The organism is Synechococcus sp. Nb3U1, assembly GCF_021533835.1.
Classification (GTDB): Bacteria; Cyanobacteriota; Cyanobacteriia; order Thermostichales; family Thermostichaceae; genus Thermostichus.
On the sequence record NZ_JAKFYQ010000002.1, the window covers coordinates 743,168 to 799,248 of the forward strand.

Below are 56,081 nucleotides of genomic sequence, written 5' to 3' on the forward strand. Positions count from 1 at the left end.
TAGTTCCGAAATACTCTCCTGGGCCCGTTGCCACTCCTGACAGATGCGGCGAGCGTGGGGCAAGAGCCGTTCTCCGGCTACCGTCAGAGTCACGGGGCTTTTGCGGTGCAACAGGGGAGTGCCCACCTCTTCTTCCAGGGCTTGAATTTGCCGGCTAATGGCCGATTGGGTCAACCCACTCAGGCGGGCAGTGGCCAAAAAGCTGCCCGTTTCTACCACTTTCAAAAAAGCTTGCAACAGCTCAATGCGCACAGGGGATCCTCTTGGGGCCAAAACCCATTCTGTGGTGGCATCCTAGCTAGGGAACCCATAGGCTTTTGTAAGCACTGTTACAAGACCTAAAAGCCGGACATAAACCGGACATACAGCCTTTTCCGACTTCACACAGGCTCTTGAGCTAGGCAAAAAAACTATGGAGCAAGGGATTGACTTGAATCTGCTGGATCAGATAACGCTGGAAAAGGCTGTAAACGGAGATGAAAGTCGGTGCGCTGGGATCCCACACCCCTAGAAACCGTGATGGGTTCTGCGATGCCTAAGCTTTTTCCAGCAGCGCAAGTAGTGATTCGGCAGGGTGGAGAACTCCTGTCGGCCCGCACCTTTGGATATCTGGATCCGGGGGCCAATACGCAACCTGTGCAGCTAGAAACCCGTTTTGACTTGGCCTCCATCACTAAGCTCTACACCGCCACCGCCTGCGTGAGCTTGATCCAAACCGGACACCTGCACTTGGAGCAGCCTCTCAGCACCCTGTTGCCAGAATGGCAGGGATCCCGCCCGATTTGCCCCTATGAGGATCCCTTGCAACCGGGGCAATGGATTGCGGTGGCAGCCCCGGATGATGGCCCAATTTCAGCAGAACAGGTCACTTTACGGCAGTTGCTCACCCATACCTCCGGCCTGCCCGCCTGGCGACCTCTATTTCGACAACCAGATGCCGCATCAGCCCGGCAGATGGCCATCAACACTTTTTTTTCCTACAGGCCGGGATCCCGTGTGATCTACAGCGATATCGGCTTCATTTTGCTGGGCTTCGGTCTAGAGCGCCTGACGGAGAAAGGGCTAGATCAGATCCTGCAAAACACCGTTCTGGATCCCCTCAATCTACGACACACTCAGTTTTTCCCTCTCTGGGTTCCGTTCCCCAACCAACCGACCTGTGCTCCCACCGAGTTTTGCACCTGGCGACAGCGCCGCATCATCGGGCAAGTTCATGATGAAAATGCCGCTCGCCTGGGAGGGATCGCTGCCCATGCCGGGCTATTTGCCTCCGCTGAAAATGTGGCAATCTTTGGGGAGAGTTTTTTGCAGGGATCCCTGCTCAAACCGGAAACCGTGGCAGAAATGACCCGTGAGCAGGTTGGGGGTCGGGGCTTGGGGTTTGCCTTGCGCTCTGCGGATCCCTTGGCCAGTAGCTCCCCCTTTAGCGCAAGCGCTTTTGGCCATACGGGGTTTACCGGAACTTCTCTGTGGGTCGATCCGCAGCGAGATCTGGTGGTAGTTTTGCTCACCAATGCCGTCTACCACGGTCGGCACGAAAATGGGTTTCAGGCTTTTCGGGTGGCGGCGCATCAGGCCATTCTAGAAGGGCTTTCTTGAGCAGGTTGGGGTGGAAGAGGGTTTTTATCGACAACTGGCTGCAATGCTCTCGGTGGGTCCGCTGGTAGTAGCCACCGTGATCCGTACGCAGGGATCCGTGCCGCGGCAGGTGGGGGCGAAACTCGCGCTGGGAGCCGATGGCCGTCTGTTGGGCACTATTGGGGGCGGTGCCGGAGAAGCCAAAGTGATTGCTGAGGCCCAGACCCTTGTGCAGACAGCCGATGCCGTCGGGATGGAGATCTCTATCGATCTGAGCGGCTCTCCCCTGGGCGTATGTGGGGGGCGAATGCACATTTGGCTGCAACAGTGGCAGGGATCCGTGGCCCAAGCGCTGGTGGCAGGGATTCTCCAAGCTTTGGAAGATGGGACTAACCAGCAATTGATCACCCCTCTGGAGCCACAGGGATGGCCCTATCTCAGCTCGGAGTTCCAGGCGATCTCGAGCCCTCGACTGATCGGCGGATCCCTGGTTGAGCCCCTCACCCCTTCCCCCACCCTGCTGATCGTCGGGGCTGGTCATTGTGGGAGCCCGTTGGCCCAAATAGCTCACTGGGCCGGGTTTCGCATTTGGATTCAAGATGACCGACCTGAATATATCACTCCAGAACGTTTCCCCACCGCCGAACGGCTTTGTCCGCAAGCATTTTCAGAACTGACCCCAGACCTCAGCCGCCGCTCAGAACTTTACATAGCCCTGCTCACTCGCGGCTACACCCTCGACTGCCAAATTTTGCGCACCCTCCACCAAGCTCAGCTGTCCTACCGCTACCTGGGCATGATCGGCAGCCGCAGGCGGGTGAAAACCGTGCTGCAAACCCTGGCCCAAGAAGGGATCCCTGCCAGCGATTTCCCCTGCCTCCATGCCCCGATTGGCCTGGAGATCCACGCCGAAACCCCTGCCGAAATCGCCATCAGCATTACCGCCCAACTGATCCAGGTACGTCGGGCGCAAAACTAAGCTAAAGCCTTTTCCGACTTTACGAGGAGCCTTGTGACCCAGAGCCTGGGTCACCTTAGGTAGAGCTGCATCCTTGTCAAGCCAACGGTGGTGCTCCGCACCTTGCCTAGCAAGACTGACTTGGACTAGCGGTAATCGATAACGCTGGAAAAAGTTGTAAGTTGCCATCAGGTGAAGAGAAAGGTTAGCTTAGGAAAGCGGCGCGGGGTAGAGCAGCCTGGTAGCTCGTCGGGCTCATAACCCGAAGGTCGCTGGTTCAAATCCAGTCCCCGCTATCTCCAGTTGATACTTGTCGATGCTTAATGAATCGACCTGAGCAAGAACCCCTGACCGATTTGGCGAGGGGTTTTTTGTTGTCCCACGGGATCCAAAAAATCAGGAGGGATCCGGCTTGACATACTCAGCTCATTCACTCCACAAGTCCCTGGGCGCTAATCTGATCATGGTTACGCCCCTGAACCGAGATGATTGGTACCCTAGCGACGGTGGATTTGGTTGAGCTGACCCGGTTGGATCCCACGCTGAAACTGGATATTCGCTATGCCCGCTGCGATAACTTTCTCGGCTATCCGGTGTATGCGCAGGCACGGGCTTTTTTGCAACGTCCGGCGGCGGAGGCGGTGGTGCGGGTGCATCGTCGCCTGGAACCAGAAGGGCTGGGGTTGCTGATCTTCGATGGCTATCGCCCTTGGTCGGTGACACGGATCTTTTGGCAGGCGGTTGCCCCTTCTCAGCGGGCTTTTGTGGCCGATCCCGCTAGGGGATCCCGCCATAATCGGGGCTGTGCGGTGGATTTGTCTTTGTTCGATCTCGCCACCGGCCAAGCGCTGGAGATGCCGAGCGACTTTGATGAAATGACGGAGCGCTCCCATATCGATTATCCAGGAGGATCAGAGGAGGCCCGCCGCAATCGGGCTCGACTGCAAGAAGCCATGGCCCAGGAGGGATTTACCGTTTATGTGCGGGAGTGGTGGCACTACGACCATCCCCTCTGGACTCGGTACCCGATTCTGGATTTGAGTTTTGAGCAGTTGGCTCTGGAACAAGATTTGCCTCCTGCAGAACCTGTCGAGCCATGCAGGTGAAAGTTAAGGTTACCGCTATTGTGGCCACCAACCCCACCAGTCCAGCGTTTGGGGCAATGGAGCTCTGGATCCCTTCACTGAATCCAGAGGGATCCCCCAACAACGAACCGATCGATATAGACATAGTCGGGATCCCCCTGGCCAAACGGTTTGTTCCAGTGCATGATGGATCCATAAGAACTTGAAACACTTCTTAACATTAGTTCTCAGCATCTCAACATCGGAACCGCTTTCAGGGGAGGAATCAGCATGAGCACAGGGTGGCCACGGATACTCCGCATTGGGGTAGGTCTTTGCGTTGGGTTGTGCCTTTGGCTTGGTGGGGGATCCCCGATTTGGGCGCAGCCTGCTTTGCCCGTGGTGCAGATGGATTTGCCTCAGCCCGCCTTGCCGGTTTTGGATTTGGCGGATCAGTTGACCAGTACTCAAGAAACCCAACTGGCGCAACAACTCACCAAGTTAGAGCAAGACACGGGTTGGAAACTGCGGGTACTCACCCAGTTCGATCAAACGCCAGGCCGCCAGGTGAAAGACTATTGGGGCTTAAATGAGCGCAGTGTGCTGATGGTGGCGGATCCGAGGGGGGGGAACCTACTGGCTTTTAATGTGGGGGATGGGGTGCGAGAGGTTTTGCCGCGTACCTTTTGGATTGAGCTGCAATCTCGCTTTGGCAACCAATTTTACGTGCGGGAGCATGGTAGCCATCGGGCGATTATAGAGACCGTGAACACCTTAGATCGCTGCTTCCACCAGGGGGGTTGCCGGGTGGTACCCGGACTACCGCAAGAGCAGTGGATCCTGACGTTGGTGACCTCCATTTTGGGAGGTTTTGTCTTCGGGTTTGCCGGTAAACCCCGTCATGCGGAAGAACTATTCAACTGGCGCTGGGCCTTATTAATTTCCCCGCTCTGGTTCATTTTGTTCGGTGCATTTGGTATTGGCCCAGTGGTGACGCGCACTACCGACTGGATCCCGTTGTTGCGCAATGTCATGGGGTTTGCGGCGGGAGCTTTGTTGATTTACTTGGCACCCATCTCTCGCCCGGTTCAGGATCCCCAGTAGGTTACAGTAGGTCATTTTTGTGAATTCGCTTGGAATCCCGGAGAACAGCCCCAGGTGGGAGTTGGGTTTTGTCAGGGGAGATCACGGCCTACATCATGGGTATTAAGTGGGTGTGGAGAGCCTAGCCCGTGGGGATCCAGCAATCCAGCTTCAGTTTGGCAAGCTTTACCGGGGATCCACCACCGATCCCATAAACAGCACCGCCTCCGTTTCTGTATCTCGGATGGCAAACCAGAAGGGGCGATCCGCCACCAATTGGAAAGGTTCCTCGCGATCAGTGGCCGTACGAGAGATGATCACCCCGGTAACCGCCGCCGCTTCGGATCCCTCTTCGTTTACTTCAATAACGGCCTTATGGATCACTTGGCTGATCTGGGCCGGTTCAGAAGTCATTGGGCTAAAATCGGCACGGTCGGAAAAGGCAATTCCCATGCCCAATTGCTCTAAAACGGGGATCAAATCGGTCTCATAGGCCAGGTTAAATTTCGGGATCCGTACCGAACCCGCCCGTGACCGCAGGGATCCCATCCACTCACCCCACGTTTCTGGGTTGAGCTCTGCTCGCAGCGCATCTAGATCCACATCCTCCTGCGGCAAGAGGATCAGCATCTCCATTTCCCCTTCCCCGTAAGGCAGACGCACCACTTGTAGCAGATTGGTTTCCAGGTAGCCATAACGACCGGATTGAGCCATCATCGGCACCTCTACCTGGCTGCCATCTGGGAGGGTAAAGGGCTGCAATTGTGTTTGGTCGGGATCAAACTGCTGCGTCCACTCCCCCTTAAAATAGATGGCATTCAGCAACACCATCAGATCATCGCGGCTAAGACGATCGACAATGCGGTCGATCTTGCCTTGGGTGCGATCCTCCACCCAAGTGTTGATGTCTTCTACAGTTTGCCGGGATCCGAGATCCACCCGGTTCACCACCGCTTGGTAATAGCTGGCCAGAGCTTGTAAAAACTGTGGCCGCAAGGTGATGGCTTGATCCACCCAGAATCCATTGGCAATTTGCACTCGCACGTTAGCCTCTTCCTCGTCAGAACCTGGAGAAGGGTGAGAACTTTCTGCCAAACGGCGCACCAATTGGGTATTGGCCCAGTTCAACTCGGTGATGGACAACTCTTCTGCTTCTAGAACCTCGGCAATGGCAGCCTGGGTCTCTCCAGAAGCACCGTTATAGACCATGCTCAGAGCCAAACGAATGCTCAAGGGTGAGAAAAAGAGGTTCTCTTCAGGAGCCTGCTGGAGCAACTGATCAAACAATTTCAGGTCGAAACGGGTCTGAGCTTGTTGTGCCACAGCTTGTTCTCCATACCCTTCCCCGTGAGTCACTGTTGGTTCAAACGGGATCCGCACTGGGGTTTCTTGCGCAACCGAACGGGATCCCAGTAACAATAGACTGAGCAGCGCCAAGAGCGGGAGCCGACTCACGACCTTATAGGGCCAATTCAAAGGATTGATCAGGCGCATGGTGGCTTTCCTCCCAGAGCGTCGGGTTGAGGTGATGGGTTCTATGGCTATGCTATCGAGTCGGCCATGGGCTGCTCCTACCCAGGGTGGCCATTTCTGCTGCGCTTGTGTTGGAGCAACCTTGGCAGTTTCTGGCAGGCGGAAGTATACAAGGGCACCTATGAGTTAGCTAGAGAGCTTCTTGCCAGGGATGCCGTGCAGATCGACCGGGATGCCCCTCATGGGTACAACAAGCAAGCGCTAGGATAAAGCCTGCCCAGAAACAGAAATAAATAGCTTGAGTGAAGAATACACAGGGGTGAACCATGGCGGCAAAATGGCGCAAAATAACTGGCTACCTGAGTCTGGCTTTGCTGCTACTGGGATCCGGGCTGGGATGTACGTCTTCGGCAGGTGAATCCTCGCAAGTGCAGGTGGCCGAGGCAGCCGCCCATCCTTCTTTGGGACAACCTCAACAACTGGCAGTTGAAGCGGAAGTAACCATCGCGGGTCAACCCTTCCAGCTAGAAGTGGCCCGCACCCCCGAACAACAGCGCATTGGCTTGATGTTTCGCACCGATTTACCGGAAGACCGGGGCATGTGGTTCCCTTTTGATCCGCCTCGACCGACTTCCTTCTGGATGTTCAACACCCTGATCAACCTGGACATCATTTTTCTATACCGGGGAGAAGTGGTGTATATCGCCGCCGATGTGCCCGGTTGCCCGGCTCAACCCTGCCCAACTTATGGGCCGCCCCCTTCGCAGTTGGTGGACGGGGTACTGGAATTCCGTGGGGGCACGGCTGCGGGCCTTGGTTTGCAAGTGGGAGATCCCGTTGAGATTCGGCTCTTATCTCCCTAGACACCTGCTTGCAGCTTTTTCCAGCGCCTAGTGGAGCAGGATGGAGTCCTGTATCCACTACAGTCCACATGGGCTAATCCCTGATCGGATCAGGATTTAAGGATTCTAGGCCGCCTTAGATTCTCCATATAGTCAGGAAAAGCTGTGGAGGTGAGTTTAGCAGTCTGAGCGGATTACAAATCCACTCATCCCTCACCAAAAGGTGTCCAGAAAGATCTCCACAGGAGCATTAACCCGATCCCCACCAAGGACATCAGCACCAGGCGACGAAACTGCAAGGGATTCACAAAACGGGCAAGCCAAAGTCCGGTGAGAAAACCAAAGACAATCGCCGGTAGCCCTAAACCCAGTAACCGCCACACTTGCGGTGTGTAATTGCCCTGCAGGGTATGGCTAAGCATGACGGTGCCTAGGTTACTCAAAAACAATCCCTGCAAATTGCCCTTGAACCGTTCTGGATCCCAGCGGCGACAGTTGGCATAGATGATGGCCGGAGGGCCACCGATATTGGCCATACCAGAAAGAAAGCCCGACAATCCGCCGAACAACCAGGCCCAGTGGGGGGATCCCAGCTCTGGCAACCGCAACCCCAAAAGTCCGTAGCTGGCATACAAAACCAGGAGGATCCCTAAAATAAGCGTCATCCACCCTTCATCCCAGTGAGCCGCTGCCCATACTCCCAAGGGGATGGTTACCGTAGCTCCTCCTGCCAACCGCAGCAGGGATCCCCACTCCAGGGCATGTCGGTAGCGCAAAGCCATGGCCACTACCGTCATCCCCGAGACCAAGGAGATCAAAGGCGTCGCCACCTGTAAGCTGACTACCCATTGCAGCAGCGGCACCGCCACCAACGCCAGACCAAAGCCCGATAGCCCATGAGTCAGGGTGGCCAAAAATAAGATTAGACAGACCCACTCCTCAACCATTTTGGCGATCGACTCCAAACGGCTACAGTCAGACTCACAGCCTTTTCCAGCGATACATATTACAGCCGATGCAGGCCAACCCTTTGTCCGACAAGAATTTCTTCTTTACCCTGTGTCATTAATGAAGTCGGAAAAGGCTGTCACACAGATATTCAGCAGATATCTAGAGTGTGCACTTCTGTGGGCCTCGGATCCGAATCGGGAATATTAAGCAAAACTTAATATACTGACTTTGGGATCCCTTTCCCCATGCCCTCTACCCTGGTGCGTTATGACCGATTCCGTGGCCCCCCAGGTCTGTACCTGTTGCACCTGCATCTACATGGCCTGTTGCGTGGGCAGGCGTTGGAGTTGGGACGGGATGCGGATACGGGGGCCAGACCCGCTATGTTCTTGATTTGGCAAGGGCTTTATCCCAGCAGCCGCAAGTGGAACGGGTGGATCTCGTAACACGGCAGGTGGTGGATACCAAAGTCAGCCCCGACTATGCCCAGCCCTGGGAGCCTCTCACCGACAAAGCCCAGATTGTGCGGCTGCCCTTTGGCCCACGCCGCTATTTGCGCAAAGAAGTGCTCTGGCCCCACCTGGATGCTTTGGTGGAGGAACTTTTACGTTACCTGCGGTGGGTGGGACGACTGCCGGATGCCATTCATGCGCACTATGCAGATGCCGGGTATGTGGGGACGCGATTGGCAGGGTGGCTCGGGATCCCTTTGATTTACACGGGACACTCCCTCGGGCGCGTCAAACGACAGCGGTTGTTGCAACAAGGACAAAAGCCGGAGGTTATCGAAGCGCAATTTCATCTGCAGCGGCGGATCGCGGCGGAAGAGGCCACCCTAGCCAGTGCGGCTTTGGTGATCACCAGCACCCGTCAAGAGATCGAGGAACAGTACTCGCTTTACCAGCAGTACCATCCCCAGCGGATGCAGGTGATCCCGCCGGGGATCAACTTGGAGCGGTTTCATCCTCAATCTCGTTCAGGCCGCCCTCCTATTGCCGAGAGCCTAGAGCGGTTTCTCCAGGATCCCCGCAAGCCCTTGATCTTGGCTTTGTCGCGGGCTTCTTCTCGCAAAAATGTTGCGGCACTGGTGCGGGCCTACGGCGAGGATCCTGATTTGCAAGTGTTGGCCAACTTGGTGCTGATCCTGGGCAACCGCGAGGATATCCGCAAGCTGGAATCGGAATCTCGCCAGGTGATGACGGAGTTGTTGCTGCTGATCGACCGCTACGACCTCTACGGTCGGGTTGCCTACCCCAAATCCAACCACCCGGAAGATGTGCCAGCCTTGTATCGTCTGGCAGCCCGTCAACGGGGCGTGTTGGTCAACCCGGCCCTAACCGAACCCTTTGGACTCACCCTGTTGGAAGCGGCCGCCTGTGGTCTGCCGATTGTGGCCACCCAAGATGGGGGCCCACGCGACATTCTTGCCGCCTGTCAGAATGGCCTGCTAGTGGATCCTTTGGATCTGGGATCCATTCAAACTGGCCTGAAAACCGCCCTCAGCCAACCGGAGCAATGGCAGCAGTGGAGCCGCAATGGCCTGCAAGGGGTACGCAAGCACTACACTTGGCCCAGCCATGTCAAACCCTATCTCAGTCAACTGCGCCCTCTGCTGAAACAACCTTCCCTAACCTTGCCCACCGCTCTGCGGAACTTTCCTCTGCCCGACTCACCCAAACGACCGCTTCCTCGCCAAGTCCCGACAGGGATCCCCAGCCGCAATCGCATGCCGTTACACTTTCGCCTGTTAATCGCCGATATCGACGGTACCTTGATCGGGGATCGAGAAGGATTACGGCAGCTGTTGATCGCCCTCAACAAAGCCAATCCGAGTGTGGGATTGGGCATTGCCACAGGGCGCTGTCTGGAGAGTGCCCTGGAGGTGCTGTGGGAGTGGGAGGTGCCGATACCGGAGCTGCTGATCACCTCCGTTGGTGGAGAGATTCACTATGGCCCGCAACTCACCCTGGATCAGAGCTGGCAAGATTTCATCAGCCCCAATTGGCAACCGGAGGCCATTCGCACCGCCATGGCGCAACTACCCGGCCTTAGGCCACAGCTTCCCGTTACCGATCGACCCCTAAACAAAGTGGGCTATATTCTCGATCCGGCCCAAGCTCCCAAACCCCGCCAGATTTTGCAACACCTGAAGCAGCAGCAGCTCCCCGCCAGAGCCATTTTCTGTCATCAGCGCTATTTGGATCTGTTGCCTCAACGGGCTTCAAAAGGAGATGCCGTCCAATTTTTTGCCCGCAAGTGGGGCTACGCCCTGACAGATATTTTGGTGGCGGGGGATTCTGGCAACGATGAATCAATGCTCACCTGTGGGGCCTTGGCGATGGTAGTGCGCAACTACAGCCCGGAACTGAAGAAGCTGCATCAGGGATATCGGCCCATTTACTTTGCCCAGCAGAGCCATGCTTGGGGAATTTTGGAAGCCCTCCACCATTTCGACTGGCTAGCCTAGAAAAAGGAGGAAAATCTCTTGGGGATGAGATAATAGTGCAAGTAGCGCTTGCATCCTGGAAAAGTCTGAGTTGAGATGACCTTTGAGGGTTCGAGCAGCCTTAGGCAGACTTAGACCGTCGCAGACGCAGCACAGAACAGTATGGACATCGGCAGCATCGACCAGTGGATATGGGGTGGAGGGATCGCGTTGGCCTCCATTCTTTGGGCTGAGATCGTGCGGGATATTCGCCATTGGCTGGCTCACGGTTGGCCCTGGCTGATGCCCAAGCACAACCTGCACCATCGCCTATTTCGCCGCGATCTGAGCGTGGTGGACGGGCAACTGTACCGGGAATCTCAGTGGCACCACGATGTGCCGGAAGCCGTGACGATGATCCTGACCGGGATCCCTTGGGTGGTCTTGTTAGGCTGGGGATCCTGGCTGAATGGCGTGGCGGCAACGGTGGGCATTGTCTACTCCGCCAGCTTTTTGGTCTCGGGGATGCTGCGGGGCTGGGGTCTGGCCCTAGAAACTGATATCACCCATCAACCGGGGCCTTTTCGATTTCCGCCCAGCCAATGGCATGTCAACCGCACCTACCACTGGCGGCACCACTTCGACGATACCAATGCTTATTTCTGCGGCACCCTGACGTTTGTGGATCGGATGATGGGCACCAGTCTTTCTTTAAAGGGCAAGCGAGTGGCGGTCACAGGGGCCTCTGGCACCCTTGGACATGGGCTGTTGAAGCACCTCCACCGGCAGGGGGCCAAAGTCATCGCCCTCAGTTCTCAGCCGGATCCCATTCAAATTGAGATGGATGGGCAACTGCAAGCTGTAGAAACGATCCATTGGCAGGTGGGGCAGGAGGGATCCCTGCTGGATCTTTTCGAGCGCATCGATATTCTCGTTCTCAACCACGGCCTCAATGTTCATGGTGCTCGGGATGCGGAGGCAGTTCGCCGATCCTATGCCGTCAATACCTTCTCCAGTTGGCGCCTGATGGAATTGTTCTTCCAGACGGTGCGCAGCAACCCGGAGGTGGCCACCAAAGAGGTTTGGGTGAACACCTCAGAGGCCGAAGTCAGCCCCGCCTTTAGCCCCCTCTACGAGCTTTCCAAACGCGCCCTTGGGGATTTGGTTACCCTGCGCCGTCTAGATGCCCCCTGTGTGGTGCGCAAGCTGATCCTAGGGCCCTTCAAGAGCAATCTCAACCCGATTGGGGTCATGTCTGGAGATTGGGTCGCGGCTCAGATCTTGGCTCAAGCCAAGCGTGACTGCCGCAACATTATCGTCACCATTAACCCTTTCACCTACCTGTTTTTCCCCCTGAAAGAACTGGCTGTAGGCACCTATTTCCGGCTGTTTAGTCGTTCTCTCCCCCATCCAGAAGCCGCTGCTTCCAACTCCGATGGGATCCCTGTGGTTTGAGGGGATCCCTACCTGGCCAGTCCTGTGGCATTTCGCGCAGAAGTAGAGTAAGACAAGAGCAGGTTCCAATGCGCAAGCTGGAACTTCTCTGAGTGTGAGAATACCCTTCCTTGGGGTGTTGCAATGGTTCGGTTCTTGGTGGGTTTCTGTGTGAGGAGTAGGAGTGAGATATGAAAGTTGCGCGCGAATGGGTGGGCGCGGTTCTCTGGGTAGTGGGCGGCACATTCATGCCGGGGCTTTTGTCCGGTTGCGCCATCCCTATGCCTTCTGCATCCGCTGAGGTTTCTGAAATTCAGGTGCGTTTGGTGCATGTGGCCCCCAATACCCCTCGGATCGACCTAGAGGTGGGTGGGGTGAGGGCTGCTCAGTATGTGGCCTACGGCTCCGTGAGCGAGTACGTGCGGATGCCTGCAGGTGAGTACGATATTGTCTTGTCTTCGACGCCTGAAAAAATTGATCTTAATCAACCCTTGCGTTTCGATGTTGCCGCCAGAACCGTAGCTAGCTTACGGGGTGGGGGGGTGTTTTCGGTGGTTGCCACCGACGAGCCGAATCGCATGACAGCTTTGGTTCTGGAAGACAACATTAATCCCCTCTTCGATCAAGCACTGGTGCGGTTTGTTCATGCGGCTCCCGATGCGCCAGCTCTGCAGTGGCGGGGAGAACAAGACCGGATCCTTTTACCTCGGCTAGCCTTCGGTGAAGTGTCTACCTTTCAAGCGATGCGACCTGGGTTTACGCAAATTCAGGTGGCTCCAGCCCCCTCGACCACACCCGGTGTGCAGTCCACGGCTAGTAGCTCTGCCTTAGAACGGTTTGATCTTCAGCTGGAAGCAGGCAAAGTGTACACCCTTTACGTGGCGGGTCTGTTGCGCAGCAAGCCGGGACTGGATCTGGTACTGGCGGAGGAAACTCGCGCTCGCAAACTCCTGTAGACAGACTTCTGTTTTTTATCCCTCTACAGCCTTTCCTCTTCTTTGCCTCTTAATAGTCTTAATAGTGATTATAGTGAGTTCTGGGATCCCCTGGATGCCCACAAACAGCCTGTGTTGGGTTCAGAACGGCGCACCAACAGGCTGGAGTTGGTAGCAGGGAACAGTGACCTCGAGGTGAGGAAGCAGATGGACTCCTTGTTTCAAGTGGTGGTGCTCAACCAAACCCCAGATCCGGAACGGGTGATCTACCAGGCCATGCACCAGGACTACAGCCCTGGATTTGTTACGGCTGAGGATCGGATCCCGGAAAAGTATGGAGAGGCAGTTGTTAAACATTTGCTAGAGGGGAATCGTGGGCATTATGGCCCTCTTGAGCACCCCCAGATAACTTTTGGGGTCGGTCATTTTCCCCATACGGTGATGCAACAAGCCCGTACCCATCGGGTGGGAATTTCGTTTGATGTTCAATCTTTTCGCTATACTGGCCAGCAAATTTCTGTATTGGGAAAATCCCTCATTGAGGGATCCCCAGCCCCCCATGCCTCTGACACAGTTGTGCCATTAGAAGCCAAGCTAGAAACTCTATTTTATCTACCTGAAACGGTTAAAGAAGGCAAAGCCAAAACTCGTCAAGGCTTTAAGCCTATTTCACCCGAGGCAATGGATATTATTCTGGAGCAGTATCGAAATCAGGCAATTGCCTACTATCGCTTGGTGGAAGAGTGCGGATTACCCTACGAAGATGCCCGCAACATCATTGGATACGGGATCCGCCAGCATTTCGTGGTTTCCTTTAATTGCCGTAGCCTGATGCATTTTCTGGATCTGCGAGCCAAAGAGGATGCCCAGCGGGAAATTCAGCAACTTTGTGAATTGATCTGGCCACATTTTGAGGCATGGTGTCCGCATGTGGCGGCTTGGTACTACAAAAATCGCTGGGGCAAGGCAAGATTGTCTCCTTAAAACTTGAATCTATGCAGTAGGAGGAGATAAGGATAAGTTGGGATGGCCTCTTGAAGTCCCAAATATGGGCGGTACAAGATTCGAACTTGTGACCCCTTCCGTGTGAAGGAAGTGCGCTACCACTGTGCTAACCGCCCCTAGCTGCTGCTCATTGGAGAGCAGGATTTCTATCCTACACGATTATCAGCGCTGCACGGCAGGATCTAGAATTTTCAACCCAAGATAGCCGGGATCCCGTCTGCCCGCTACAGTAAAGGTCAGGGATCCGGGGGCACCATGGCCTTTTCACCGACCGAAGAAGCCATTTCTCTGCTCATTGATTTGGCAGAGCGGGGGGAAATCGACCCCTGGGATGTGCAGGTGATCGAGGTGATCGATCGCTTCTTGACTCGCATGGCTCCCACCAGCAGCAGCCATGATCTGTCTGAGTCGGGACAAGCCCTGCTGTATGCCGCCATGTTGGTGTATCTCAAGGCGATGGCTTTGGCGGAACCGGAAGTGGGAGAAGCCAACGAAGACCTGATGGATTTGGGGACGGATCCCTTGCCCGGCTGGTCTTTGGCCCAGTTGGATCGCGTTTTACAACCCAGAGCCGTTCCCCGTCTTAGCCGCACCCGACCGGTTACTCTCAAAGAATTGATCGGCCACCTGCAAGAGCTAGAAACCCTGTTGGAACAACGGCCTGAATCCGCTCCTAAGCCCCTAACCCAACGGATTACCCGCAAACAAGCGCTATCGGCCATTACCCAACTGGCCCACCCCGAAAATCTTCTAGAAACCACCGCCGAACTGGAATCTCTGCTGGCACAACTGTGGCAACAGGGCTTTGCCCACATGAGCTTTGGGGATCTCCAGCAGTACTTTCGCCAAACAAGCTCCGCCGGATCCGTTCACCCGATTCAACTGTTTTGGTCGTTGTTATTGATGGCCTCTCGTTCCCAGGTGGAGTTGCACCAAGAGGAATTTTACGGCCCGTTGACAATCCTGCCCTACAGACCGGGATCCCCAGTCGAGTAAGTCCTCACATTCAGGGATCCCGATTTGAGCCAGTTGACACAGAGAAATAGGGTCTCAGTCGTGGTTGCTCTCCCGCTGACCCTCCGAGTCGTGCCTAGCACAATCCACCCGTTTCAGGTCTTCCCCGTTTAGGCGTACCGGCAGCTCGGCAGTAGCCTCCCGATCCAGATAGTAATCTTCGAGCAGACGTTCCCCATTCGGATGGTCTTCGCTCTCAGCGGCCAGTAGCGGTAGACCCAACAATTCAGCGGGGGGACAATCTTCGGAAATGGGCAAATCGGCCGTGCTGAGCATCCCTTTGGGAATGGTAGAGAGGCGTTGAGCTACCGCTCCAATGCTTTCGAGGCGAACCATCTCTTCCCAGGAGCAGATCTCCTCCTCATCCTCCGTTTCGTAGCGAACCAAAATGGTATCCCCTTCGATATCGAGGATCTTGGCTCGTTCTAGCCATCGTCCTTGATCGCGCAGGTAGATCCACACATCTTTGCCTTCGCGGCTGAGTTGATAGATCCTACGATGAAGCACCGTCCCCTCCTGAGGTAAAAGATCCAGGCAGAACTGTTGTTGGGGTTACCCAGTTCATCCCTTCATCTTAGCGGCTGGATCCCTAGCCTGTACGTCGAAGTCCAGAAGTAGAGCTTCCACAACACTCGGCGGAGGCCAAGCTTAGGTGAGGATAGCTACAGAACCGTTCATTCTAAAGTGTTGAAGTACCATGCGCATTGCCATCGTCGGGTTAGGGTTGATCGGTGGATCCCTGGCCCTCAAGCTGACCGAACAGGGATATGCCGTTTTTGGGATCAGCCGTAACCTGATGACTTGTGAACAAGCGCTGGCGCTAGGAGCTGTGCAAGCCTGCGGAACGGAGTTGGCCCAGTTGCAGGCATGGGATCCCCAATTGGTGCTGATCTGCACCCCATTAGAGCAGGTTTTGCCTACTCTGACAGCTCTCCTACCCTATCTGTCGGCGGAGACGGTAGTCAGCGATGTGGGTTCGGTCAAGCAACCGATTGTTCGCCCTGCCACGCAGCTATGGCCTTTGTTTGTGGGTGGACATCCCATGGCGGGCAAAACCACCCAAGGGATCCAGTCTGCCGAAGCAGACTTGTTTGTAGGGCGGCCTTATGTCCTCACCCCGATTGCCGAAACTCGGCCCCAAACCCTGGAGATTTTGCAGGAACTGGTTGCTGTTGTTGGGGCGGAAGGGGTCTTCACGGATCCCGCCCGACATGATCGGGCGGTGGCCTGGATTAGCCATTTGCCGGTCATGATTAGTGCCAGTTTAATCACATCCGTCAGCCAAGAAGTGGATCCGGTAATCCTGGAATTGGCTCGCACCCTGGCAAGTAGCGGCTTTCGGGATACCAGTCGTGTCGGCGGAGGGATCCCGCAGTTGGGATTAGAGATGGCCCGTCACAACCGACAGGCGGTGCTGGCAAACCTGCGCAGTTACCAACAACACCTGCAGCAGATAGAAACCTGGATTGAGAAAGAACAATGGGATGGGCTGAGCCAATTCCTGGAGCAAACTCAGCGGGAATGGCGGCAATTTCCAGTCAATCAACCGCAACCTTAGGAAGGATCTGGATCCCTTGCCCATGCCGGGAGACTCCCACAGCACTGTGTAACAGAACTGCGCAATAGTGCCTTGCCTTTCATCACAAGTATTTTTACAGTTGAAAAACAAACATTCGATTACCCTAACCAGAGCCTGTGAGCACCCTCCTTGCTGAAGATGATGTTCTGTACCGTCAACATGTGCACAACCTGCTGATGCAGCATTTGCCTCAGTTTGGGCCGGTGTACACAGCCTCGAATGGTACAGAAGCCTTGGAGCTCGCTCGTCAGCACCATCCCAGCTTCATGCTGATGGATATTCGTATGCCCGAGATGACCGGGATCGAGGTGGCCCGTCAGGTTTGGTCGGAGCGGCCCAATACCCGCATCGTTTTTTGGTCTCATTTTGCCGATGAAGTTTATGTGCGGGAGCTCCACAAGATCGTCCCTCCCCAAACGGTGTACGGATATCTCTTGAAAAACTGCACGGATGAAAAGTTGGTCAGTGCTATTCAAGCGGTGGTGCAAGACGAGCAGTGTGTGATCGACCGCGAGGTGCGTGGGGTAGATTCCCGCTCCCAAAACAAAATTACCGGCCTGAGCGATGCCGAGTACGAAGTGTTGATCGATATTGCCCTGGGTCTGACGGATCAAGCGATTGCCTCACGACGGTTCTTGTCCCGCCGCGGGGTGACCAATCGGTTGCGCAACCTCTACGACAAGCTAGAAGTCAGCAACGACCAAATTGAGAGCGATGAATGGGGCACAACCTTTAGTTTGCGTGCCCGTGCCATTCGTCTCGCCTTTAAACGGGGATTGATCAATGCTCAACTTTTGGATGAAGAGGAAGTGCAATTGGATCACTGGCTAAGCCGATATCGACTGGAGCCGTTGGACTAATAACCAATGGGATAGAAAATTGCTGCTTTTGCAGAATCTTGCAGGGCTTTGGGTAAATGCTGCTCTGAGGACTGACCGGCATCCTGTGCGCCTTGGTTGGGGAGGGCTATCGGCACCTCGATCATCCGATCCGGCACTAGGGGAACCATTTCAGAGCGGCTGGCGGTTTCTCGCAAAGAGTTGGCGATGGACTCTTGGGTGAGCAAAAATTGCCGTTCGTTGCGCTGCATCTGCTGCCAAACTTGGTAGCGCTGGCTCCACTGGCTTTGGGTATGAACGGTCCAACTGTAAAGACTCAGCACTGAAAACCCAGAGACAATGGCCACCCCTGTGGAGATTTGTTTCCACCAGCTTAGATATTCTGTCCAAACGGGATCCCGGCTGTAGGGATGGGCAGATTTGAGAGGTCGGGGGCGACTGACTTGACCGAAAAGGGAAGGTGTTGGGGAAGGCATCCGTTCGCGGCGGCGGGGAGGTAAAGCAGAGCTTTTGGGGCGGACAGGGAGACGACTGCGGCCGCGGCCCGCATCAAAAGGCTGGCTAACCATGCTGCTTAGACCTCACACACAACCAACACACACCCAAAGGGATCCAATCCATCCAACCTGGCGGAGGCTTAAAAACTTCTGCCGATTTCGATTCACTGTATCCGATCTTTCGGGATTAGGCGCAGGTTGTCTTCAATGTTGCTCTGGCTACGGGCAGCCACGCGCAGCTTGGCAGAACGGGCGCGGGGATTGTGCCGCATTTCCGATTCCGTGGGTTGTAGAGGCTTGGGCGTGAGCACTTGCCAGCGGGGATCCGTGCGAAAAGCCCATTTCACCAGACGATCTTCCAAACTGTGAAAACTAATCACCGCCAACCGACCGCCGGGTTTCAGCCAGTTGGGGGCTTGGGCCAGCAGGGTTTCCAACACCTCCAGCTCATGGTTCACCGCAATACGCAGCGCTTGAAAAACCCGCGTTGCGGGATGGATACGACCCTGACGAGCCGCAGGGGGAACCGCTTGCCAGATCACATCCGCCAACTGAGTTGTGGTCAACAGGGGACGGGACTGTTCGATGCGCCGGGCAATACGCCGGGCAAACCGTTCTTCCCCATAGCGGCTAAAAATGTCGATTAACGCTTCCACCTCATGATGATTGACCCAATCAGCAGCCGTCTCTTGTGCTGCGCTAGCATCCATGCGCATATCCAGTGGCCCCTCGGCGCGAAAGCTGAAACCCCGTTCAGGTTGATCCAGTTGCGGGGAGCTCACCCCCAAATCCGCCACGATCCCATCAAACGGGATCCTCTCCCCCCGGTCATCCTGAAAACCATAGTGTTGCAGCTCAAACTTGGCGAAATTCAGGTGCCAGAGTTTGACCCGGCGGCCCTCCAAGGGGATCCCTGCCGCAACAAAACGAGCCTGGGCCGCCTCTAAAGCCAGAGGATCTTGATCCAACCCCATGACTTGAGCGGCTCCCCCCCGCAGCAGCGCTAACGTATGTCCACCCCCGCCTAAGGTCACATCCAAAAAAATTCCGCCCGACTGAGGTTGCAGGTAGGCCACGACCTCCTCCGTCAAAACGGACTCATGTTGATACAACTCGGTCTCCCAACACTGCGGTTCTTAGTCTAGTCGGCGGAGGAAGCAGGGGATCCCGACTTGGGAGGAGTGCCAGAAATCCCAACCGGCGGGAAAACAACCCGTAGTGTTTCAAAATCTCGAAAACAGGTACCCAACACTGCTGACAGTGGCAGAGGGGATCGTTTAGGGTTTATTCTATCCGCAACATCCACAAAAGGGGCCAGCCACCATGACAGGATTCGCTGCGACAAGTCGCCACTGGTGCAAACGAACCATTGGGGTTTGGGGGATTTTGACTGTGGTGGGTGGGATCCTCCCCAGTACCGTTGCTGGCCAATCGGCGTTGCCTCCTGTGCCTGTAGTTCCCTCCTTGGGGGAGCCGAACGACCCCGTGTTGGCTCCTTTCCCTGAGCCGGTTCCCTTGGCTGAGCCAGGGATCCCAACCGCTCCAACCGATGCAGCCCCTTTACCCCCCCGTGAGCCAGTAGGGTTGGATCTTCGCCATTTGGTGAGCCTGTTCATCAACGAGTCTTTGGATGCGGGCAGTCAGATTGCGGCAGTCAGCTACAACGACCTTTATACCCGCCTGTTGGCTCGCGGCTACGGGGATCCACGCCCACCGATTGAAGTGGAATACGAGCTGCTGCAGGAAATCCTCAAAGAGTACGGGGATCCCGTGGATCGGTTTTGGGATCCTGAGGCCTTCAAAAGCTTACTCAATCGACCCCGTCCGCCTTTACAAGCTCAGGTGATCGCCCCCCGCATCGTCTACTTAGCGGTACCGGATCTCACCCCTGCCACCGCTCAGCAGATTCGCCAAACCCTCTATACCCAAGACTATAGCCGCGGCATCCTTCTCGATCTACGGGGATCCGTGGGCTATGACCCCCAGGTGGTGGCAGATGTGGCCCGTCTATTTTTGCCCCGTTCCATCCATCCTCTGCTGATCACCGAAGACCGCTTTGGGGAGTCTACCGCTTGGAATAGCGAAAATCTGCCGATTGCGGCGGGGATCCCATTGGCTGTGCTGGTGGATGGCAATACTCGCCAGGGTGCTACCCTCTTGGCCGCCCAACTCGGATCCAGCGGCAACACCATTGTTCTGGGCCAACCCACCCAGGGTAGCGAACGGCAAACCCAATTCTTCGCCCTTCCTTCCGGTGCAGCGGTGGAATTGGCCGTTGCCAATTGGAAAACAGGGGATGGCCGCTCGTTGGAGCAAGGCTTGGTTCCTCTACAGACGGTGAATGGGGAGGGCACCCTCTGGTTGAATGCTGGAGTTGAAGCGCTGGCTGTGCCGCCCCGCCGCCCCACCCCACCCCCCCGACCCACGGTCTTTTTGCAGGAGGGTCGCGTCGGTCGCTTTGAGCTGGGTATGGATACCCGCAATGTGGATACCCATTTGCTGGGGAATGTCGATCAAATTTCAGCAGAATCTCGGGCGAATGTATTTCAGCCCAACAGCGATTTGAAACTGTTTTATCTGCAAGACTACATCCTTTTTACCTACCGTCACCCCGGTATTATCGATAGCTTCTTTGCCAACCGCATCTACACCACCCATCCAGAGGCCATGACCAGCGAAGGGATCCGCATCGGCTCTACTTATACAGAAGTCACGGAAGTGTATGGTAAACCGGGCGAGAATGGTTACAACGAGATCGTCCCCTATCCCAAAGGTAGCCGTGAATATCTGCGGGATGACCGCTACTATGTCAATTATGATGCCTTGGGTTTAGCCTTCGCCTTTGAAGTGGGATCCAACCGAGTCAGTGCCATCGGTCTGTTCAAGCCAGGGAATTAAATCTCCAACTTGAGGTCGAGTCTATCTCTCAACTCTCAAGCGAGCCCAGCCTCAGCAAAGCCGGGGATCCCTTGCCCTCCAGCAAAACTGACTACAATCCAGTTAGATTGACTGCTTGTCCTGAATGCAAATTGATATTCGCCCAGTGGAAGACTCGGATAGTGATGCTTTGCTCCACATCTTAGAAGTGGTCTTTGCGGAATATCCGGGCTGTGTATTGAATATAGAGGAAGTTCCAGAGCTACTTCAGCCGGCCATTGCTTTTGCGGAAATGGGCGGTTGCCTCTGGGTGGCACAACAGCAGGAGCAGGTGGTGGGGTGTGTGGGGATTGTCCCAACCGAAAGGGCAGAGCGCATGGAATTAAAAAAGCTCTATACGCTGCCGGCAGTGCGGGGCCAAGGTTTGGGGCGGCGGTTAATTGAACAGGTGGAAGCAGAAGCCCGACGCCGCTATGCCCACTCTCTCCATCTGTGGACAGACACCCGATTCACCACGGCCCATCGAGTCTATGAACGGCTAGGCTATACACGCTTGCCCGAAACCCGCGAGCTATGTGACCGCAGCCACTCCGTGGAATATCACTACGAAAAGCGCCTCTGTTAAGGATCCTGCCCTTGAACTGTGATGTGGTGGTGATTGGCTGTGGAGTGGTGGGCTGTGCCATTGCCTATGAGCTGGCGGTGGCTGGCCTATCGGTGATTGGGGTTGAGGCCGGGGATCTTGCCGCAGGCTCTACGGGAGCCGCCCTGGGGATATTGGTGGGCATTTCTAGCCAGCAAGTGAGTGGAGATGGGGTGGAGTTACGCCTGAAAAGCCTGGAGCGGTTTGATCCTCTCATTGCCCGCTTGGAAGAAGACCTAGGTCGGGACTTACCCGTGAATCGGTGCGGTATTCTCAAACTCCTCAAACTCGGTGAGGCAGACGATTGGCAAGAGACCCTGGCAGCTCGTCAACAAGCGGGTTACCGACTACAGCTCTTAAGCCCCGCCGAAGTGGGATCCCTGCAACCGGGCCTCCGCGCCGACTTGGCCGGGGCTATTTACTCCCCTCAGGATCGGCAAATCCAGCCCAAGCTCCTGACTCAGGCCCTGTTGGAAGCGGCCCAACGCAAGGGAGCCCGGTTCTTCTTTCATCAGCCCGTGCAAAGGGTTAAGCGCAGCCCGGATCCCCCTTTTCGTCTCCAGGCGGTCTACACTCCAGATCTCACCTTCTCAGCTGGGCAGGTGATCCTCGCTGCCGGTTTGGGGAGTTCCCCTCTGGCGGATGAGCTGGATCTACGGGTGCCGCTACAGGCGGTGAAAGGACAAGCGCTGCGGGTCAAAGCCCCTAATCTCCTGCTAGGGCCAGTGATCACCGACGAAGATTTGCATTTGGTTCCCTTGGGGGATGGATCCCTGTGGGTGGGCGCAACGGTGGAGTTTCATGCCCCTCATCCCGACCCAACGCTGCAGACGCTACAAGATTTGCTCACCCGTGCCATCACCCTCTGCCCCGCTTTAGCCGAAGCCACACTGGTAGACCAATGGGCAGGCTATCGGCCCCGACCGACAAGACAACGGGCCCCCATTCTTGGCTTTGCCCCTCCCTACACCAACCTCCTCATCGCCACTGGCCATTATCGCAATGGGGTGTTGCTGGCTCCCATTACTGCTGCCGTTATGCGGGACTTGGTACTAAAAGGGGAAACGGAGTTGTGCGATTTGAAAGCATTTGCCCCGAAGCAAAGAGAAGGGTCAACCCACCTTTGAGCTGACATCCATGGGTCAGAGTCCTTCCCCATGCCTTGGTCTCAACAATAGGACTGAGTTCGGTTATATCGAGCTCAGAAACTCCTGCATGAAGGGCAAGACCTGTTCGGAATGAAAGGCGGGGATGGCGTGACTGGCTCCTGGCAAGATCTTGAGCTGGGCCCCAGGGATCCGCTCCGCATAGGTTTGGCAGTGCCAGAGGGGAATCGTATCATCCTCTTCAGCAGCAATCACCAGTGTCGGGGCCTGAATGCAATGGATATGGTTTTCGATCGTATCGACGGCATCTTCCGGGCGCAGACGGTGCAACAGAAATTGTCGAGCGACTGGCTGCTGGCGCAGGGATCCCCGTAACCATAGGATTTGAGCCAATTTATCCTCCTGATGCCACCACCGAGCCAGGGGGATAGCCGCCTGCAACAGCCCATCCACCCAAGCGGTTTCCCACAGCAAAGGCCGCAAATGGTTATACCGCCCAACAAAGCTATCGTCGCGGATCCCGGCAGGAGCTAACAAAACCAACCCCCGCAGAGGATAACGCACCCCATAGGCCGCCCCCACCCACCCCCCAAAGGAATGGCCTATGACCACCGGGGCAGATAAGTCCAATGCCTGAACAAAACCCCGCACAAACGCCACTTCGGCAGCAATGTCGTAGCGCAAGGCCGGTTGGCTAGATTGGCCAAACCCCAACAAGTCCAGCGCAATACAGCGGTAACCGGATCCCAACCCTTGCATCAAGAGCCACCAGTTGGCATGGGTGGCCATGAAGCCGTGCAGAAATAGCAGCGGGATCCCGGATCCCCACTCTCGGTAAGCCACCCAGCAGGACTCTGCTCCCGCGATCTCCAATCCGTCCAGTTTCACCCGCTGCAGCGGGATCCCTTGGATATGGGCTCGTAACTCCGCCAGGCGCCGTGCCAAAGGCACCCGATTCAGCAGCTCTTGCATAGTGCTCTGCACCGCTTACACGATCAATCATCCGCTTATTAGATCAACTGCAAATGGGGAGGGGGAGTTTTCAGCCAGTCTTGACGCGCCAGTAGTCCTTGCCGAAACCAAGTGGCCGCCTGAGATTGGTAACGCTCCGGGTTAAAGGCCAGCCACAGGGTACGCCGCACCTGTAACCCTTCCACCGAATGTTTTCGTAGCCGCCCCTGTTCCAACTCGGATCCCACCGCCACCACCGACAAAAAGGCCACCCCCAAGCCCGCCTGCACCGCATTTTTGATCGCTTCGACGGAGCTAAGTTCCAGTTGCACATCCAGTTCAGAAGGATTGATGCCGTGACGATCCAACACTCGGTCAATGGTTTGCCGAGTCGAGGACTGCGGATCGAGGGTGATAAAGGGCAAGGTCAACAGATCCGCAATGGAGGGAGACTCGATGGCGGCACCGGGAGAACTAACCAAGACATACTCATCCTCCGCCAGAGCAATAACCTTCAGGTTTTTTTGCAAATCAAACGGGATCTCTCCCCCGACAATGGCTACATCCAATTGTCCTTCCACCAGCTTCCGGGCGATCCGCCGGGTGGACTGCACCATTAACTGCACCGAAATGTGGGGATAGCTGCGGTGATATTGAGCGATCAAAGAAGGCATCACATAGGTACCTACCGTTTGGCTAGCCCCCAAAACCAGGTGCCCCCGCCGCATGTCCTGCAAGTCTGCCAGAGCTTGGGTAGTCTCGCGGCACAACTTAAGGATGCGCTCGCTATACTGCACCAGAATTTGCCCCGCATCCGTTAGCTGCACCTTACGTCCGCCCCGATCGAACAGCACCACCCCTAATTGCCGCTCTAGATTTTGGATCTGTAAGCTGACGGCAGGTTGGGAGACAAACAAACTATCGGCGGCACGGCGAAAACTGCCCTGCTGAGCAATTGCCCGCACGATCAACAGCTGATCCAGCGTAAACGGCAATTCATCCGCCATAGGGAACTCCAAACAACACAGCGGGATCCCTTGTAACTCCCCCAGCGACAAGATAGCCTCTGATGCGCAGCTTAATGGGTCTGGCCTTGGCAATACGTTTCGACAACCCAGCTCAGCCCGCCCCTGAGAACCCGTATCAGATCATCATAGATAAGCAAGAGTGCCTAAGAAAACCACTCGATGCCACCCCGATAGTCTAGCTCCAGAGATTGCTCGATATCCGAACGGCTCCACCCATCGTCGGTCTGTTTTTGAGTTACGGCTACACAAGTAATCCTAGCCCTGTAATTTGAGCCTAAAATCTAATTCCTAGCGAGGGCCATAGGTTGTCCAGTAGCCGCGCCCCTGTCTTTCTCCTGCAGTGGCAGCTTCGGAGAGGATGGTACCGTACTTTAAGCCCTCCGTTTGCGGCGACAACCGGCCATGCCCGAGAAACAGCATTTCTTGGTTAATGAGGGTATTGGCTTGCCAAACGTAAGCGGGCAGTGTGGAGGCGGGAGCCAAAGCCGCGTCCAATTCCAAGAACACCTCGCGCCCCAGCAAAGAAGTCTGCAAATATTGGCCGGCATTATAGACCGCTAAAGGGGTTTCTTCCCGCAACTCCGTCCAGTTGGGGTTAATCTGGGCAGGCAAAGGATCAATCCCGATCAGTTGCACCAGCCGCAAATCCAAATCCCCTTCGATCTGGACAGCTAGGGTGTTGTAGTTGATCACCCGGATCACTTCCGCTCGTTTGAGGGTGCGCAGATCTGGACGTGCCACCGATGTTAAGGCCCAACTGGGCAGAGCTGAGAACACCAGGGGCAGAACCAACAGGCTCCCAAATTTGACAAGCCCCCGTCCCACGGCTGGGAACAAAGGTTTACGACAAGGGGAAGTGGGAACAGAACGCAGGGATTTTTGCATCATGGACTTCACCCGTTGCATGGCAGATTTGGCCATAGTAATGCTTCGCATTTTTGCCCTTGAAGATCTCACACCGCCCGCATCCCACTCAGGTTCAACCTCGCGGGATCCGGCTCACCTGCCGTCACTGTACAAAAAACTTGGGCAGATGGGTCAGCTGAGCTTGATCTTGCTCAATTTTAAAGACTCGACTGGGATCCAAGATGCTAGGGGAGGGTATTCAAGATAGTGGCATCCCGAATTGATGAGGCATTTTTCTCTCCACAAGGGATGGGGTTTTCCCAACAATTTCCATAAAGCTGTAGTCAGGCTATTGGATGTTACTGAATGGGCTTGGCTACATCCCCCACCGAGAAGCTTGCTCCGCTGAGAATGCGCCCAACACTAGAACCATCATCCACTTCTGTGAGTTGGATCTGTCCGGCAGGCTCAGTTAATTTGCGCAGCACTGCCCCTGTCGCCGGATCCGTGACTTCCCGCACCACACGCTCCACCGAGAGAATCAGACCGACTCGATACCCATCGCGGCTGCCCTTATTCAAAATCACCTGGTTGCCATACACATCCGCCACCAAAGCATCCACCGTCGGCAAGGCTTGTGGTTGAGCAGCCAAACGCCCAGCAGAGGCTGCCAACTGACCCGCCACTTGATCCACAGCCTGCTGAGTGGCCAATACCAACAGCTTTTCTTCATTGCTGGTGGCAGATCCTCCCCCAAAACCAGCCACGGTTACGGTGCTATCAGACTGGCTAATGTTCCCTCGACCTTCGACAACTGTCAAAATTTCTGCAGTGCTGGTGCTCACCATGCGCACATTCAGCTGCACATTGGCATCAGCATCCACCGACTCAGCCCCCACAGCCACCGGGAACTGCCCAAATGGAGTCAATACAGGGGCTCCTCCCCCAGAGCGGCGTACCGACACATCAAACTGGGTCACACTGCCGATGATCACGGCATCTACCCCCAGAATCCGCCCCACTTGAGCGGCTGTGCTGGCATCCAATCGTCCAGATAAACCTAGGTTTTGCTCAGCCAAGATGGCTTCTAGTCGTGACCGTTCGATCACCGAAAACGTTCCATCCTTAACCAGTCGATCCACCAATACATCACTCACTCCCCGTGAGGCATTGGGAATGCTGTACGGATTGCTGAGGCTGCTGAAATCAAAATCCAGGACAGCAATACGAGGACGGGATGTAGGTTGCGGTGCTTGTCCACTCTGACTAGGAGCAGAAAGAGTACAGCGGATATCTTGAGGAAATTGCTGACAGAGAGCCGGATTGGCTGACTGAGCTACTACAGGGATCCCGCCCCACAATCCAGTCATCATAGGGATCCCGACCATCAAGACCCATCGGTTGCGCATAACCAAGCTCTCCGAACGCAGAACAGAATCAGGGTGACATTCCAAAGTTTGATCCCAAAATAGCTTAAGGGCAGTGATAGATATCACAAGAGTTATTTAAGAGTTGTTTTCCGAAATGTAAAAAATGGGCCACCCTTTCTCCAGGCAGCCCATCCTGCATTGTCTTGAGTTGACTTTGTTTGACTCAGAATCGTTGAATAGTTTTAGTGGCTGACAGGGCATTTGCCGCTGGTCAGTTTCATCAACATGTTATTGGATTGTAGCGAGTCAGGGAGGGCGGTGTCGTTTTGAGACCAGACCGAAGTGCCTGGGTCTGTGCCTGCCAACGGGATCCGCCGTACCCAATTCCGACAAGGCTAAGCAGCAGGAGAGCCAGCAGGATAAAGCCAAGGATGCTGACCATAGTAGACCTCCTAGAAAGGGGCAAAAACATGGGGGACATGGCCTTACCCCAGGAGCACATTCTCCAGAGGGCGGCGAGGCGAGGGGGGCACTTCTTCTAGCGGATAGCCTAAGCGTAGGAGGATCTGCGGGGAGCCTGTGCCTTCCACCCCCTTTTGTACCTCTGGGCGCAAGGACTGCACCTGGAGCGACGGATTGAGATAGGAAGCCTGTAGCCCCAGTTGCCAAGCTGTGAGCAACACCCGCTGCAACCCTTGTCCAGCTTCGAGCCATACCCGCACATCATCCTGACCGGATCCCAACAAAGCCAGCAGCGGGGCTGATTCTGCCAAGTTTTTATCCTGGGATCCCATGCTGCGGCCCATATCAAGGGTACGCACCCCCCACTGGGTAATCGGCCCGCTCCAACTGGAAACCGTCAGCCCATCTCCCTGCCGCCACGGATGCATCCAAGCAGCTAGCTCCTGTCGCACCGGGGATCCCCCCATGCAGTGCATCGCCCTCGATCACCAAGGCTGCGGCCTTTTGACGAGCTTCTGCAGTCAGCAGAGGTTGAAACCAGGCTTTTTCGGCGTGCGCTGCCTCGATCAGGGCTTCTATCACAAAGGGCTCAACCGGTCTGTCGGCAAAGGGCTTGCGGTAGGTGTGTTGCAACAGGATGCATTCCGCTAGACCCGCCGTAGAAGCGGCTATTGCACCCCCAGGGATCACTGTCAAACGGGCTAACCAATCAGGATCCTCAGGATCGGGCAACAACTCCACCTCAGCTCCGAAAAAAGATGATATTCCCCGCCGCCATAGCGCACATCCAGCACTCGTCCACGTACCTGCTAGGATCGCAAACTGGGGTGAGCAGGCAATACCATCACCCGTTCTGGCGGGATAGCCAGATAGACCGTCGCAGCAGAGACCGGCTCCAGCAGAGGCAACTCTGGCCCCCTGCCAGCCAAGCGCACTGTGCTGGAATGGGATCCCGGCTCTACACGACTCAGGTTCAGAAGTGATCCTTCATACCGCGAATGCGAGCCAAAACCCGAGCCGGCTCCTGGATCCCGGCGGCCGCTTGCAGGGCCGGCTGATCCCACCGCAAAAAAGGGTTAGTGCGCTGTTCTTCGCCGATGGTGCTGGGTACGGTGGGGGATCCCACTTGGCGGAGAGCTTCCACCGCCCGGTAGCGAGCCTGGAGGTCGGGGTTATCTCCATCCACCGTCAGGGCAAATTTGAGATTGTTCAGGGTGTATTCGTGGGCACACCATACCCTTGTGGGTTCCGGTAGCTGGCGCAGTTGATCCAGGGATCCCAGCATTTGTTGCGGTGTCCCCTCGAACAGCCGCCCACACCCCCCCGCAAACAGGGTATCCCCGCAAAACAGGTCACCACTCTCGGGAAAGTAGTAGGCAATGTGGCCACGGGTATGTCCCGGCACAAACAACACCTGGGCCATGTGGCGGTTGAACAGAACCGTTTGCCCTGCCGCTAGCTCCACCGTCTGGCCCGGGATCCGATCCCGATCCACCCCGCTGGCATAAACTGCCGCTTGGGGATAACGGGCCAACAACAGCAGATTGCCCCCGACATGGTCGTGATGGTGGTGGGTGTTAAAAATGGCTACCAAATCTGCCTGTAGCTCCGCCAGTTTTTCTAGCACCGGTTCAGCCACTGCGGGATCCACCACCGCCGCCGTTGCCGTATCGGGATCGTGCAGCAGGTACACGTAGTTATCACGCAGGACGGGCAATTGCAGAATGCGCACGGCTAATCCTCGAAAATCGCCTGTTCCACATCCCCACGGCTGAGGGAATAGGGAAAGGACAGGGTCTTGGTGTTGCCATCCTGGTAGGTGTAGCGCACCCAAATGGTGGTCTCATCCAGACGCAGACAGGCCTTCCACTGCGGGCGCTCACAAAACCATTGCTCCACATCCTCGGGATCCCGGGTGCAGCCAAGATCCTCTAGCCACCGTTCGAGGGTGTGAAGAGGGTGATTGTACAAAGGCGTAGTCGCAGGAGGCAAAGGCATGGCGAGTTTAAGAAAAAGCAGTCAAACAAGAGTCACAACAGGGATCCCAATTCAGTCACTCTCAATATCGATATACCTATACCAATCTGATGCTGATGGATGTTAATCGACGCTGGACGTTGATCGATATCGATATTGAATTGAATCGATATTGAACCATCAGCCTGCCCCACTCTCCCGCAGCCAAGCTAGAGTACCCGCCAACAGCAGGCACATCACGAAGGTGGATCCCATCAACAACAGGGCACAGATTTCACCTCCCGAGAGGGGACGGGTTTCCATCCGCAGCTCTAGCGAATCCACATCGGCTGAATCTGCTGGCCCCGAGTTGGAGAGCACGGCCCGCAGGCTGGCATCATAGGTGGCTCGCTGTAGGGGGTTGCTGAGGATCAAATATGCTTCCTGAAGCTCCTGGAAGCGCCGAATCGCCACTTCTGGAGCTAGGGGGGAGGTATCGGGATGGTAGCGTTTGCTCAGTTGCCGATAGGCCCGCCGAATGGCCTCAGGAGATGCCCCCGGAGATAGGCCCAACCGTTGGTAGTAGGTGAGGGAGGTCAGCGAGTGCATGCAAGCCGATGGGTAAGCAAGACAGCAACGACAAAAGGGCTCTTCTCCGATGGGTCTAGCCTATCTAGCCTAATCCAGTGTAATCATTGGCCCCCTATCCAGGGGAATCCCAGGGGCTTATTCTGGCTTATTCTTCCTCATCCTCATCCTCTGTCTTGGCATCGGGGTAGTAGAAGCCGGTGCTGCGACCGGTCAAAATTGAGCGCCCGATGGTCATCGCCCGTTGTGCCTGCAGCGTCGCCTTGTGAGTCCAGGTGGCGTAGCGCTTGCGGCTGCGGGATTTGGAGGTTTTTTTCTTGGGAACAGCCATGACCGTGCATGAGAATACAGCCTTACTAGGCTAGCACTGAGTTTGCGGTGTGTGTCTTGTGCCATCTAACTCAATACCGGCTCCTCCCTTGCGTCTGCTGATACCGTCCTCCGTAGACCTCACCCAGCAGAACCAACCTCAAGGGGATCCCTCGACAATCTTCTGCTCCTAATCGATTCAAATCTAGGCCAGAAAAATTCGATTAAAGAAACAAATTTATTGTCAAACAAAATCTTTGCTGAATCATCAACACTCAACCGTATAACCAAAGCAAAAATGAAGAATCATATCGACCTGTTCCAGCTAATGATGGGTCTGAATCCAGGAGAACGGGCTCAGCGATGACAAGCCCGCTCTCCGGTGCAACCCACGGGCGAAACGGTGGTGGTGGAGTTACCGGTTGCAGCCTTACATGGCATCGGCACTGAAGTGGTGGCAGGGACACCCGTGGGAGCTCCGTCTGAATAGAGTCTGAATAGAGGCGGAGCTGTCTGGTAAGAGATTGTTGTTTTTTTGGGGAGAGCCAAGTATACGGCAGATTTTAACAGTAAGAGGGTACAGTTGTAGCGTTACGACCTGTCTTTTTTCAGGAAGGAGCCCCCACCCCAGAAGAGGGCCAGCAGTTTATTGATTACATGCTTTCGCCGGAAGGGCAGGAGAAAGTGGCGAATGTGTTTTTGATCCCATCCCTACCTACAGTTGAGGCCAAAAGACCTACCCCTGGAGAAGGATTTACAGCTCTTACTCCCGATTGGGCTTTTGTGGCCAGCAACATCGCTGACTTGGTGAGCCGATTCCGCACCGAGATTGTGGAAGGGATCATCCAAAGCCGGTCAGTGAAAGCAAAAGGGCTGTGGATTCCTCCCAACTTCGCGCCAGCAAAATGGTTTAATGAGAATTTAGCGATCTTTGCAGACCCCTATGGCCGAAACCCTCCTGTTTAATGCTTTGCGTGCCGCCCTAGATGAAGAAATGGCACGGGATCCCAGTGTGTTTGTTTTGGGAGAAGATGTGGGTCACTACGGCGGATCCTACAAAGTCACCAAAGACCTCTATCAGAAATACGGGGATTTGCGCCTGCTAGATACCCCCATTTGCGAGAATAGCTTTACCGGCATGGCGATTGGGGCTGCCATGACGGGGTTGCGCCCGGTGATCGAGGGCATGAACATGGGCTTTTTGCTCCTAGCCTTCAACCAAATTGCCAATAATGCGGGCATGTTGCGCTATACCTCCGGCGGTAATTTTAAGATTCCGGTGGTGATTCGCGGGCCGGGGGGAGTAGGTCGGCAACTGGGGGCTGAGCACTCCCAGCGCTTGGAGGCTTATTTCCAGGCTGTGCCGGGTTTGAAGATCGTGACTTGCTCCACTCCCTACAATGCTAAAGGCTTACTCAAGTCCGCCATTCGAGATGAGAACCCGGTGTTGTTTTTTGAGCATGTGCTGCTCTACAACCTCAAAGAAGACCTGCCGGAAGAAGAATATCTCTTGCCGCTGGATAAAGCAGAAGTGGTCAGAGAGGGATCCGATATCACCCTTCTCACCTACTCCCGTATGCGCTATCACGTTATGAAAGCGGTGGACAGTCTGGTGCAGGCGGAGATTGAGCCGGAGGTGATCGACTTGATCTCTCTCAAGCCTTTGGATATGGAAACCATTGCTGCCTCGGTTCGCAAAACCCACCGGGTGATCATTGTCGAAGAAGATATGAAATCCGGCGGTATTGGGGCAGAACTGACGGCTCGGATTACCGAAGAGCTGTTTGACGAATTGGATGCGCCCGTGGTGCGCTTGGCCTCTCAGGATATTCCCACCCCTTACAATGGCGCGATGGAAGCGGCCACCATTGTGCAACCTGCGGATATTATTGCTGCTGTTGAGCAAATGCTCTAACCCCGCACATGGCCAAAACCTCCTGAGGAACCTTGCTAAGATTTGCATGGCAGGGATCCCAGGGTCATGCAAGGCATACTGCTCATCGTCTACATGTTGTTTGTCAGTGGCCTGATCGCCGTCGTTGGAGATCGGGTCGGCTATCGGATTGGCAAGAAGCGCCTCACCTGGTTTAATCTGCGCCCGCGCCATACCGCGATTCTAGTGGCGGTGGTGACGGGGGTCAGCATTTCTGGACTGACCCTGGGCACCCTGTTGCTTCTGAATCGCTCCCTTTCCGAAGCTCTCTTCAGCTACACCAGTCAAATTGCCCAAGCCGAGCAAGAACTGCGTTCCCTCAACCGCGAAAAAGCCCTCCTGCAGGCAGAAAACGCCGCTCTCAATGCCGAGCGAGATAGCCTCAAAATTGATCTCGACCAATTTCGTAACCAACAATCCGCCGCCCAAACCCGACTGAGCGAGGTGCGCGATCAACTAACCGTAGCCTTGCAAGAGCGGCAAGAGGTGGAAGCCAAACTGGCGGCGGTCAATGAGCAACTGGCCAATGTGCAGCCTAGCTTGGATCAGGCCAATGCGGAGTTGAACGAAGTGAAAGCAGAAGTGGAATCGGCCCGGCAACTGATTGCCACCCTGGAGGAGCAGAAACAAGCTTTGCAATTGGATCGGGATCAATTGGAGCGCTCTCTAGATGTGGTGCAGGCGGCTCTGAGCAATTTGGAGGAACAGAAAACCCAGCTGGAACAGGAGATTGAGCAGTTTAACCAGCTGGCGGTGAGCTTGCGACGGGGGGAATTGGCCATTTTGGCCGGGGAAGTCTTGGCAACTGGGGTAGTAAATACTTCAGAAGGGACTGAGCTCAACTCCATCCAGCAGCAATTTGAACAAATTCTGGCCCAAGCTGAGCAGCAAGCCCTGGCGTTGGGATCCCAACCGGCACCCCCTTTGGAAAATGCGATCATGATGCGTCGGGAGGATGCCGACCAAGCCCTTGGCAAATTGAAAGAAGCGGGCAGTTGGGCGGTGCGAGTTCTCTCTCTCACCAATCGCCTCAAGGGGGAGCCCGTGCCTGTGCTTGTGCAAATTTATCCCAATCAACAGATCTTCCCCAAGGGATCCGTGTTGGCCAGCGGGGTCATTCAGCCGGGTTTGGATGAAAGCCAGATTCAGCAGCAACTACTGGGCTTACTCAACCAGGCCAACCAACGCTCACAGGAGGCGGGCCTGCTGTCGAATCCGATCACCGGTACAGTCGGGGAGTTTTCTCAGGTGAAGTTTCTGGAAATTGTCCAACAACTGCGCCAGAGCACCACTCCTCTCACTGTGAAGCTAGTCACGGATACTGATATTTACACTGCGGGGCCCTTACGGGTGAGTTTCCTGATGGCCGAAACTTCTGCCCAAGAGAACCCTCAAACGCCCCAACGGGCAGAGCTGCCTTGAACCATGTCCTACTCCAATGCATCTATCCCGTCAGCCTTATCCCAAGTGGGGGTGGTTATCGGCTTTGATCCGGGGCGGGACAAATGTGGAATTGCGGTTGTGCAGGTGCTATCGGAGCTTAAAGTCCTACACCGGGAGGTGATTGCCTCCTCAGTAGCATTGGCCAAACTGCAAACCCTCTGGCAACACTTTCAGGCAGAGCGGGTGATCCTGGGCAACCAAACAACGGCCCAAACCTGGAAACATCAACTGGAATCGATCATCCCCCCGCAACAGATCATCCTTGTGGATGAACGGCATAGCTCTCAAGAGGCCCGTCAGCGCTACTGGGATTTTTATCCACCCCAAGGATGGGATCGCCTCCTGCCCAAAGGGCTGCGGGTACCGGCCAACGCTTACGATGATCTGGTGGCTTTGATTCTGGTGGAGCGGTACTGTCGTGGAGCATCTGAGGGTTAGCCGACGTGAACTCTTGCACGGGATCCTGCTCGGGTTGGTGCTGGCGGGGTGTGGTGGCCCGAATCCGAATGTGCCTCTGATCTTGGCGCTGAAACAATCGATTCCCGGCAGTCTGCTCAACGAGTTCCGCCGCAGTACAACCGCTCGGTTTCAGGTGCAGCTCTTGGATGAACGGGCACAGCTATTGGCTAATTTGCGGCGAAGAGTTCAGCCTTCAACCCCCGCTTGGTGGGATCCCTTGGGTTGGTTTCAACCTCGGCAACCTAGGGTTGCTCTATCCTTGCTGGGGGCAGACGGGTTGGATCGGGCCATCGTCTCCGGTTGGTTGGATCCCTTACCCGAAGACCTTTTGGGGGAAAAGTGGGTAGATTTGGATCCCCGTTGGCGGCAGGCGGTACAACGAGAGGAGAACATTTGGGGCGTCCCCTGGCGCTGGGGAGTAACGGCTATAGCCTACCGTCGGGATCGGGTTATAGAACCCATTCGAGATTGGGCCGACCTGTGGAGATCCGATTTAACGGGCAAAATTACTCTGCCGGATCATCCGCGGGAAGTGATTGGCCTAACCCTAAAAAAGCTGGGGCGTTCCTACAACGATCCCCTCAACCCAGAGGATGCTGAGCTCCGGCAAGAATTGGGATCCCTGCACCGTCAGGTTTTGGCTTATACCTCCTCTGAGTACCTGCCCATCTTGCGCATTGCCGATAGCTGGGTGGCGGTCGGTTGGTCGCAGGATCTCTACAGCACCCAAGCCAGTTATCCCGAATTGGAGGTGGTGATCCCGGCTTCTGGCTCAGCCCTATGGTGGGATGCGTGGGTACGCCCCCATGCCCTAGAAACCGAAGGACTGGAATCTCTGGATTTGGGATCCCTTTTCGTGGATTGGTTTAATTTCTTGCTAGATCCTGAGTTGGCCCCCCGTTGGGTGAATTTGAGTGGGATCCCTTCTGTATTGCCAATGGATCCGGCCCAGTTGTCTCCCCGCTTGCAACAAAGAGAGGACTTTCAGCCTGCCACTTGGCAGCAGTCTGAAATTTGGCGACCTCTTTCCACCTCTGCAGTGGCATCTTATCTTAACTTGTGGGATCAGATGCGTCAGGGGCTGCTGTAGTTGATAGAGATAGATCATTCTTTGGAGAGACACGGTTGAATAAGGCACTTTTCATACACCTTTCACAAAACCAGATCAATTTCTCTTCGTGATTCACTCTTCGCGATTTACTAACAGCAATAGACTAAACTGTTTAGCTAAATGGAATCATCTATGCTCCTCAGTACTAGAACTAAGCAACAGAACATGCTAGGTTCAAAGAACTCACTGAATTAGGATAGAAGAGGGCAACCATGAGTGCACAGGCAGTCACAGAATTCTTAGCAAAAGTCACAGAGAATGAAGATTTGATGAAAGAGGTCATTCAGGTGCTGGATGCAGAAGACGACCGGGAGGCGGTGGCTTCCTTGGCTGCTCAGAAAGGATTTGAGTTCACCTCAGAGGAGCTTTGGGCAGAGGTATATCGTCGTCAAGCAGAGTTCTCTCGTCGTCAGGATTTAGGCGAACTGACGGATGAAGAACTAGAGGCCATTGCTGGAGGGGAGATGTTGGTGGCAACCGCCCTAACAGTTGGTTTGGCAACGGCATTGGGCAGCGCGATTAGCATAGCCATTGCTCCTAAGGTGAAGTGGTAAGGCTCATTTTTTGGGGATTGTATTCGCAATATCTACTAGGCGGACAAAGATTGATTCCAGAAAACAGAAATACAGATTACAAATTCAAGATCTCCATATTACTCCTGATGAACTTCGGAAGAAGGTGAAAAGCCACCGGCAGGAACTTGCTCACCGTCCAGATATAGGCGAATTGAGTGAGGGTTGACCCCTCTACTGCCCATACAATCTTCATATATCTGCCTCACCCACTTGAGTGGAATCAAAGGGAATCCGTCTATTTTTAGATTGGCATCTATTAAGGCTATATCTTTATTCTAGGCTAAGGAAAAGAATCCAGGCAGAAATCAACTATCTCCTAGCGGTTTATGGCCGACTCAACATTCATTTGTTTGCCTGGCGGCATATGCGGACAATGGTACTAATCTATTCCGAATACAATCCTTAATTTAACTTAGTCAAGATAAACATCAATAGATTATGATGACGTGATAGCATTATTGCGCTCATTTATTTCGGTGCTACGTCCATTTACTTCGGTGATATTATGAGTATACAAGCTGCACAGATCTTGCCATTTCGAAGGGGTTTGACCTGACGCCTGATGAGCTTTGGGAGGAAGTGCAGAGACGGCAGGCAGAGACTCCCACTAATGAATTAACTGATGAGGAGTTAGAGTCTGTGGCAGGTGGAGAAGTTAAGGTGTCTCTTACAATTGCTATTGTCTCTGCGACAGTGGGCGCAACAGCAAGTGTAGTGACAGGCTGGGTTCCAAAACCTCCAAAACCAAAATGGTAAACCTAAATGCCAGATGACTAACCAGATGACTGAGTGTTTGCTCGTTTCTGAGAAGAAGAGTAGAGTTGTGCTGGTGTTATAACAACTCTGCTCTTTTTTGTATTGTTAAATGCTTAAACATTGGATTAGCCTACTAGATTGGGATCCTGGATCCCTGCAGGGAATCCTCAGGCTAGGTATAGAAGCGTTCGAACAAGCTCAACAAGGTTTGGTTGATGAGAATTATAAGGATCTTGCAAACAAGCCAACCCGAGTTGCATTCCTCTCCCAAAAAGCTTCTTTGCGAACCCGACTTAGCTTTGAGGTTGCGGTGAGCTTGCTAAGAGGGCAACTTATTCCCTTAAGTCTTGAGGAAATTGGCTGGGGCTATCGAGAGTCCATTCAGGATTTTGCAGCTACGCTAGGCCTTTTTGTGGATGCTGTTGTTATTCGTTTGCGGCACCATACAGAACTGCTCGAGTTAGCCCGCTGGTCTACCGTGCCTATCATCAATGCCATGACCGATTACTGTCATCCCTGTCAAACTCTGGCGGATGTGATGACCCTAGAGCAGGAATTTGGCAGTTATGCAGGCTTAAGGGTTGCATTCGTGGGGCATAGCGCTCAGGAGGTTTGTCGCTCATTAGCCTTTGCAGCCGCCAAGTTTGGGTTTCATCTGATGATCAGTAGCCCACCCGAATTTTGTCTTGACGCAGATTCCATCCAACTGGCCAACCAAGTTAACCATCATGAAGCCGTTACCCTCATAGGGGATCCCGTGCAAGCCGTAGAACAAGCTGATGCCATCTACACGGATTCTTGGATTCAAACAGGCTTGTTGGAGAAAGAAGTCGAATTCCGGCTCACAAAATTGGCTACTTATCAAGTCAACGAAGCACTCCTGATGCACGCTCCATCCCATGCTATCCTCCTGCACTGTATGCCTATGGAGAGAGGTAGAGAGATTACAGACTCTGTTGCGGAGGGATCCCAGTCAAGGATCCTAAAACAGGCCAAGAATCGAATTTATGCTCAGAAAGGGATTCTGTCATTCCTTCTCGGTAAACAGTTGGCGATACAGCCTTTTCCAGCGTCATCTGATACAGCAGATTCAGGTCAATCTTGTACCCCATAAGGTTTTTGTCTAGCTCAACAGCCTGTGTGAAGTCGGAACAGACCGTAACTGGGAATCATCTGTAGTTTCAGCAAAAGCAACCAGGTACAATAAGCATAATCGCCATTTCTCATTAGGAGTGATGGGTGATAGTACTATACAAAGGATTCATGAACCCTCAATGAAGATATCTGAAAGTCTAAGACAACTCTTCAAGGTCGAGGAGGCAGAGGTCAGGGTCGTCTTTATGATGACTTTAATTCTGTTGATAAACTCTATTGCCAGACAAATATCGGATGTCGTTGCCGTCAGCGGATTTCTCAGCACAGTAGGTTCCGATGCTATTTTAGTTGTCTGGCTAGTTGATATGTTTATCGTCATGCTGGTGACAGCAATTCAGTCTGTAGTGATTGATAAATACAATCGACTTCAGCTTTTAAGTTGGATGGTTTTTAGTTTTGCATTAATTCATATTTTATTAAGATTTTTATTCATTTTTGAAGGCGTGAGAGGGATTAACTACGGCTTACTGTTTCTCTTGTCTGAGCAGCAACAGCTTTTCTTCCCCATCATCTTTTGGGTTCTAGCCAATGATATTTTTAGCATGACCCAGTCGAAACGCTTGTTTCCTCCGATTGCATCTGGAGAGTTTGTCGGACAAATTTTAGGACTTGGAATTTCAGGAATTGCCCCAATACTTTTAACTAGAGTTGACTTGAAGACGGAGGAACTGCTTGTCTTCAATGGATTGCTTTATATGATCATTTTTATCTTTATAAAAGCAGGGTTGCATGGGGTTGAGATTAGACGAACCAGTAATAAGAAAGAGACTTTCCAGGAATCTCTCAGTGAGGGTTGGGAGTTCATCAAAGAAATTCCTGCATTTCGTTACATTATGTTTTCTATTATTGGAATTAATGTTGTTCTTACCATCTTTGAGTTCGATTTTCTTGGCATTACTAACCAAGCATTTCCTACTGTAGAAAGCTACCAGCAATTCTACAGCTTATTTAGACTAGGACTTATTCTCTCTGCCACTTTTATCCAAACCTTCTTAACCAGTCGCATATTGCAAGTCTTAAATCTAAAAAACGCCTTGCTGATCTTGCCGATCAACCAGTTGTTTGCCAGCCTGTGGATGATTCTTTCTAGAGGTCTGGTCAGTGGGATCGGAGGCTTTAGCCTATCCAAAATCTCGCAATTGACGATTAACGAAGCTGCTGGAAAATCGATCCAATCTCTTGTGCCTGAGGAACGCCGAGGTAGGGTTAGCTTGTTTATGGACAGCTACTTATTTGCAATTGGAACGATCATGGGATGTGTTATTTTAACGTTGATATGGGGATCCTCATTCTTTATTGAAACTGTCGATCATCGGCAAATCTATTTGATCTTAGCAGCCGTGGTCGGCGTAGCCAATGTTGGGTTCGTTTTGAAAATGCGGTCTACCTACGATAGCAGCTTACTTAACTGGCGACTGAAGCGTAGACAGAAAGGCAGGAGCGTTTTGGATCAACTGGATTTCTAGATGAGGTATGTCCAACCACAGGCTGAGATGGGGAATGAATGGTGAACTCTCATAATATCGAGATTGCCCACATCTATGTTGACAAGGAAAATCCTCAATTTCTGTCGGATGAGGTACTTTATCATATTCACTTTTCTGTAGATTACGCACGACGCTGGATCAAGGCCTATGACTTAATGCCGGAAGACTATTGTATTAGCGTATTAATTGACGATCGAGAACTTTACGAGAATGATCAAGATAGATTCCAAAGTTTTGTTCCTTTTGTGGCGACTATCGCCAGATATTTTGAGCTGGACTATGTCTGTTTTGAGAGCGAGCTGGATAGACTGCTGGGATCCACCCTAGAGCAACTCAGCCAGCCTGAAGTACTACAGGAGGATATTTTTAGAAGATATGGCGGAGTTCTACAATGCTCTCACTACGTCGGCATTTGGCATCTGATGAGGCTGGGATCCCTGCCTCTGATGAACTTGGCTATTCCTGTGTCTCAACGAGCTCAGTTGGGAAAATGTAGCTTCGCTGCCGAAACGGCGGTGTCTATTTTGGGAGAGGAATACCGTAGTGCCGAGCGTTCCGCCCATCGTAAGATTCTTTCCCGTTGCTGGGATCCTAAGATTACTCAGCGTATCAAGCATAGCTACTACCCTTCCTATGCTCTCGCAGGCGAGCGGAAATTCTCATGAAAATTGGTCTTACCTACGACTTGCGTCCCTTGGATCCGCCATCTCCAGATCTACCTGTGGATCATTACGCAGAATTTGATAGCTCTGAAACCTTGTATTTTTTAACTGAAGGATTGCAAGCACTGGGCTTCGAGGTTGAGCGGATCGGTAACCTTTTAGCCCTACTAGAGCGACTTCATTCAAATCTGCTTTCTGTAGATTTAATCTTTAATATAGCCGAAGGGCTATGGGGTCGAGGACGAGAAGCTCTCATCCCAGCTCTATTGGAAGCCTACCGGATTCCTTATGTGGGATCGGATCCCCTGACACTCTCTCTTTGTTTAGATAAAGCCATGACCAAACAAGTATGGAAAGGATGTAGTCTTCCTACAGCTTCCGCTTGGGTGGTACGAAGGGTCGAGGAATTGAGTCATTTATCAATTTCTGTCGATTATTTTCCCCTTTTTGTCAAACCTTGTCATGAGGGATCCTCAAAAGGTATTGATAGTCAGCGCTCTGTGATCTCAAGTTTTTTAGAGCTGCAAAGTCAGGTTGAATATTTGCTCAGGATTTATCAACAGCCTATTTTGATTGAAAAATTTTTATCAGGTCGGGAATTTACAGTTGGGATATTGGGTACAGGGGAGAATACCCGCGTCTTGGGAATCACGGAAATTACTGAGGTCGCTCTCTATGGAGCTAGTGGGTATCGAGAGAAGGAAGAATGGGAGAGCCTAGCACCTGATACCTATCTTCCCTTGGGGCCAAGCCTGTTGTGGGATGAACTTGCCAAGGTAGCTCTTGCCGCATACCAAGCTGTAGAATGTAGAGATTTGGGTCGTGTCGATATTCGGCTAGATGCAGAGGGGAACCCTAACCTTCTGGAGATTAATCCATTGCCCGGTCTGAATCCGAAGCATTGTGCCCTGCCAATCATCGCCCAGCAACAGGGGCTTTCCTACCCGGATCTCTTGGGTCAGATTTTGGACTCCTACCTGAGTCGTGAGAAGATCTTATGCAAATAAAAAGTTTTTATGCAAGCCTAAACCGATAAGATAGAATATACAGTCAGACTTTTAGAATCTAATCAGACTAGAATCAGACTAGGGATCCCATGTTGACTCAAGCCCTAAACTCAAAAGTCGTATCCCAGAGAAAAAGGAAGCGGCCTTTTCTAAGCTTGCGCTTTAAACTTCTATTTGGATTTACTTTAACCTTTAGCTGTGTTTTTGCGGGAGCCTATTATTGGTTTTACCGATACTCTACTTCAACAGCATTGAGTCGAATTAAAGAAGAGTTGATCTGGACTTTAGAAGGAGCTTCTGCCGAGATTGATGGAGATGCTCTACTCACCCTCAAAAAAGAGGCTAAGCCTCGCGAAGATGGCTACACAGACGATCCACGCTATTGGGAGCATGTACGGTTTCTAGCTTCTCTGAAGGCGATCAATCCTGAGGTGCTTGCCTACACTTACCTTCCAGGAGACTCTCCCAACGAGGTGATTTTTATCGGTAGTAGCTCTGCTCTGCAGGATCCCCCATTTGGAGCTAAGTTTCTCGAGCGGTTCGTCAGTTCTGGTGATGAGAACTCCCTCATTAGTGGTTTGGAAAAACTGAGCATTTATCTAGAACCCTACACAGATGAGTTCGGCTATTGGGTTTCTGGTTGGATTCCAGTGAAAAATGCTAAAGGAGAAAATGTAGGAGGTTTGGGCATTGATTATCGAGCAGATTATGTGATCCGTGTGCAGCAAGGGATCCGGGATAGCATCCTAGTTGCCTTCGTTTCTACCTATGGTGGGCTGTTTATTTTGGTGTTTATCTTCTCTTCTTTATTCAGCCGTCCTCTGCAGGTGCTAGCCAAGGCCGCTGAGGATGTACAGAAGGAAGACTATGACAGCTACATTCAGCAGTTGAAGCAACTGGAGCCTCGCAAAGGGCTGCCCAGTCTTCTGCCCACCGATGAGATTTCTACCCTCACAGATATTTTTGATCTGATGGTGCAGGATGTACGGAGCAGAGAGATCAAACTAAAACAACAAGTGGCAGAGCTCAAGATTGAGATTGATGAGGTGAAACGTCAGAACCAGGTGAAGGAAATTATCGATACAGACTTCTTCCAGTCATTGCAGGAAAAAGCAAGACGTTATCGCAATCGTATTTCAGCTGAGCAAAAGATTCCCAAGTCAGAAGAGCCTTGAAAAGCCATAGAGCCTACTGTTGAGGTAGAGAACATACCACTTCATTTCTCTTCTGCCCACAACCATCAGATTCGCTTTCTGGAGTGAGCTGCCTTTGGAGTTGAGTCTAGTCTACTAATATCCTTTGGAAACCTTTGGAAAGCTCGTAAGTTGCCAGCTTTCGCAAGCGGTGAGAGCCCCTTGCTGTCTAGAATAGAGGTAATGTCAGAGCGGATCAGGAGGATCTGAACATGAAGGCCATTCTTGTTGCAGCCTTGGTTGGCCTAGCCGGGATCCCTCTAGTTGCTCCCATGCCCACTGAAGCCCAGCAGCTCTTTGAACTGGGAGCCTATCGTCTACAGCAGGGGACGGTCATTCCCGTCGGCAGCCTCAACAGTGAAGCTCCGGAGTATTTCTACCCTGATACGGTTTACCCGTTACAGTTGGCGGTGACCCAGGGTATTTACGATGCCCAAGGTCGATTGGTCATCCCGGCGGGTAGTCGTATCTATGGCCAAATGGAACCGGCTCCTGGGGGATCCCGTTTTATAGGCACTTCAATTGTCATCGGTGGCCGCACCTATAGTTTGCGAGCTACTTCAAATATCATTCGCGATGAGAAGGATCCCCGTCAGTACTCGGGTGATGCCCTCGTTAGAGATGCTGCCATCGGTGCTGCTGCTGGGGCGGTGCTGGGGGCGTTGACCGGAGGGGTATCGGTAGGGAATGTGCTGGGTGGTGCTGCTGCTGGGGTGGTGATTGGCAATGTCACGGCTCCTCAAGTGGTGGTGTTGCGCCCAGGCCAGTCCTTGAATCTGACCCTGGAAGCTCCTCTTAATCTGTAGTCAATAGATCAATAATCAATAATCTGTAGAGCTAGAGCCGCCGTAGAGCCTCTGAAAATGAAAAAACGGGATCCCTTGCGGCGAATTCTCTTTTGAGAAGCTGCAAAGCCAGCTACCTATGATTCACTAGGGATCACGTCGCTGGTAGCTTGCCCCTATGGCTACAGAATCCAAGTCAACTCCCCCGATCTACTCCACAGAACATACGTTTAAGGCTAAGGGTGAGCCCTTGACCTACAAGGCTCTAGCGGGATGGCAAACCCTCTACGAGCGGGAAAAGCCCGTAGCAGAGATCTTCCATGTGGCCTATTTGAAGCAAGACTCTGATTCAGGATCCAGTTCGCCACACCGTCCCCTCACGTTTGTGTTCAACGGTGGGCCTGGGGCAGCCTCTGCCTATTTACACATGGGAGCACTGGGGCCAAGACGGATTCAATTTGGGCCGAACGGTAGTTTGCCGGCTTCCCCAGTGCGCTTGGTGGATAATGCCGAAAGTTGGTTGCCATTTTCAGACTTGGTGTTTATCGATCCTGTGGGAACAGGCTTTAGTCGAGCCTTGCCGAAAGACAAAGAGAATACTGACCCCAGTAAAGCCGGGGATCCCCCAAAAGAAGCAAGTCCAGAATCCGGTGGTAAGGCGGAGGATCCCCCCAAAGAAGCCCCCTTCTGGAATGTAGAGCGAGATTTAAAGTCTCTGGGGGAGTTCATTCAGGGATTTCTCTCGCGGCACAAACGCTGGCTATCGCCCATTTTTATTGCAGGCGAAAGTTATGGCGGGTTTCGGGTGGCACGGTTGGCCAAAGAGCTGCAATCAACGTTTGGGGTAGGGCTGTCGGGGGCGATCTTGATTTCCCCGGCCATAGAGTTCAGCCTCTTAGAGACCAGCGACTACAATCTCACCACTTGGGCAACGCTGTTTCCTTCCTATGTGGCTTCGGCAGCGCATCATGGTCTATCTAGCTGGGGTGAGGATCTATCCAGTTTGCTCCCCAGAGCGGAGACCTTTGCCCGACAGCGATTGCTACCCCTTCTGGCCATGGGAGAGGCGATGCCAGAAGCAGAACGCCAGGCTGTGTATCAAGACATGGCGGCAGGGATCGGCCTATCGGCAGAGTATATCGCCCAAAAAGGTGGGCGGATCGATATCAGCAGCTTTGCCCGGGAATTGTTGCGGCCTCAGCGACAGGTGGTGGGGCTGTACGATGCTTCTGTGACGGCGGTGGATCCCTTTCCGGATCGACCCACTTTCGAGGGATCCGACCCAACTCTAGATGGTTTGGATCGCTTGTTTACCGCTGCCATCAACAGCCACTTACGGGATACCTTACAGGTAAATACAGAGCTCACCTACCACCTGCTGAATTTTGAGGTGTTCAAAGCCTGGCAATTTAACCAAAAAGGTGAGTTTAAGCAGGGGTTTATCGGGGCGATGGACGAGTTGCGCACCAGCATGGCCCTCAACCCTCATATGCGGGTAAACATTCACCACGGCCTTTATGATCTGGTCACACCCTATTTTGCCTCCAATCACTTGGTGGATTTGATGAAGCTGGATCCGCGCCTGAAAGACAATTTGACCCTGAAACATTATCGGGGCGGGCACATGTTTTATACCTGGGATCCCTCGCGGTTGGAGTGGTTTGCGGCGATGCAGCAGCTATATCGCGAGGCTGTTCCTCCTGAGCTGAGGTACTGAAGCCAATTGAACTGAGCAACTCAAACCGAGTCCGGCTGAAAGAGTAGAGTGCCGACTGCAAAAAAGGCGTTGCGCTCCAGCTTTTCTAGTTTCCAGCCCAAAGGTTTGGCCCATGCAAGCAAAGTTTCGGCAGGACGGGGCACCAGTTCCCAGGGTTTTTGATGGAGATCCACAAATACCTGCTGCAGCATTTTTAGGTTGGGATGGCTTTCTTGGATGGTGAATATCCAACGGGATCCCGGTTCTACTACCGCACTGCCATTCTTGAGAACCAGTTGGATTTGTTCCTCTTGGGTGAGGATGTCGAAAAAACCCGAGGCTACCAAAATATCGGCCCGCTCGGAAGCAAATTCCTTGGGTTCAAAGGCATTGTTGCGTCGAAATTGGATGTCGGGGCGGTTCAGTTGGCTGGCTTTCGCTTGTCCCTGTTGCACAGCTTCCGGTTCGTAATCTCCGGCGATGATTGTGGCCCGGTTGGGAGGTAGAGCGAACAGGTAGGATCCCACCCCAGCGGCCAAGTCGAAGATCAAAGGTTGGTGGTAATGGCCCATGGCCTCGGTGAGTTGCTGGATCAGCATTTGTCGGCGGGAACGTACCCCATCCCAAACCGGATGCGAGATGAAAAGACGGTCGAACCAAACTCCCAATGGAGTGATGCCACGAGGGTGATTTTCGTAGATGTATTCCAGCATCACCCCGGAGTCAAAGCCGGTGCGCCAGCCCAGCCGGATCCCTTCGCTCAGTTGCCCGATGGTGCGCAGCAAAAGCCGAAAAAGGGCATAGCCAATTCGCTCCAGAATATCGGTCATGGTTGAAGATCCCTTTGGGCTTGCCCTTCTACTCGACAATCCCACAGCCAGTCTACAGCCCAGTTCAGCTCCCGTTGAGCGTTAAAAATATGGGGGGACAAGCGCACGTATTCTCCCCGCTGGGCGGTGATGATCCGCCGCCGGTAGCCAGACTGCACAATCGCCTCCGCCCGAACGGATCCCGGTGCAAAAGAGAGGATCCCGGACCAGCGCTTTGGGCAAGAGACCACCGGCCAGCCCATTTCCAGCAGCCGTTCGTGCAGAAAATCCCGCCGTTGCTTCACTCCTGCTGTGACAGCCTCCCACCCGATGTGCTCCAGGGTTTTGAGGTTGGTTTCAAAGCGGGCCAAGGCTGGAGGGGTGATCCAGCCCAGCTCCCATCCTCGGGCCGTCGGGTCGATCCCCAAGTTCAAATCGGGGGGGTGTTGGAGTCCTAGCCATGTGGGCATCGGGGGATCCAGTTCCTGTAAAACCCGTTGGCTCACCACCAGCAGAGCCAGACCTAACCCCGAGGCCAGCCATTTTTGCGTACCGGCACACCAGAAGTCCACCTCGGGGATCCAGCTGGGTTTGACCCCAGCAGATTGAATAGCATCCACACAACTCCAGATCCCCTGTGCCCGTGCCCGCCGTACCACCTGCTGCCAAGGTTGTTCGATGCCGGTGGAGTAGTCAACCGTCGAAAGACTGACCATGCGCACTTTCTCCGGCCAGGGATCCTCCCAATTCGAGACTGGGATCCCTTCGGCTCCAAAGCGGCTTAAGCGTTGCCAGGGCAAGATGTTGGCCGGAAAGTCCGATTGAGCGTATAGAACTTGATCGCTGGGCTGCCAAGCGAGCGCCAACGATGCGATGTAAAGAGCTGCACTGGTGGAGGGCAAGAAAGCCACCTGCTCCGGCTGACACCCTAACCAATTGGCCACCCGTTCTCGCAAAGCTTGAACCCGTCGGAACCAGCCGGGTAGCTGTGTATTTCCCAGAAGCTCCGGAGCAAAGAGACTGCGCAAATAACTGCGGGGAGTGAGGGGAGCCAGTCCAGCCCAGTTGAGATAGGTCAGCAGCAATGGGATCCCTCTTCGGCAAGGGTTAGGTATATCTCGATTCTTGAAGCCAGCGGGTGGTGCCATCCTTTTGATCGACCAGAGTAATGCCCAGAGTTTTCAAGTGCTCCCGAATCCGATCCGCCTCTGAAAAGTTTTTTGCTTTGCGGGCTGCCAAGCGTTGTGCGATCAGATCCTCAACATCTTCTGGGCGTAAAGATTCTCTCCTGCTCCCCGATAGCTCTGCTGGGTCCGACTGCTGTGGATGGGCATCTTCCACCACAAATCCTAAAGTCCCCAGAACCTCCAGCAGAGCCACACTTTTCTGCCTCAGCACCTCCGCTTCCAGATGGGTTTGACCTTGGTGGGTCAATAGGTTGTGTTCGCGGGTGAGTTCTTTGGCCAATTCAAAAGCGATAGCCAGGGCGCCAGGGGTACCGAAATCATCGTCCATAGTAGATTCAAAGGCTTGTATTGCCCCAGCCTCTGGGGATTCCAGTGATCCGGAACCCTGCTTGAGGAACTGGTGCGCGGCTTGGATCCCTTTATGGAGGGTGTCCCAACCGTGGCTAGCAGCCTGCATTGCTGCATCCGTGAGGTCGATCGGGCTACGGTAGTGGGTCTGCAAAAGAAATAGACGCAGAGCCATGGGATCGTAAACGGTGAGGGCTTGCCGGAGGGTAGTGAAGTTGCCCAAAGATTTGGACATTTTCTCGCCATTGATGTTGAGAAAGCCGTTGTGTAGCCAGTATTTGGCCATGGGCTTGCCGGTGATTGGCTCCGATTGGGCGAGTTCATTCTCGTGGTGAGGAAAGATCAGGTCAGCGCCCCCAGCGTGGATGTCGATGTGTTCCCCCAGGGTTTCTCGCACCATAGCCGAGCATTCGATGTGCCAGCCCGGCCTCCCCCAACCCCAAGGGGATTCAAACCCCGGCTCTGTGAGGGGAGCCGCCTTCCAAAGGGCAAAGTCAAAGGGATCCCGTTTGTCAGCGCTTTCTTCTCCCACCCGACCACTGGCCCCAGCTTCCATATCCTGCAACTTTCGCCCAGAGAGTTGACCATAATCCGAGAATTTACGGACAGAATAATAGACATCGTAGGCCAGCTTCTCAGGCCAATCAGCTGTGGGTGAATCCGCTGCTGGAACAGAAGAAAATTTGGACTCTTTTTTAGACTCTTTGGGTATGGGATCCCGTACCCGGTAGGCAAAGCCTTTGAGCTCCAAAGATTGGATTAATTCGAACATTGCCTGTAAGGATTGAGTTGCTCTTGGATAAAGATCAGCTCGCTTGATATTAAGGCGATCCATATCCTGAAAGTATTCTGCGATAAAGCGTTCTGCCACTGATTGCATCGATTCTCCGCGTTCTAAAGCTCGCTTGAGAATTTTGTCATCCACATCTGTAAAATTCTGTACATACTGCACTCGATACCCACGCCATTCCAGATAGCGACGCACCACATCCCAGACCACATAAGTGCGGGCATGGCCGAGATGGCAGAAATCGTAAACGGTGACCCCACAGACGTACATGCGCACCCGTGGTTTTTCTGGGGAAGACAGGTTTGCCGTGCCCCTCAGATCAGAGGTGGAAGCGGGCAGAAATCCACTCTGCAAAAGCGGAAGAAACGCTTCCTTGCGGCGGGTAAGTGTGTTGTAGACAACCAAACTCATTGGAATCCTTGGTTTGTAGTTTCAGCTACAGCAAAATTGGTTTTGTGTTCCCAGAAAATACAGTGGTGTGTTCTGTCCGACATCGGATAAGAGTTCCAAAAATCCTGCATAGAAAACGGCTAGGATCATTGCAGGATAAGCGTTATAGCTGAAATCATCTGCGAAGACTTGTCTAGATTTGTTAACTACGGTACTCTAACCTGAGTGCGAATTGACCTGTTCATTATCGAACTCCCCTTATCCCTGGCGACCTTGGCAGTGCTTGGCACTAATAGGTTGCTGCTCTTATTTTCACCTCTTCTCTTGCGCTCTAGTGTCAGTCTGTTTGTGTGAGGACGCCCTTGAGACCCACCCTCTCGAATCCCCGGAATGGGGAACTGGACTCCGCCGGTGCCGCCGTGAGCACCTTTTCCAGCCCAGCCCTACCTGTTGGGATCCCTTCCGAAGGCTCATTGACTGCTCAGGATCCGGAGATCTCTCAGGATCCGTCTGTTTCCGAAGCTCCCCAGGATGCTGAAGGTTCCCGTTTGGAATGGGTTGCGGCTTCCCCTCCCATGTTGCCAAAGCCAAGACTGGCAGGGTTTGCTCTATCCCTTGGTTTAACCGGACTGGTATGGCTGCTCAAGTTGGAGTTGGATCCCTCCGCGGAGTCTTTGGAAACCTTAGTGCGGGATCCCCAGCAGGCGATTCCAGATCCTCTGTCCGAGCTGGCCCAGGGAACCTCTGATAAATCGAATAAATCGAACGCTTCGCTTCGGCGTACCTATCCCGTTTGGGCCAATGGGCTTTTGCTCATGCTGGGTTTGGCAGGAGCCGCCACGCTGCAGCAGCGACAACTGAATCGCCAGCCCTTGACCCCTCTTCCTCCGGTAATAGAGCGGATCCCGCCCTCGGTGCATACCCTATCTGGGGCTTTGCAGCAAAACTACGACCTCAAAAAAGCACAGCTACGGGAAGCTTTCCAAGAAGGAGCCATTCCCACCGGCGAAGGGCCTAAGGGCATTCTGGAGCACGAGGTTCAGCCTGGGGAAACCCTGTGGCAACTGACCCAGATGTATCAGCTGGACGCTGCTGCGATCACAGTGTCCAATGGCATTCAGGCCAATACCCCGTTGGAGCCTGGTCAAACCCTGTGGATCCCCAGTCAGCCGGGATTGGTCTATACCGTCAAGCAGGGAGATACCCTTGAGGATGTGGCCAATCGCTATCAGGTTTCGCAGCAACAGATCATCGCCGCCACCCCCCTTAATCGACCTGAATACTTGCGCATTGGTCAACGCTTGCTCATTCCCGGCGATGTCAGCCAGTTGATCAACCGGCAAAAGGAGATGATTGCGGCTCAGAAGGCTCGGGAGGAGGAAGAACGCCGCCGCCAAGAAGAGGAGGCCCTGCGCCGAGCAGAGGAACAAGCTCGCCAGGAAGCCGAACAGCAACGTCTGGCGGAAGAAGCTCAACGGCAAGCCGAACAAGAACGTCAGACCCAAGCCGCCCTCTTGGCCAGTGGATCCCTAACCCACACCGTCGGCTCCGGCGACACGATTGAGCGCATTGCCGCCCGCTATGGGGTAACCCAACGCTCCATTATTCAGGCCAACAACCTGCGCAATCCTCATTGGCTGCGCATTGGCCAGCGTCTGGCGATTCCGGCACCAGGTACGCAGCCCACCCAAGCGCCGGCTCCACCAGCTCAGCCTCAACCCCAGGCCCAACCGGTACCAGCAGCTCCTCCTCAAGCCCGCAGCAGCAGCGGTTTTGTCTGGCCGGTTTCTGGGCAAATTACCTCTGGTTTTGGCTACCGTCGGGGGCGTCTCCATGCTGGGGTGGATATCCCTGGCCCTGTGGGATCCCCGATTGTGGCGGTGATGGAGGGAACTGTGATTTTTGCTGGTAATGGCGGCGATGGCTATGGCAACCGGGTGGATATTCGCCATCCCAACGGGTTAGTCACCCGCTACGCCCACGGGCATCAGATTTACGTGTCCAATGGCCAGTACGTGCAGCAGGGACAAACGATCATGAGCCGAGGTAGCACCGGCTGGAGTACCGGCCCTCACCTGCACTTCGAAGTGCGCCCCGGCGGAGGTGCCCCTGTGGATCCACGTCCTTATCTACCCTAAGCTCAGCCAGTCCGGTGATAAATTGTTAGCCTAAAGGCAGTAATCTCCATACCGTAGGAACACGCCGATGCAGTGGGTGAACGCACTCTCCCAGCTCCCCTCCCTAGAAGCGGCTCTGCGGCAAGTGGTGGAAGAGGCCAAAGCAAAGCTTCAGGCAGCCCAACTCAAAAGCGCCCTAACGCGACAAGTGCAAACGGTGGGATCCGGCAATTTGCCTGGGGTGCTGACGGGGTATGTGCCCTCTCAAACGCCGCGCCCTAGCCTTGGGATCCTATTTGTGTCGGCGGCCTTTGCTAGCGAATATATCCGCGTGTTACCGCTGCTGTCGGATCTTCTGGATGTTGAGGTGTTGATCGGGTGTTCGGGGGGGGGCATTGTCGGTGGAGTCCAGGAAATCGAAGACGGCCCGGCCCTGTCTTTGTCGTTGGCGGTGTTACCGGATGGGATAGTGCACCCTTTCCATGTGCGGGGCAGTCAACTGCCGGATTTGGATGCGGCCCCTTCTGCCTGGACGGATTTGATCGGAGTATCTCCGCAAACAAGACCGAATTTCCTGCTCCTAGCGGATGGATTTTCCTCCGGGGTTTCAGAACTGTTGCAGGGCTTGGACTTTGCCTATCCTGGTGCGGTCAAGGTGGGCGGATTGGCCAGTGGCGGTCGTAGCCCCAACAGCAACGCGCTGTTTTTGCGGGATGCCCGTACCCCGACCCCGCGGCAGGAAATGCATCGGGAGGGAACAGTAGGGTTGGCCCTCTACGGCAACGTGGTACTAGAGGCGGTGGTAGCCCAGGGGTGCCGCCCGATTGGGGATCCCTTGCGGGTAACCGAGGCAGAAGGGAACGTGATTCTTGGGCTGGAAGGGCGTGCCCCGTTACCTTTGCTGCAGGAGTTGGCGGAACGGCTTAGCCCTGCCGACCAACAGTTGGCCCGTCACTCCCTCTTCATCGGCTTGCTGATGAATGAATTCAAACTGGATCCCACCCCAGGTGATTTTTTGATACGGGTGATTTTGGGGATCGACCCGCGGATAGGGGCGATGGCAATCGGAGATCGAGTGCGCCCTGGCCAAACGGTGCAATTTCATCTGCGGGATGCCCAGACGTCATCGGAGGATTTGCGCTGGGCCTTAAGCCGCTATCAAGCAGAACAGCCTCCAGAGCCTAGACCGGATCCCTGTGGGGCATTGATGTTTGCCTGCCTGGGGCGAGGTCAGGGGCTTTACGGCACACCCCACTTCGATTCGCAACAATTTCGGGAATTAGTGGGGGATCTACCGCTGGGGGGCTTTTTCTGTAATGGCGAGATTGGCCCGGTGGGGGGAACGACCTTTCTACACGGCTACACCTCCTGCTTCGCTATCGTGCGACCCACCCATTGACGGACGGCTTCTGCTCCTGCTCATCTGCCCTCGTTTTGCCCGCTGTCCAAGATGTTGCAGCGGCCCAGGAAACGCCATGGCCCAACCGACCCACAGCACACAGAGTAGCCCCAAACCGATCAGCACAAAAGTTGGGATCCGCACCACCCCCACCCAAAACCAGCTCCATACATGCACTTCTAACAGACCTACCCACACCAGGCTCACTCCAGCCACGGTTCTCCGTTGCCACTGGGGCCACTCCAACGCCGTGAACACCAATACCTGCAGCGTGATCAACAGGCAGGCCGGAACCAAAGCCCCACACACCCAGCCACAGTAGGCTCGTGACCAACTCAGGATGAGCCCCAAGCCTGTCATCAGGGTGTGGATCCCAGTCATGGTCAATTCTCCGATGCGAAATTTCCCCTAAGGCTACCTCAATCCGTTTGACCAACAGAGGATGCCACGACATTTTTGACATTCTTGATGCAAGGAAGCGGGCGATGAGACTCGAACTCACGACATCCAGCTTGGGAAGCTAGCGTTCTACCACTGAACTACGCCCGCAGTGTTCAACAATTCTATCAGACCCCTCGGTCCGGGTCAGTAGAGCATCGGCTTTATGCTGAGGGACAGAACAGAACCTCGACAGATAGGTACTTCACCATGTCAACCCCGTTCCCCTGGCCGTACCGCACCCCAGGGATCCCTGACTCCGCCTTCGAACGTATTCCCGGGATCCCCATGAGCCCCAGAGAGGTGCGCGTATTGGTGCTGAGCCAGTTGCGGTTGGGAGAAAACCACTGTTTGTGGGATATCGGCGCCGGTACAGGTACCATCGCCATTGAAGCAGCCGTCCTATGCCCAAAAGCTCAAGTGATCGCCGTTGAGCGAGATGCGGAGGTTGTCAGCCTGATCGAGGGCAATTGTGAAAAATTTGGTCTGAGCAACATCCAGGTAATTCAAGGAATAGCCCCAGACTGTCTGCAGCAGCTTTCTCCGCCACCAGATCGCATCTGTATTGAGGGAGGTTACCCTTTACAAGAGATCCTGGAGTCTTGCTGGCAATACCTCAGTCCAGAAGGGCGGATTGTAGCTACTACCCATTCTTTGGATGGACTCTACGGCCTTTCTGCCGGGTTAGCCGCTGTGCGGGCTCATCACGTAGAGGTGATTCAATCGGCGGTCAATCGGCTGGAACACCGTGGGCGGGCACAAATGCTCGTGGCGCTGGATCCCACCTTCGTTTTGAGCGGGGAAAAATGAACTAAGTTTTATGTGGTTGTGTTTACATTGTTTGGCAAACTTTTCCAAAGGGATATCGAAGGGATGGGATTGGACTATCTCAAGCCAGTCGAAAAAACTGACAGGCAGCAGAAATCTTAAGCTATACCAATGTTTCTCGATTACATACCTAAATTTGCTCTTATACCAGATACAGAGAGCTGCGAAACCTCATAGTTATGGATCGATCCCAATACCAGTTTCGGGAGTCACAGGAAGTCAGATTGCGGCAACTGTTGATTCGGGAACGCTGGCCAGAAATGCTGAAGGGCTGCCGGGCCTGTATCCATTGGGACGACTTCAAACGGCCAGAATGCTGTGGAGACTGCGGCATCGGCGACAGACGCCGAGAAGAAATGTCTAGAGAGAGCCACTCCGGCAAATCTTCATGAACTTGGTGAAGAAGTGCTGTGGAAACTCAATCCGGATTCCCGTAGTTACAGCCCTTTTGTTGGTTACCCCGCATCGGATCATCTCAGGTCATCCAGGAGCGCTGGCCTACAATTTGTCAGGGATGTAAGCCTTGTTGTAGAAAATCCACCAAAGGGCTGTACTTATACTTAGTTTAAACTCATCAAAATACCAGAGAGGGGTGGTTCTTCTGCAGGCAAAAGACGCACTTCTACCTGAGCCACTCCTTGCTCATAAATTCCCAGCTTGCGGGCTGCGACGGTGGAAATATCCAGATCCCGACCCCGAATAAAAGGGCCGCGATCCAAAACATCCACCACCACCTTCTGCTCGGGTTGCTCAGGATTGGTCAAGAGCAAGCGTGTGCCAATGGGTAAGGTGCGGTGGGCGGCAACGAAGTCTTGTTCCGGTCGAAAGAGGCTGCCATCCTTAAGTCGATTCCAGCTTTGTCCGGGGGGCAGTTGGCCGTAGTGGCTCACCACCATCTGTTCTGGCTCTCCGGGCACCGGTGGCAATAGAGCAATCAAAGCGCTGGTCAGCAAATCGATCATCCACTCTTCCTCGTTAAACGAAAGTTCCCTGGAAAATGTGTCCAGAGATACAGAGACGATCGATTTTTGTCTGAGGTTCCACAGGGGATCCCTTGGGGGTGGTTGTCCCTATGGGGGTATTCAACAGATGCGCTGATGGCGAAGGGGTCAGAAGAGGCGGATTCTCCAGAAATGCAAACTACTGTGTCGATCCCCACACACTTCTCCACACCTCGCATTCTTCCTTAGAAATTGAGCTAGAGTAGGTCAGGTCGGTTCCTGCGGTGGGCCGCCTTTTTGGGAGGGCAAAACCATGAACATTGGAGATCGGGTGCGGGTTCGTACCAGCGTGATCGTCTATCACCACCCGGAATATCGCAATCAACCCTTTGATATTAAAGGAATGGAAGGGGAGCTGAAGGCAGTGATCCGAGATTGGAATGGCCGCCCAATCAGCGCCAATTTCCCCTTTCAAGTGCAGTTTAGCGGCAAGTTTCGAGCCCATCTACAGGCAGATGAGCTAGAGGTGATCGAGTCCATCGCTCCCTCAGAGACAGCGGCCTAGTTCAGGCCTAGCAACGTGCGATTTGTTTCTAGGATGGGCTTGAGTAGGTTCAATTCGTCGCGGGTTAGATAGTTCGCCACCACCTCTTGTAGAAAGCGATAGGTTGCCTCGCAACTGCGTTGGGTTCGGAAGGCCCGCATCAAGGTTTGAAACCAGTAGAGAAATCGCTCTTTGTAGCGTTGCTCATCATCCAGTAGCATAGCCAGCGCCGAAAGGCGTAAGACCCTTACTGTATCAGCTTTCCACTTGTTGCTAAAGTCTTCCACCCCGCGCATGAGCAAGTAGGGATCCAGAGCGCGCATTTTCATCTCCACATCTCGGATGATTTGGGCTTCTGCATTCTGAATCTTGTGATAGGCGCTCAGGCGCAGATCAAACGAGGCCAAGTAGGTCTCCATGAACTGCATCTCCTCATCCCTGAGGTAGCGTCCATCGGCGGCGATGCTCAGTTCGCGCAGTTGAGTCAGCATGAAATATCCCCAAGATGAAAAGGAGAGGCCAGATTGGCAGGCAGATGGGCTAGGTCCCAAGAGGCGGTATCGATTTGATCCTATCCCTCCAGCCAAGTACCTGGATTGAGAGATTTGGCGGATTTTCAGCTAGTCTCTCAGCCAGGTTAATATTAATTAATAGTCTGTTGTTGCTAGAACCCACTCGACCCCAGATTGTCATCTGCGAGTTCGATAAGAAACACCCTTTGGGAGGAAACGCTTCCGTGAGTCAGAAAGGTAAAAACAAGAAATGGAGAAGTGCGGGGTTGTATGCGTTGCTGGCCATCGTGCTGATTTCGTTGGCCACGACCTTTTTCGGTACCCGCCCAGCTGAACGCCAAGAGATCAGCTACTCCGACCTGATTAGCCGCGTCGAACGGGGCGAGGTCAGCAAAGTTTTGGTGGAAACTGCCCCCGATGGTCGTCAAATCGCCATTGCCGAGGCGGAGGTGAACAACCGTGCCACTCAGGTTCAGGTGAATTTGCCCCCCCTCACCCCCGAGTTTGAGAGCGCCCTAGTTGCCCAAGGGGTGGAATTGTCGGTGCGCCCCGTCCAAGAGGATGGCCTACTCGGACGCATCCTCAGCACCTTCTTCCTGCCTGTTTTGCTGCTGCTCGGCTTGTTCTTTCTGCTGCGCCGTGCCCAGAGTGGCCCCGGTAACCAAGCGCTCAACTTCGGCAAGTCGAAAGCGCGGGTACAGATGGAACCCAAAACTCAGATCACCTTCAATGATGTGGCCGGCATTGAGCAGGCCAAGTTGGAGCTGGCTGAGGTGGTGGATTTCCTAAAGAATTCTGAGCGTTTCACCGCTTTGGGGGCCAAGATCCCGCGGGGGGTCTTGTTGGTCGGCCCGCCAGGTACTGGTAAAACCCTGTTGGCCCGTGCTGTGGCCGGAGAGGCGGGGGTGCCCTTTTTCTCCATTTCCGGCTCCGAGTTTGTGGAAATGTTTGTCGGTGTCGGTGCCTCACGGGTGCGGGATCTGTTCGAGCAAGCCAAGCAAAATGCCCCTTGTATCGTCTTCATCGATGAAATTGATGCGGTTGGTCGCCAACGGGGGGCCGGATTGGGAGGTGGCAATGACGAACGGGAACAAACCCTGAACCAGTTGCTCACAGAAATGGATGGCTTCGAGGGCAACTCCGGCATTATCGTGATCGCGGCCACCAACCGACCGGATGTTTTGGATGCAGCGCTGTTGCGACCGGGCCGTTTCGATCGCCAGGTGACGGTGGATCGCCCCGACTTCCAAGGGCGTTCCGAGATCCTCAAGGTGCATGCTCGCGGCAAAACCCTCTCTGCTGATGTGGATCTGGAGAAATTGGCCCGCCGTACCCCTGGGTTTACTGGGGCGGATTTGGCTAACCTTCTGAACGAAGCAGCCATTCTGGCGGCCCGCCGTAACCTCACCGAGATCTCCATGGATGAGATCAACGATGCGGTGGATCGGGTGCTGGCCGGCCCTGAGAAGAAAGATCGCCTGATGAGCGAGCGGCGCAAGGAACTGGTGGCCTACCATGAGTCGGGTCATGCTCTGGTGGGATCCCTTTTGCCCAACTACGATCCGATCCAAAAAGTGACGATCATCCCCCGTGGGCAAGCCGGTGGCCTTACCTGGTTTATGCCTAGCGATGACGATATGGGACTCACCACCCGTGCCCATCTGAAAAACATGATGACCGTCGCCTTGGGGGGCCGTGTAGCG

General features: G+C 54.1%; 59 protein-coding genes and 3 tRNA genes (2 of these 62 running past the window's edge). 37 read left to right on the top strand and 25 right to left on the bottom strand.

Annotated elements, in window-relative coordinates; all coding sequences use genetic code 11:
- Positions 1-252: the beginning of a LysR family transcriptional regulator gene (locus L1047_RS14020; protein WP_235279574.1), read on the bottom strand. Its footprint begins 693 nt before the window's first position; 252 of the gene's 945 nt are visible here — the first part of the coding sequence; the start codon lies at positions 250-252; its stop codon lies beyond the left edge, outside the window.
- Between the two features lie 279 nt (positions 253-531).
- Between L1047_RS14020 and L1047_RS14025 the strand changes: the two genes are divergently transcribed.
- The 5 genes from L1047_RS14025 (at position 532) to L1047_RS14045 (ending at position 4,704) form a co-directional block, all read left to right on the top strand.
- Complete coding sequence (locus tag L1047_RS14025; RefSeq protein WP_235279575.1) at positions 532-1,599, top strand: serine hydrolase domain-containing protein; 1,068 nt, start codon at positions 532-534, stop codon at positions 1,597-1,599.
- A gap of 10 nt (positions 1,600-1,609) precedes the next feature.
- Entirely contained in the window at positions 1,610-2,557 is a 948-nt protein-coding gene (locus L1047_RS14030) for an XdhC family protein (RefSeq protein ID WP_235279576.1), read from the top strand.
- A 201-nt stretch (positions 2,558-2,758) separates the two neighbouring features.
- Positions 2,759-2,832: transfer RNA gene (locus L1047_RS14035), tRNA-Met, on the top strand.
- A gap of 189 nt (positions 2,833-3,021) precedes the next feature.
- The gene (locus L1047_RS14040) at positions 3,022-3,642 is read left to right on the top strand and encodes a M15 family metallopeptidase (protein ID WP_235279577.1); all 621 of its coding nucleotides are present in this window, start codon (positions 3,022-3,024) and stop codon (positions 3,640-3,642) included.
- Between the two features lie 366 nt (positions 3,643-4,008).
- Complete coding sequence (locus tag L1047_RS14045) at positions 4,009-4,704, top strand: TPM domain-containing protein (RefSeq protein ID WP_235279700.1); 696 nt, start codon at positions 4,009-4,011, stop codon at positions 4,702-4,704.
- A gap of 165 nt (positions 4,705-4,869) precedes the next feature.
- Here the strand turns inward: L1047_RS14045 and L1047_RS14050 are convergent, their stop codons facing one another.
- Positions 4,870-6,177 carry a serpin family protein gene (locus L1047_RS14050; RefSeq protein WP_235279578.1) on the bottom strand — a complete coding sequence of 436 codons (1,308 nt, stop codon included), beginning with the start codon at positions 6,175-6,177 and terminating at the stop codon, positions 4,870-4,872.
- A gap of 305 nt (positions 6,178-6,482) precedes the next feature.
- Between L1047_RS14050 and L1047_RS14055 the strand changes: the two genes are divergently transcribed.
- A complete protein-coding gene (locus L1047_RS14055) occupies positions 6,483-7,019 on the top strand; it encodes a DUF192 domain-containing protein (RefSeq protein ID WP_235279579.1) in 537 nt (178 codons plus the stop codon).
- A gap of 185 nt (positions 7,020-7,204) precedes the next feature.
- On the opposite strand, the gene L1047_RS14060 is transcribed toward L1047_RS14055, so the two are convergent.
- The gene (locus L1047_RS14060) at positions 7,205-7,945 is read right to left on the bottom strand and encodes a sulfite exporter TauE/SafE family protein (RefSeq protein WP_235279580.1); all 741 of its coding nucleotides are present in this window, start codon (positions 7,943-7,945) and stop codon (positions 7,205-7,207) included.
- Between the two features lie 249 nt (positions 7,946-8,194).
- Between L1047_RS14060 and L1047_RS14065 the strand changes: the two genes are divergently transcribed.
- The 5 genes from L1047_RS14065 to thyX all read left to right on the top strand — a co-directional run bounded on the left by L1047_RS14065 (position 8,195) and on the right by thyX (position 13,727).
- Positions 8,195-8,395, top strand: a complete 201-nt coding sequence (locus tag L1047_RS14065; protein ID WP_235279581.1) for a hypothetical protein — start codon at positions 8,195-8,197, stop codon at positions 8,393-8,395.
- Positions 8,344-10,416 carry an HAD-IIB family hydrolase gene (locus L1047_RS14070; RefSeq protein ID WP_235279582.1) on the top strand — a complete coding sequence of 691 codons (2,073 nt, stop codon included), beginning with the start codon at positions 8,344-8,346 and terminating at the stop codon, positions 10,414-10,416. Before L1047_RS14065 ends, L1047_RS14070 begins: the two co-directional genes overlap by 52 nt.
- 141 nt (positions 10,417-10,557) lie before the next feature.
- Complete coding sequence (locus L1047_RS14075) at positions 10,558-11,829, top strand: bifunctional sterol desaturase/short chain dehydrogenase (RefSeq protein WP_235279583.1); 1,272 nt, start codon at positions 10,558-10,560, stop codon at positions 11,827-11,829.
- Positions 11,830-11,999: 170 nt separating this feature from the next.
- Positions 12,000-12,764, top strand: coding sequence for a DUF4397 domain-containing protein (locus tag L1047_RS14080; RefSeq protein ID WP_235279584.1), 765 nt, complete (start codon positions 12,000-12,002; stop codon positions 12,762-12,764).
- Between the two features lie 186 nt (positions 12,765-12,950).
- Entirely contained in the window at positions 12,951-13,727 is a 777-nt protein-coding gene (thyX, locus tag L1047_RS14085; RefSeq protein ID WP_235279585.1) for an FAD-dependent thymidylate synthase, read from the top strand.
- A gap of 65 nt (positions 13,728-13,792) precedes the next feature.
- Here the strand turns inward: thyX and L1047_RS14090 are convergent.
- Positions 13,793-13,864: transfer RNA gene (locus L1047_RS14090), tRNA-Val, on the bottom strand.
- Between the two features lie 139 nt (positions 13,865-14,003).
- On the opposite strand from L1047_RS14090, the gene L1047_RS14095 reads away from it, so the two are divergent.
- Complete coding sequence (locus tag L1047_RS14095; protein WP_235279586.1) at positions 14,004-14,744, top strand: segregation/condensation protein A; 741 nt, start codon at positions 14,004-14,006, stop codon at positions 14,742-14,744.
- A 54-nt stretch (positions 14,745-14,798) separates the two neighbouring features.
- Here the strand turns inward: L1047_RS14095 and L1047_RS16815 are convergent, their stop codons facing one another.
- Positions 14,799-15,269, bottom strand: coding sequence for a DUF6679 family protein (locus L1047_RS16815; protein ID WP_443081719.1), 471 nt, complete (start codon positions 15,267-15,269; stop codon positions 14,799-14,801).
- 190 nt (positions 15,270-15,459) lie between these two features.
- Here L1047_RS16815 and L1047_RS14105 point away from each other — a divergent pair, with 190 nt between their 5' ends.
- On the top strand, positions 15,460-16,320 hold the full coding sequence (locus tag L1047_RS14105; protein WP_235279587.1) for a prephenate/arogenate dehydrogenase: 861 nt from the start codon (positions 15,460-15,462) through the stop codon (positions 16,318-16,320).
- Between the two features lie 137 nt (positions 16,321-16,457).
- Positions 16,458-17,201 carry a response regulator transcription factor gene (locus tag L1047_RS16685; protein ID WP_235279588.1) on the top strand — a complete coding sequence of 248 codons (744 nt, stop codon included), beginning with the start codon at positions 16,458-16,460 and terminating at the stop codon, positions 17,199-17,201.
- Here L1047_RS16685 and L1047_RS14115 read toward each other — a convergent pair.
- Together L1047_RS14115 and rsmH are read right to left on the bottom strand one after the other, a co-directional pair.
- Entirely contained in the window at positions 17,198-17,749 is a 552-nt protein-coding gene (locus tag L1047_RS14115; RefSeq protein WP_235279589.1) for a hypothetical protein, read from the bottom strand. The two genes, L1047_RS16685 and L1047_RS14115, sit on opposite strands and share 4 nt — an antisense overlap.
- 92 nt (positions 17,750-17,841) lie before the next feature.
- On the bottom strand, positions 17,842-18,789 hold the full coding sequence (gene rsmH / locus L1047_RS14120) for a 16S rRNA (cytosine(1402)-N(4))-methyltransferase RsmH (protein ID WP_235279590.1): 948 nt from the start codon (positions 18,787-18,789) through the stop codon (positions 17,842-17,844).
- Between the two features lie 211 nt (positions 18,790-19,000).
- Here rsmH and L1047_RS14125 point away from each other — a divergent pair, with 211 nt between their 5' ends.
- The 3 genes from L1047_RS14125 (at position 19,001) to L1047_RS14135 (ending at position 22,324) form a co-directional block, all read left to right on the top strand.
- A complete protein-coding gene (locus L1047_RS14125) occupies positions 19,001-20,575 on the top strand; it encodes a S41 family peptidase (RefSeq protein ID WP_235279591.1) in 1,575 nt (524 codons plus the stop codon).
- A gap of 124 nt (positions 20,576-20,699) precedes the next feature.
- Positions 20,700-21,179 (top strand): GNAT family N-acetyltransferase, encoded by a 480-nt coding sequence (locus tag L1047_RS14130; protein ID WP_235279592.1) that lies wholly within the window; start codon positions 20,700-20,702, stop codon positions 21,177-21,179.
- An 11-nt stretch (positions 21,180-21,190) separates the two neighbouring features.
- Positions 21,191-22,324, top strand: a complete 1,134-nt coding sequence (locus L1047_RS14135) for an NAD(P)/FAD-dependent oxidoreductase (RefSeq protein WP_235279593.1) — start codon at positions 21,191-21,193, stop codon at positions 22,322-22,324.
- A gap of 63 nt (positions 22,325-22,387) precedes the next feature.
- Here the strand turns inward: L1047_RS14135 and L1047_RS14140 are convergent, their stop codons facing one another.
- The 11 genes from L1047_RS14140 to L1047_RS14185 all read right to left on the bottom strand — a co-directional run bounded on the left by L1047_RS14140 (position 22,388) and on the right by L1047_RS14185 (position 29,835).
- Positions 22,388-23,275 carry an alpha/beta fold hydrolase gene (locus L1047_RS14140; protein WP_235279594.1) on the bottom strand — a complete coding sequence of 296 codons (888 nt, stop codon included), beginning with the start codon at positions 23,273-23,275 and terminating at the stop codon, positions 22,388-22,390.
- Positions 23,276-23,313: 38 nt separating this feature from the next.
- The gene (locus L1047_RS14145) at positions 23,314-24,261 is read right to left on the bottom strand and encodes a LysR substrate-binding domain-containing protein (protein ID WP_235279595.1); all 948 of its coding nucleotides are present in this window, start codon (positions 24,259-24,261) and stop codon (positions 23,314-23,316) included.
- A gap of 309 nt (positions 24,262-24,570) precedes the next feature.
- Positions 24,571-25,218, bottom strand: coding sequence for a thermonuclease family protein (locus L1047_RS14150; RefSeq protein WP_235279596.1), 648 nt, complete (start codon positions 25,216-25,218; stop codon positions 24,571-24,573).
- A gap of 269 nt (positions 25,219-25,487) precedes the next feature.
- Positions 25,488-26,537 carry a CsgG/HfaB family protein gene (locus L1047_RS14155; RefSeq protein ID WP_235279597.1) on the bottom strand — a complete coding sequence of 350 codons (1,050 nt, stop codon included), beginning with the start codon at positions 26,535-26,537 and terminating at the stop codon, positions 25,488-25,490.
- 446 nt (positions 26,538-26,983) lie between these two features.
- Positions 26,984-27,388 (bottom strand): hypothetical protein, encoded by a 405-nt coding sequence (locus L1047_RS14160; protein ID WP_235279598.1) that lies wholly within the window; start codon positions 27,386-27,388, stop codon positions 26,984-26,986.
- The gene (locus tag L1047_RS14165; protein WP_235279599.1) at positions 27,306-27,701 is read right to left on the bottom strand and encodes a hypothetical protein; all 396 of its coding nucleotides are present in this window, start codon (positions 27,699-27,701) and stop codon (positions 27,306-27,308) included. The genes L1047_RS14160 and L1047_RS14165 overlap by 83 nt, the downstream gene beginning before the upstream one ends.
- A 68-nt stretch (positions 27,702-27,769) precedes the next feature.
- A complete protein-coding gene (locus L1047_RS16590) occupies positions 27,770-27,895 on the bottom strand; it encodes a hypothetical protein (RefSeq protein WP_268836651.1) in 126 nt (41 codons plus the stop codon).
- Between the two features lie 38 nt (positions 27,896-27,933).
- Entirely contained in the window at positions 27,934-28,692 is a 759-nt protein-coding gene (gloB, locus tag L1047_RS14170) for a hydroxyacylglutathione hydrolase (RefSeq protein WP_235279600.1), read from the bottom strand.
- 2 nt (positions 28,693-28,694) lie between these two features.
- On the bottom strand, positions 28,695-28,958 hold the full coding sequence (locus tag L1047_RS14175; RefSeq protein WP_235279601.1) for a DUF3143 domain-containing protein: 264 nt from the start codon (positions 28,956-28,958) through the stop codon (positions 28,695-28,697).
- A gap of 159 nt (positions 28,959-29,117) precedes the next feature.
- Positions 29,118-29,525 carry a J domain-containing protein gene (locus L1047_RS14180; RefSeq protein WP_235279602.1) on the bottom strand — a complete coding sequence of 136 codons (408 nt, stop codon included), beginning with the start codon at positions 29,523-29,525 and terminating at the stop codon, positions 29,118-29,120.
- 127 nt (positions 29,526-29,652) lie between these two features.
- Positions 29,653-29,835, bottom strand: coding sequence for a 50S ribosomal protein L32 (locus L1047_RS14185; protein ID WP_235279603.1), 183 nt, complete (start codon positions 29,833-29,835; stop codon positions 29,653-29,655).
- A gap of 635 nt (positions 29,836-30,470) precedes the next feature.
- On the opposite strand from L1047_RS14185, the gene L1047_RS14190 reads away from it, so the two are divergent.
- The 14 genes from L1047_RS14190 (at position 30,471) to L1047_RS14250 (ending at position 44,096) form a co-directional block, all read left to right on the top strand.
- On the top strand, positions 30,471-30,779 hold the full coding sequence (locus tag L1047_RS14190; RefSeq protein WP_235279604.1) for a hypothetical protein: 309 nt from the start codon (positions 30,471-30,473) through the stop codon (positions 30,777-30,779).
- Positions 30,757-31,728 (top strand): alpha-ketoacid dehydrogenase subunit beta, encoded by a 972-nt coding sequence (locus L1047_RS14195; protein WP_235279605.1) that lies wholly within the window; start codon positions 30,757-30,759, stop codon positions 31,726-31,728. The genes L1047_RS14190 and L1047_RS14195 overlap by 23 nt, the downstream gene beginning before the upstream one ends.
- Positions 31,729-31,794: 66 nt before the next feature.
- Complete coding sequence (locus L1047_RS14200) at positions 31,795-33,168, top strand: DUF3084 domain-containing protein (RefSeq protein WP_235279606.1); 1,374 nt, start codon at positions 31,795-31,797, stop codon at positions 33,166-33,168.
- Positions 33,169-33,171: 3 nt separating this feature from the next.
- Positions 33,172-33,627: a Holliday junction resolvase RuvX gene (locus L1047_RS14205; protein WP_235279607.1), complete on the top strand. Its 456-nt coding sequence runs from the start codon at positions 33,172-33,174 to the stop codon at positions 33,625-33,627.
- Positions 33,608-34,738, top strand: coding sequence for an extracellular solute-binding protein (locus L1047_RS14210; protein ID WP_235279608.1), 1,131 nt, complete (start codon positions 33,608-33,610; stop codon positions 34,736-34,738). Before L1047_RS14205 ends, L1047_RS14210 begins: the two co-directional genes overlap by 20 nt.
- A 233-nt stretch (positions 34,739-34,971) precedes the next feature.
- Positions 34,972-35,313, top strand: coding sequence for a Nif11-like leader peptide family natural product precursor (locus L1047_RS14215; RefSeq protein ID WP_235279609.1), 342 nt, complete (start codon positions 34,972-34,974; stop codon positions 35,311-35,313).
- Positions 35,314-35,913: 600 nt separating this feature from the next.
- The gene (locus L1047_RS16820) at positions 35,914-36,090 is read left to right on the top strand and encodes a class IIb bacteriocin, lactobin A/cerein 7B family (RefSeq protein WP_443081720.1); all 177 of its coding nucleotides are present in this window, start codon (positions 35,914-35,916) and stop codon (positions 36,088-36,090) included.
- A 109-nt stretch (positions 36,091-36,199) separates the two neighbouring features.
- Complete coding sequence (locus L1047_RS14220; protein WP_235279610.1) at positions 36,200-37,204, top strand: ornithine carbamoyltransferase; 1,005 nt, start codon at positions 36,200-36,202, stop codon at positions 37,202-37,204.
- A 226-nt stretch (positions 37,205-37,430) separates the two neighbouring features.
- A complete protein-coding gene (locus L1047_RS14225; RefSeq protein WP_235279611.1) occupies positions 37,431-38,711 on the top strand; it encodes a hypothetical protein in 1,281 nt (426 codons plus the stop codon).
- Between the two features lie 38 nt (positions 38,712-38,749).
- Complete coding sequence (locus L1047_RS14230; RefSeq protein WP_235279612.1) at positions 38,750-39,397, top strand: hypothetical protein; 648 nt, start codon at positions 38,750-38,752, stop codon at positions 39,395-39,397.
- On the top strand, positions 39,394-40,401 hold the full coding sequence (locus L1047_RS14235; RefSeq protein WP_235279613.1) for a D-alanine--D-alanine ligase family protein: 1,008 nt from the start codon (positions 39,394-39,396) through the stop codon (positions 40,399-40,401). Before L1047_RS14230 ends, L1047_RS14235 begins: the two co-directional genes overlap by 4 nt.
- An 89-nt stretch (positions 40,402-40,490) precedes the next feature.
- On the top strand, positions 40,491-41,576 hold the full coding sequence (locus tag L1047_RS14240; protein WP_235279614.1) for a hypothetical protein: 1,086 nt from the start codon (positions 40,491-40,493) through the stop codon (positions 41,574-41,576).
- A 230-nt stretch (positions 41,577-41,806) separates the two neighbouring features.
- Positions 41,807-42,400 carry a hypothetical protein gene (locus L1047_RS14245; RefSeq protein ID WP_235279615.1) on the top strand — a complete coding sequence of 198 codons (594 nt, stop codon included), beginning with the start codon at positions 41,807-41,809 and terminating at the stop codon, positions 42,398-42,400.
- A gap of 157 nt (positions 42,401-42,557) precedes the next feature.
- On the top strand, positions 42,558-44,096 hold the full coding sequence (locus tag L1047_RS14250; protein WP_235279616.1) for a S10 family peptidase: 1,539 nt from the start codon (positions 42,558-42,560) through the stop codon (positions 44,094-44,096).
- A gap of 20 nt (positions 44,097-44,116) precedes the next feature.
- Here the strand turns inward: L1047_RS14250 and L1047_RS14255 are convergent, their stop codons facing one another.
- From L1047_RS14255 to L1047_RS14265, 3 genes are read right to left on the bottom strand one after another with little or no spacing between them, the layout of a single operon-like run.
- Entirely contained in the window at positions 44,117-44,905 is a 789-nt protein-coding gene (locus L1047_RS14255) for a class I SAM-dependent methyltransferase family protein (protein WP_235279617.1), read from the bottom strand.
- Complete coding sequence (locus tag L1047_RS14260; RefSeq protein ID WP_235279618.1) at positions 44,902-46,032, bottom strand: aminotransferase class V-fold PLP-dependent enzyme; 1,131 nt, start codon at positions 46,030-46,032, stop codon at positions 44,902-44,904. Before L1047_RS14260 ends, L1047_RS14255 begins: the two co-directional genes overlap by 4 nt.
- On the bottom strand, positions 45,992-47,620 hold the full coding sequence (locus L1047_RS14265; RefSeq protein ID WP_235279619.1) for a cysteine--tRNA ligase: 1,629 nt from the start codon (positions 47,618-47,620) through the stop codon (positions 45,992-45,994). The genes L1047_RS14260 and L1047_RS14265 overlap by 41 nt, the downstream gene beginning before the upstream one ends.
- Before the next feature lie 341 nt (positions 47,621-47,961).
- Between L1047_RS14265 and L1047_RS14270 the strand changes: the two genes are divergently transcribed.
- Both L1047_RS14270 and L1047_RS14275 read left to right on the top strand, forming a co-directional pair.
- Complete coding sequence (locus tag L1047_RS14270; protein ID WP_235279620.1) at positions 47,962-49,737, top strand: LysM peptidoglycan-binding domain-containing protein; 1,776 nt, start codon at positions 47,962-47,964, stop codon at positions 49,735-49,737.
- A 67-nt stretch (positions 49,738-49,804) separates the two neighbouring features.
- Positions 49,805-51,115 (top strand): FIST signal transduction protein, encoded by a 1,311-nt coding sequence (locus tag L1047_RS14275; RefSeq protein ID WP_235279621.1) that lies wholly within the window; start codon positions 49,805-49,807, stop codon positions 51,113-51,115.
- Here L1047_RS14275 and L1047_RS14280 read toward each other — a convergent pair.
- The gene (locus tag L1047_RS14280; RefSeq protein ID WP_235279622.1) at positions 51,068-51,496 is read right to left on the bottom strand and encodes a hypothetical protein; all 429 of its coding nucleotides are present in this window, start codon (positions 51,494-51,496) and stop codon (positions 51,068-51,070) included. The two genes, L1047_RS14275 and L1047_RS14280, sit on opposite strands and share 48 nt — an antisense overlap.
- Before the next feature lie 96 nt (positions 51,497-51,592).
- Positions 51,593-51,664, bottom strand: a tRNA-Gly gene (locus tag L1047_RS14285).
- Between the two features lie 99 nt (positions 51,665-51,763).
- Here L1047_RS14285 and cbiT point away from each other — a divergent pair.
- On the top strand, positions 51,764-52,363 hold the full coding sequence (gene cbiT / locus L1047_RS14290) for a precorrin-6Y C5,15-methyltransferase subunit CbiT (RefSeq protein WP_235279623.1): 600 nt from the start codon (positions 51,764-51,766) through the stop codon (positions 52,361-52,363).
- A gap of 197 nt (positions 52,364-52,560) precedes the next feature.
- Entirely contained in the window at positions 52,561-52,773 is a 213-nt protein-coding gene (locus L1047_RS14295) for a hypothetical protein (protein WP_235279624.1), read from the top strand.
- Between the two features lie 168 nt (positions 52,774-52,941).
- On the opposite strand, the gene L1047_RS14300 is transcribed toward L1047_RS14295, so the two are convergent.
- On the bottom strand, positions 52,942-53,343 hold the full coding sequence (locus L1047_RS14300) for a septal ring lytic transglycosylase RlpA family protein (RefSeq protein WP_235279625.1): 402 nt from the start codon (positions 53,341-53,343) through the stop codon (positions 52,942-52,944).
- Between the two features lie 292 nt (positions 53,344-53,635).
- Here L1047_RS14300 and L1047_RS14305 point away from each other — a divergent pair, with 292 nt between their 5' ends.
- Positions 53,636-53,887 carry a ferredoxin-thioredoxin reductase variable chain gene (locus L1047_RS14305; RefSeq protein ID WP_235279626.1) on the top strand — a complete coding sequence of 84 codons (252 nt, stop codon included), beginning with the start codon at positions 53,636-53,638 and terminating at the stop codon, positions 53,885-53,887.
- Here L1047_RS14305 and L1047_RS14310 read toward each other — a convergent pair.
- Positions 53,884-54,357, bottom strand: coding sequence for a phycobilisome protein (locus L1047_RS14310; RefSeq protein WP_235279627.1), 474 nt, complete (start codon positions 54,355-54,357; stop codon positions 53,884-53,886). The two genes, L1047_RS14305 and L1047_RS14310, sit on opposite strands and share 4 nt — an antisense overlap.
- Positions 54,358-54,602: 245 nt before the next feature.
- Between L1047_RS14310 and ftsH the strand changes: the two genes are divergently transcribed.
- A protein-coding gene (gene ftsH, locus L1047_RS14315; RefSeq protein WP_235279628.1) for an ATP-dependent zinc metalloprotease FtsH crosses the window boundary here: on the top strand, positions 54,603-56,081 show its 5' portion. Its footprint extends 438 nt past the window's final position; 1,479 of the gene's 1,917 nt are visible here — the first part of the coding sequence; the start codon lies at positions 54,603-54,605; its stop codon lies beyond the right edge, outside the window.

What these genes read in the sequence shown, in the direction of transcription:
- L1047_RS14140 (WP_235279594.1), bottom strand. Translation starts at nt 23,275, where the DNA reads ATGCAAGAGCTGCTGAATCGGGTGCCTTTGGCACGGCGCCTGGCGGAG.
- L1047_RS14025 (WP_235279575.1), top strand. Translation starts at nt 532, where the DNA reads ATGCCTAAGCTTTTTCCAGCAGCGCAAGTAGTGATTCGGCAGGGTGGA.
- L1047_RS14050 (WP_235279578.1), bottom strand. Translation starts at nt 6,177, where the DNA reads ATGCGCCTGATCAATCCTTTGAATTGGCCCTATAAGGTCGTGAGTCGG.
- cbiT (WP_235279623.1), top strand. Translation starts at nt 51,764, where the DNA reads ATGTCAACCCCGTTCCCCTGGCCGTACCGCACCCCAGGGATCCCTGAC.
- L1047_RS14155 (WP_235279597.1), bottom strand. Translation starts at nt 26,537, where the DNA reads ATGCGCAACCGATGGGTCTTGATGGTCGGGATCCCTATGATGACTGGA.
- L1047_RS14235 (WP_235279613.1), top strand. Translation starts at nt 39,394, where the DNA reads ATGAAAATTGGTCTTACCTACGACTTGCGTCCCTTGGATCCGCCATCT.
- L1047_RS14130 (WP_235279592.1), top strand. Translation starts at nt 20,700, where the DNA reads ATGCAAATTGATATTCGCCCAGTGGAAGACTCGGATAGTGATGCTTTG.
- L1047_RS14075 (WP_235279583.1), top strand. Translation starts at nt 10,558, where the DNA reads ATGGACATCGGCAGCATCGACCAGTGGATATGGGGTGGAGGGATCGCG.
- L1047_RS14275 (WP_235279621.1), top strand. Translation starts at nt 49,805, where the DNA reads ATGCAGTGGGTGAACGCACTCTCCCAGCTCCCCTCCCTAGAAGCGGCT.
- L1047_RS14065 (WP_235279581.1), top strand. Translation starts at nt 8,195, where the DNA reads ATGCCCTCTACCCTGGTGCGTTATGACCGATTCCGTGGCCCCCCAGGT.
- L1047_RS14150 (WP_235279596.1), bottom strand. Translation starts at nt 25,218, where the DNA reads ATGCGAAGCATTACTATGGCCAAATCTGCCATGCAACGGGTGAAGTCC.
- L1047_RS14160 (WP_235279598.1), bottom strand. Translation starts at nt 27,388, where the DNA reads ATGCATCCGTGGCGGCAGGGAGATGGGCTGACGGTTTCCAGTTGGAGC.
- L1047_RS14115 (WP_235279589.1), bottom strand. Translation starts at nt 17,749, where the DNA reads ATGGTTAGCCAGCCTTTTGATGCGGGCCGCGGCCGCAGTCGTCTCCCT.
- L1047_RS14105 (WP_235279587.1), top strand. Translation starts at nt 15,460, where the DNA reads ATGCGCATTGCCATCGTCGGGTTAGGGTTGATCGGTGGATCCCTGGCC.
- L1047_RS14310 (WP_235279627.1), bottom strand. Translation starts at nt 54,357, where the DNA reads ATGCTGACTCAACTGCGCGAACTGAGCATCGCCGCCGATGGACGCTAC.
- L1047_RS14185 (WP_235279603.1), bottom strand. Translation starts at nt 29,835, where the DNA reads ATGGCTGTTCCCAAGAAAAAAACCTCCAAATCCCGCAGCCGCAAGCGC.
- L1047_RS14245 (WP_235279615.1), top strand. Translation starts at nt 41,807, where the DNA reads ATGAAGGCCATTCTTGTTGCAGCCTTGGTTGGCCTAGCCGGGATCCCT.
- L1047_RS14220 (WP_235279610.1), top strand. Translation starts at nt 36,200, where the DNA reads ATGCTTAAACATTGGATTAGCCTACTAGATTGGGATCCTGGATCCCTG.
- L1047_RS14265 (WP_235279619.1), bottom strand. Translation starts at nt 47,620, where the DNA reads ATGAGTTTGGTTGTCTACAACACACTTACCCGCCGCAAGGAAGCGTTT.
- L1047_RS14225 (WP_235279611.1), top strand. Translation starts at nt 37,431, where the DNA reads ATGATGACTTTAATTCTGTTGATAAACTCTATTGCCAGACAAATATCG.
- L1047_RS14300 (WP_235279625.1), bottom strand. Translation starts at nt 53,343, where the DNA reads ATGATCGATTTGCTGACCAGCGCTTTGATTGCTCTATTGCCACCGGTG.
- L1047_RS14125 (WP_235279591.1), top strand. Translation starts at nt 19,001, where the DNA reads ATGACAGGATTCGCTGCGACAAGTCGCCACTGGTGCAAACGAACCATT.
- L1047_RS14055 (WP_235279579.1), top strand. Translation starts at nt 6,483, where the DNA reads ATGGCGGCAAAATGGCGCAAAATAACTGGCTACCTGAGTCTGGCTTTG.
- L1047_RS14295 (WP_235279624.1), top strand. Translation starts at nt 52,561, where the DNA reads ATGGATCGATCCCAATACCAGTTTCGGGAGTCACAGGAAGTCAGATTG.
- L1047_RS14240 (WP_235279614.1), top strand. Translation starts at nt 40,491, where the DNA reads ATGTTGACTCAAGCCCTAAACTCAAAAGTCGTATCCCAGAGAAAAAGG.
- L1047_RS14230 (WP_235279612.1), top strand. Translation starts at nt 38,750, where the DNA reads ATGGTGAACTCTCATAATATCGAGATTGCCCACATCTATGTTGACAAG.
- thyX (WP_235279585.1), top strand. Translation starts at nt 12,951, where the DNA reads ATGGACTCCTTGTTTCAAGTGGTGGTGCTCAACCAAACCCCAGATCCG.
- L1047_RS14195 (WP_235279605.1), top strand. Translation starts at nt 30,757, where the DNA reads ATGGCCGAAACCCTCCTGTTTAATGCTTTGCGTGCCGCCCTAGATGAA.
- L1047_RS14255 (WP_235279617.1), bottom strand. Translation starts at nt 44,905, where the DNA reads ATGACCGATATTCTGGAGCGAATTGGCTATGCCCTTTTTCGGCTTTTG.
- L1047_RS14190 (WP_235279604.1), top strand. Translation starts at nt 30,471, where the DNA reads ATGCTTTCGCCGGAAGGGCAGGAGAAAGTGGCGAATGTGTTTTTGATC.
- L1047_RS14095 (WP_235279586.1), top strand. Translation starts at nt 14,004, where the DNA reads ATGGCCTTTTCACCGACCGAAGAAGCCATTTCTCTGCTCATTGATTTG.
- L1047_RS14250 (WP_235279616.1), top strand. Translation starts at nt 42,558, where the DNA reads ATGGCTACAGAATCCAAGTCAACTCCCCCGATCTACTCCACAGAACAT.
- L1047_RS14040 (WP_235279577.1), top strand. Translation starts at nt 3,022, where the DNA reads ATGATTGGTACCCTAGCGACGGTGGATTTGGTTGAGCTGACCCGGTTG.
- L1047_RS14175 (WP_235279601.1), bottom strand. Translation starts at nt 28,958, where the DNA reads ATGCCTTTGCCTCCTGCGACTACGCCTTTGTACAATCACCCTCTTCAC.
- L1047_RS14045 (WP_235279700.1), top strand. Translation starts at nt 4,009, where the DNA reads ATGGATTTGCCTCAGCCCGCCTTGCCGGTTTTGGATTTGGCGGATCAG.
- L1047_RS14180 (WP_235279602.1), bottom strand. Translation starts at nt 29,525, where the DNA reads ATGCACTCGCTGACCTCCCTCACCTACTACCAACGGTTGGGCCTATCT.
- L1047_RS14215 (WP_235279609.1), top strand. Translation starts at nt 34,972, where the DNA reads ATGAGTGCACAGGCAGTCACAGAATTCTTAGCAAAAGTCACAGAGAAT.
- L1047_RS14200 (WP_235279606.1), top strand. Translation starts at nt 31,795, where the DNA reads ATGCAAGGCATACTGCTCATCGTCTACATGTTGTTTGTCAGTGGCCTG.
- L1047_RS14080 (WP_235279584.1), top strand. Translation starts at nt 12,000, where the DNA reads ATGAAAGTTGCGCGCGAATGGGTGGGCGCGGTTCTCTGGGTAGTGGGC.
- L1047_RS14205 (WP_235279607.1), top strand. Translation starts at nt 33,172, where the DNA reads ATGTCCTACTCCAATGCATCTATCCCGTCAGCCTTATCCCAAGTGGGG.
- L1047_RS14145 (WP_235279595.1), bottom strand. Translation starts at nt 24,261, where the DNA reads ATGGCGGATGAATTGCCGTTTACGCTGGATCAGCTGTTGATCGTGCGG.
- L1047_RS14305 (WP_235279626.1), top strand. Translation starts at nt 53,636, where the DNA reads ATGAACATTGGAGATCGGGTGCGGGTTCGTACCAGCGTGATCGTCTAT.
- L1047_RS14260 (WP_235279618.1), bottom strand. Translation starts at nt 46,032, where the DNA reads ATGGCACCACCCGCTGGCTTCAAGAATCGAGATATACCTAACCCTTGC.
- L1047_RS14280 (WP_235279622.1), bottom strand. Translation starts at nt 51,496, where the DNA reads ATGACTGGGATCCACACCCTGATGACAGGCTTGGGGCTCATCCTGAGT.
- L1047_RS14060 (WP_235279580.1), bottom strand. Translation starts at nt 7,945, where the DNA reads ATGGTTGAGGAGTGGGTCTGTCTAATCTTATTTTTGGCCACCCTGACT.